This window comes from Candidatus Peregrinibacteria bacterium (assembly GCA_016699755.1).
Classification (GTDB): Bacteria; Patescibacteriota; Gracilibacteria; order CAIRYL01.
Map to the genome: position 1 here is coordinate 57,672 of CP065009.1, position 57,671 is coordinate 115,342.

Annotated in this window: 52 protein-coding genes, 1 tRNA gene and 1 pseudogene (2 of these 54 cut by a window edge); 23 read left to right on the plus strand and 31 right to left on the minus strand. The window is 40.4% G+C overall.

Annotation, left to right across the window (positions count from 1 at the left end):
• The 4 genes in view from IPN35_00285 to IPN35_00300 are tightly spaced (at most 44 nt apart) and all read right to left on the minus strand, a layout consistent with a single transcriptional unit that may run on beyond the window.
• Nucleotides 1-655: the start of a radical SAM protein gene (locus IPN35_00285; protein ID QQS59316.1), read on the minus strand. It extends 755 nt beyond the left edge of the window; 655 of the gene's 1,410 nt are visible here — the first part of the coding sequence; it begins with the start codon at nucleotides 653-655; its stop codon lies off the left edge, out of view.
• A 6-nt stretch (nucleotides 656-661) separates the two neighbouring features.
• On the minus strand, nucleotides 662-1,414 hold the full coding sequence (locus tag IPN35_00290; protein ID QQS59317.1) for a prolipoprotein diacylglyceryl transferase: 753 nt from the start codon (nucleotides 1,412-1,414) through the stop codon (nucleotides 662-664).
• Between the two features lie 27 nt (nucleotides 1,415-1,441).
• Nucleotides 1,442-2,128: an IS1595 family transposase gene (locus tag IPN35_00295; GenBank protein ID QQS59318.1), complete on the minus strand. Its 687-nt coding sequence runs from the start codon at nucleotides 2,126-2,128 to the stop codon at nucleotides 1,442-1,444.
• A 44-nt stretch (nucleotides 2,129-2,172) separates the two neighbouring features.
• Nucleotides 2,173-2,892, minus strand: coding sequence for a polysaccharide deacetylase family protein (locus IPN35_00300; GenBank protein QQS59319.1), 720 nt, complete (start codon nucleotides 2,890-2,892; stop codon nucleotides 2,173-2,175).
• A 416-nt stretch (nucleotides 2,893-3,308) separates the two neighbouring features.
• On the opposite strand from IPN35_00300, the gene IPN35_00305 reads away from it, so the two are divergent.
• On the plus strand, nucleotides 3,309-4,121 hold the full coding sequence (locus tag IPN35_00305; protein ID QQS59320.1) for a tyrosine-type recombinase/integrase: 813 nt from the start codon (nucleotides 3,309-3,311) through the stop codon (nucleotides 4,119-4,121).
• On the opposite strand, the gene IPN35_00310 is transcribed toward IPN35_00305, so the two are convergent.
• Complete coding sequence (locus tag IPN35_00310; protein QQS59321.1) at nucleotides 4,122-6,740, minus strand: pyruvate, phosphate dikinase; 2,619 nt, start codon at nucleotides 6,738-6,740, stop codon at nucleotides 4,122-4,124.
• 188 nt (nucleotides 6,741-6,928) lie between these two features.
• Between IPN35_00310 and IPN35_00315 the strand changes: the two genes are divergently transcribed.
• The gene (locus IPN35_00315; GenBank protein QQS59322.1) at nucleotides 6,929-8,566 is read left to right on the plus strand and encodes a hypothetical protein; all 1,638 of its coding nucleotides are present in this window, start codon (nucleotides 6,929-6,931) and stop codon (nucleotides 8,564-8,566) included.
• Here the strand turns inward: IPN35_00315 and IPN35_00320 are convergent.
• On the minus strand, nucleotides 8,553-9,722 hold the full coding sequence (locus IPN35_00320) for a hypothetical protein (GenBank protein QQS59323.1): 1,170 nt from the start codon (nucleotides 9,720-9,722) through the stop codon (nucleotides 8,553-8,555). The two genes, IPN35_00315 and IPN35_00320, sit on opposite strands and share 14 nt — an antisense overlap.
• Before the next feature lie 55 nt (nucleotides 9,723-9,777).
• Nucleotides 9,778-10,863: a hypothetical protein gene (locus tag IPN35_00325; protein ID QQS59324.1), complete on the minus strand. Its 1,086-nt coding sequence runs from the start codon at nucleotides 10,861-10,863 to the stop codon at nucleotides 9,778-9,780.
• Nucleotides 10,864-11,100: 237 nt separating this feature from the next.
• On the opposite strand from IPN35_00325, the gene IPN35_00330 reads away from it, so the two are divergent.
• Together IPN35_00330 and IPN35_00335 are read left to right on the plus strand one after the other, a co-directional pair.
• Nucleotides 11,101-11,325 (plus strand): transposase, encoded by a 225-nt coding sequence (locus IPN35_00330; GenBank protein QQS59325.1) that lies wholly within the window; start codon nucleotides 11,101-11,103, stop codon nucleotides 11,323-11,325.
• A 144-nt stretch (nucleotides 11,326-11,469) separates the two neighbouring features.
• On the plus strand, nucleotides 11,470-11,799 hold the full coding sequence (locus IPN35_00335) for a transposase (protein ID QQS59326.1): 330 nt from the start codon (nucleotides 11,470-11,472) through the stop codon (nucleotides 11,797-11,799).
• Nucleotides 11,800-11,904: 105 nt separating this feature from the next.
• On the opposite strand, the gene IPN35_00340 is transcribed toward IPN35_00335, so the two are convergent.
• The 3 genes from IPN35_00340 to IPN35_00350 form a co-directional block, all read right to left on the minus strand.
• Complete coding sequence (locus IPN35_00340; GenBank protein QQS59327.1) at nucleotides 11,905-13,575, minus strand: prephenate dehydrogenase/arogenate dehydrogenase family protein; 1,671 nt, start codon at nucleotides 13,573-13,575, stop codon at nucleotides 11,905-11,907.
• 44 nt (nucleotides 13,576-13,619) lie between these two features.
• The gene (locus tag IPN35_00345; protein ID QQS59328.1) at nucleotides 13,620-14,177 is read right to left on the minus strand and encodes an NAD(P)H-dependent oxidoreductase; all 558 of its coding nucleotides are present in this window, start codon (nucleotides 14,175-14,177) and stop codon (nucleotides 13,620-13,622) included.
• A 63-nt stretch (nucleotides 14,178-14,240) separates the two neighbouring features.
• Nucleotides 14,241-15,029 carry a pyrroline-5-carboxylate reductase gene (locus IPN35_00350; GenBank protein QQS59329.1) on the minus strand — a complete coding sequence of 263 codons (789 nt, stop codon included), beginning with the start codon at nucleotides 15,027-15,029 and terminating at the stop codon, nucleotides 14,241-14,243.
• 110 nt (nucleotides 15,030-15,139) lie between these two features.
• On the opposite strand from IPN35_00350, the gene IPN35_00355 reads away from it, so the two are divergent.
• The gene (locus IPN35_00355; GenBank protein ID QQS59330.1) at nucleotides 15,140-15,394 is read left to right on the plus strand and encodes a hypothetical protein; all 255 of its coding nucleotides are present in this window, start codon (nucleotides 15,140-15,142) and stop codon (nucleotides 15,392-15,394) included.
• Entirely contained in the window at nucleotides 15,384-16,091 is a 708-nt protein-coding gene (locus tag IPN35_00360) for an anaerobic ribonucleoside-triphosphate reductase activating protein (GenBank protein QQS59331.1), read from the plus strand. The genes IPN35_00355 and IPN35_00360 overlap by 11 nt, the downstream gene beginning before the upstream one ends.
• A 62-nt stretch (nucleotides 16,092-16,153) precedes the next feature.
• Here IPN35_00360 and IPN35_00365 read toward each other — a convergent pair whose 3' ends face one another.
• From IPN35_00365 to dut, 12 genes are all read right to left on the minus strand, one after another.
• Nucleotides 16,154-18,367: an S-layer homology domain-containing protein gene (locus IPN35_00365; protein ID QQS59332.1), complete on the minus strand. Its 2,214-nt coding sequence runs from the start codon at nucleotides 18,365-18,367 to the stop codon at nucleotides 16,154-16,156.
• Between the two features lie 146 nt (nucleotides 18,368-18,513).
• Entirely contained in the window at nucleotides 18,514-18,792 is a 279-nt protein-coding gene (gene rpsS / locus IPN35_00370) for a 30S ribosomal protein S19 (protein ID QQS59333.1), read from the minus strand.
• A gap of 17 nt (nucleotides 18,793-18,809) precedes the next feature.
• On the minus strand, nucleotides 18,810-19,643 hold the full coding sequence (rplB, locus tag IPN35_00375) for a 50S ribosomal protein L2 (protein ID QQS59334.1): 834 nt from the start codon (nucleotides 19,641-19,643) through the stop codon (nucleotides 18,810-18,812).
• Between the two features lies 1 nt (nucleotide 19,644).
• On the minus strand, nucleotides 19,645-20,013 hold the full coding sequence (locus IPN35_00380) for a 50S ribosomal protein L23 (GenBank protein QQS59335.1): 369 nt from the start codon (nucleotides 20,011-20,013) through the stop codon (nucleotides 19,645-19,647).
• Entirely contained in the window at nucleotides 20,010-20,639 is a 630-nt protein-coding gene (rplD, locus tag IPN35_00385; GenBank protein QQS59336.1) for a 50S ribosomal protein L4, read from the minus strand. The genes IPN35_00380 and rplD overlap by 4 nt, the downstream gene beginning before the upstream one ends.
• Nucleotides 20,636-21,211 (minus strand): 50S ribosomal protein L3, encoded by a 576-nt coding sequence (rplC, locus tag IPN35_00390; protein QQS59337.1) that lies wholly within the window; start codon nucleotides 21,209-21,211, stop codon nucleotides 20,636-20,638. Before rplC ends, rplD begins: the two co-directional genes overlap by 4 nt.
• A 114-nt stretch (nucleotides 21,212-21,325) precedes the next feature.
• On the minus strand, nucleotides 21,326-21,970 hold the full coding sequence (locus IPN35_00395) for a hypothetical protein (protein QQS59338.1): 645 nt from the start codon (nucleotides 21,968-21,970) through the stop codon (nucleotides 21,326-21,328).
• Between the two features lie 12 nt (nucleotides 21,971-21,982).
• The gene (gene rpmA, locus IPN35_00400) at nucleotides 21,983-22,258 is read right to left on the minus strand and encodes a 50S ribosomal protein L27 (GenBank protein ID QQS59339.1); all 276 of its coding nucleotides are present in this window, start codon (nucleotides 22,256-22,258) and stop codon (nucleotides 21,983-21,985) included.
• Nucleotides 22,259-22,311: 53 nt separating this feature from the next.
• Nucleotides 22,312-23,940, minus strand: coding sequence for a hypothetical protein (locus IPN35_00405; GenBank protein ID QQS59340.1), 1,629 nt, complete (start codon nucleotides 23,938-23,940; stop codon nucleotides 22,312-22,314).
• Between the two features lie 21 nt (nucleotides 23,941-23,961).
• The gene (locus IPN35_00410; GenBank protein QQS59341.1) at nucleotides 23,962-24,165 is read right to left on the minus strand and encodes a hypothetical protein; all 204 of its coding nucleotides are present in this window, start codon (nucleotides 24,163-24,165) and stop codon (nucleotides 23,962-23,964) included.
• 47 nt (nucleotides 24,166-24,212) lie between these two features.
• Nucleotides 24,213-24,725, minus strand: a complete 513-nt coding sequence (locus tag IPN35_00415; GenBank protein QQS59342.1) for a CinA family protein — start codon at nucleotides 24,723-24,725, stop codon at nucleotides 24,213-24,215.
• A gap of 9 nt (nucleotides 24,726-24,734) precedes the next feature.
• The gene (dut, locus tag IPN35_00420) at nucleotides 24,735-25,166 is read right to left on the minus strand and encodes a dUTP diphosphatase (protein QQS59343.1); all 432 of its coding nucleotides are present in this window, start codon (nucleotides 25,164-25,166) and stop codon (nucleotides 24,735-24,737) included.
• A gap of 335 nt (nucleotides 25,167-25,501) precedes the next feature.
• Between dut and IPN35_00425 the strand changes: the two genes are divergently transcribed.
• The 10 genes from IPN35_00425 (at nucleotide 25,502) to truB (ending at nucleotide 35,339) form a co-directional block, all read left to right on the plus strand.
• Nucleotides 25,502-26,311, plus strand: a complete 810-nt coding sequence (locus tag IPN35_00425; GenBank protein ID QQS59344.1) for a hypothetical protein — start codon at nucleotides 25,502-25,504, stop codon at nucleotides 26,309-26,311.
• A gap of 146 nt (nucleotides 26,312-26,457) precedes the next feature.
• Entirely contained in the window at nucleotides 26,458-26,817 is a 360-nt protein-coding gene (locus IPN35_00430) for a hypothetical protein (GenBank protein ID QQS59345.1), read from the plus strand.
• 34 nt (nucleotides 26,818-26,851) lie between these two features.
• On the plus strand, nucleotides 26,852-27,307 hold the full coding sequence (locus tag IPN35_00435; GenBank protein QQS59346.1) for a hypothetical protein: 456 nt from the start codon (nucleotides 26,852-26,854) through the stop codon (nucleotides 27,305-27,307).
• The gene (locus IPN35_00440; protein ID QQS59347.1) at nucleotides 27,308-27,688 is read left to right on the plus strand and encodes a hypothetical protein; all 381 of its coding nucleotides are present in this window, start codon (nucleotides 27,308-27,310) and stop codon (nucleotides 27,686-27,688) included.
• Nucleotides 27,688-28,053, plus strand: coding sequence for a hypothetical protein (locus IPN35_00445; protein ID QQS59348.1), 366 nt, complete (start codon nucleotides 27,688-27,690; stop codon nucleotides 28,051-28,053). The genes IPN35_00440 and IPN35_00445 overlap by 1 nt, the downstream gene beginning before the upstream one ends.
• 2 nt (nucleotides 28,054-28,055) lie before the next feature.
• Nucleotides 28,056-28,442 (plus strand): hypothetical protein, encoded by a 387-nt coding sequence (locus IPN35_00450; GenBank protein ID QQS59349.1) that lies wholly within the window; start codon nucleotides 28,056-28,058, stop codon nucleotides 28,440-28,442.
• Between the two features lie 108 nt (nucleotides 28,443-28,550).
• Nucleotides 28,551-30,401 carry a thrombospondin type 3 repeat-containing protein gene (locus IPN35_00455; GenBank protein QQS59350.1) on the plus strand — a complete coding sequence of 617 codons (1,851 nt, stop codon included), beginning with the start codon at nucleotides 28,551-28,553 and terminating at the stop codon, nucleotides 30,399-30,401.
• A gap of 89 nt (nucleotides 30,402-30,490) precedes the next feature.
• Nucleotides 30,491-33,580 carry a DUF2339 domain-containing protein gene (locus tag IPN35_00460; GenBank protein QQS59351.1) on the plus strand — a complete coding sequence of 1,030 codons (3,090 nt, stop codon included), beginning with the start codon at nucleotides 30,491-30,493 and terminating at the stop codon, nucleotides 33,578-33,580.
• A gap of 122 nt (nucleotides 33,581-33,702) precedes the next feature.
• Nucleotides 33,703-34,455, plus strand: a complete 753-nt coding sequence (locus IPN35_00465) for a MarR family transcriptional regulator (GenBank protein QQS59352.1) — start codon at nucleotides 33,703-33,705, stop codon at nucleotides 34,453-34,455.
• A complete protein-coding gene (gene truB, locus IPN35_00470; protein QQS59353.1) occupies nucleotides 34,434-35,339 on the plus strand; it encodes a tRNA pseudouridine(55) synthase TruB in 906 nt (301 codons plus the stop codon). The genes IPN35_00465 and truB overlap by 22 nt, the downstream gene beginning before the upstream one ends.
• A gap of 26 nt (nucleotides 35,340-35,365) precedes the next feature.
• Here truB and IPN35_00475 read toward each other — a convergent pair.
• From IPN35_00475 to IPN35_00485, 3 genes and pseudogenes are all read right to left on the minus strand, one after another.
• Nucleotides 35,366-35,773 (minus strand): annotated as a pseudogene (locus tag IPN35_00475) (type II toxin-antitoxin system VapC family toxin).
• Between the two features lie 196 nt (nucleotides 35,774-35,969).
• Nucleotides 35,970-36,884 carry a hypothetical protein gene (locus tag IPN35_00480; GenBank protein ID QQS59354.1) on the minus strand — a complete coding sequence of 305 codons (915 nt, stop codon included), beginning with the start codon at nucleotides 36,882-36,884 and terminating at the stop codon, nucleotides 35,970-35,972.
• Between the two features lie 27 nt (nucleotides 36,885-36,911).
• Nucleotides 36,912-36,987, minus strand: a tRNA-Arg gene (locus tag IPN35_00485).
• A 59-nt stretch (nucleotides 36,988-37,046) separates the two neighbouring features.
• Between IPN35_00485 and ruvC the strand changes: the two genes are divergently transcribed.
• The 3 genes from ruvC to IPN35_00500 all read left to right on the plus strand — a co-directional run bounded on the left by ruvC (nucleotide 37,047) and on the right by IPN35_00500 (nucleotide 43,879).
• Nucleotides 37,047-37,517: a crossover junction endodeoxyribonuclease RuvC gene (gene ruvC / locus IPN35_00490; protein QQS59355.1), complete on the plus strand. Its 471-nt coding sequence runs from the start codon at nucleotides 37,047-37,049 to the stop codon at nucleotides 37,515-37,517.
• 94 nt (nucleotides 37,518-37,611) lie between these two features.
• Entirely contained in the window at nucleotides 37,612-38,079 is a 468-nt protein-coding gene (gene ndk, locus IPN35_00495) for a nucleoside-diphosphate kinase (GenBank protein ID QQS59356.1), read from the plus strand.
• 232 nt (nucleotides 38,080-38,311) lie between these two features.
• Nucleotides 38,312-43,879 (plus strand): polysaccharide deacetylase family protein, encoded by a 5,568-nt coding sequence (locus tag IPN35_00500; GenBank protein QQS59357.1) that lies wholly within the window; start codon nucleotides 38,312-38,314, stop codon nucleotides 43,877-43,879.
• A gap of 3 nt (nucleotides 43,880-43,882) precedes the next feature.
• Here the strand turns inward: IPN35_00500 and rplI are convergent, their stop codons facing one another.
• The 3 genes from rplI to secG form a co-directional block, all read right to left on the minus strand.
• A complete protein-coding gene (rplI, locus tag IPN35_00505; protein QQS59358.1) occupies nucleotides 43,883-44,332 on the minus strand; it encodes a 50S ribosomal protein L9 in 450 nt (149 codons plus the stop codon).
• Complete coding sequence (locus IPN35_00510) at nucleotides 44,329-46,605, minus strand: hypothetical protein (protein QQS59359.1); 2,277 nt, start codon at nucleotides 46,603-46,605, stop codon at nucleotides 44,329-44,331. The genes rplI and IPN35_00510 overlap by 4 nt, the downstream gene beginning before the upstream one ends.
• Before the next feature lie 82 nt (nucleotides 46,606-46,687).
• Nucleotides 46,688-46,915 (minus strand): preprotein translocase subunit SecG, encoded by a 228-nt coding sequence (gene secG / locus IPN35_00515; GenBank protein QQS59360.1) that lies wholly within the window; start codon nucleotides 46,913-46,915, stop codon nucleotides 46,688-46,690.
• Nucleotides 46,916-47,058: 143 nt separating this feature from the next.
• On the opposite strand from secG, the gene IPN35_00520 reads away from it, so the two are divergent.
• Together IPN35_00520 and IPN35_00525 are read left to right on the plus strand one after the other, a co-directional pair.
• Nucleotides 47,059-49,035, plus strand: coding sequence for a sortase (locus IPN35_00520; protein QQS59361.1), 1,977 nt, complete (start codon nucleotides 47,059-47,061; stop codon nucleotides 49,033-49,035).
• Nucleotides 49,036-49,120: 85 nt separating this feature from the next.
• Nucleotides 49,121-50,761 carry a SulP family inorganic anion transporter gene (locus IPN35_00525; GenBank protein ID QQS59362.1) on the plus strand — a complete coding sequence of 547 codons (1,641 nt, stop codon included), beginning with the start codon at nucleotides 49,121-49,123 and terminating at the stop codon, nucleotides 50,759-50,761.
• A 149-nt stretch (nucleotides 50,762-50,910) separates the two neighbouring features.
• Here the strand turns inward: IPN35_00525 and IPN35_00530 are convergent, their stop codons facing one another.
• The 3 genes from IPN35_00530 to IPN35_00540 all read right to left on the minus strand — a co-directional run bounded on the left by IPN35_00530 (nucleotide 50,911) and on the right by IPN35_00540 (nucleotide 55,642).
• Complete coding sequence (locus IPN35_00530) at nucleotides 50,911-53,547, minus strand: glycosyltransferase (protein ID QQS59363.1); 2,637 nt, start codon at nucleotides 53,545-53,547, stop codon at nucleotides 50,911-50,913.
• Nucleotides 53,548-53,772: 225 nt separating this feature from the next.
• Nucleotides 53,773-55,140, minus strand: a complete 1,368-nt coding sequence (locus IPN35_00535) for a DUF2130 domain-containing protein (protein QQS59364.1) — start codon at nucleotides 55,138-55,140, stop codon at nucleotides 53,773-53,775.
• A 16-nt stretch (nucleotides 55,141-55,156) separates the two neighbouring features.
• A complete protein-coding gene (locus IPN35_00540; GenBank protein ID QQS59365.1) occupies nucleotides 55,157-55,642 on the minus strand; it encodes a hypothetical protein in 486 nt (161 codons plus the stop codon).
• A 494-nt stretch (nucleotides 55,643-56,136) separates the two neighbouring features.
• Here IPN35_00540 and IPN35_00545 point away from each other — a divergent pair, with 494 nt between their 5' ends.
• Together IPN35_00545 and IPN35_00550 are read left to right on the plus strand one after the other, a co-directional pair.
• A complete protein-coding gene (locus IPN35_00545) occupies nucleotides 56,137-56,718 on the plus strand; it encodes a hypothetical protein (GenBank protein QQS59366.1) in 582 nt (193 codons plus the stop codon).
• A 458-nt stretch (nucleotides 56,719-57,176) separates the two neighbouring features.
• Nucleotides 57,177-57,671: the 5' portion of a site-specific DNA-methyltransferase gene (locus IPN35_00550; GenBank protein ID QQS59367.1), read on the plus strand. Its footprint extends 1,377 nt past the window's final position; only the first 495 of its 1,872 coding nucleotides appear in the window; its start codon is at nucleotides 57,177-57,179; its stop codon lies beyond the right edge, outside the window.

Genomic DNA, 57,671 nt, shown 5'->3' on the forward strand with positions numbered 1-57,671 from the left:
GTTTTTTTAATACTTCTGGTTTTAACGAATCCCATTGTAAATAGATTTCAAATTGTGGCATGTAGCTTGCCAGTTTTTCAGAAAATCCTTCTTCGGTTGCTATTTTGATCCCATTAGTATTGAGCAAAATATGTTTAATCGGTTTTTGCTTTGCTATATCTAGAATTTCAAAAAATTGAGGATGAATCGTTGGTTCTCCTCCACTTATCTGAATTACATCAGGCTCACCTTCACTTTTCACCATAATATCAAACATTTTTTCTACTTCTGCAACAGTTCTATGATTTCCAGAATTTGGACAAGATGAAGCATAGCAAGTGGGACATTTGAGATTACATCGATCGGTAATTTCTATAACGGAAGAGCAAGAGTGTTGTTCGTGATCTTCGCACAGCCCACAATCATAAGGACATCCATATTTTACTTTTGTTCCAAACTTGCAGGGCATTTCACTTTTTTTCATGTACTGCCTACATTTTTTGTAGTATTCAATATCGGTTGCAATGAGAACTTTAAAACTTCCATGTTCTTTGCATTTTTTGAGCATAAAAACTTTATCATCTTCGAAAACAATTTTTCCATACACGCGCTTTAGACATGTCGGGCATAGACTTATTGCTAAATCATAATAAATGTAAGGTCTTTGTGCTGTCATATTTTTTTAGGTTAATTTATAAAATCTTTTTGTAAAAATATGTCCATAATAACCAAGAACACAGACACAAGCAATTTGGATAGCCGATAATTCCCATAAAAGATCTGGCACTGGTTTAATAAATTCTACTAACAATCTCCAAAGGGAATACCCAATCATAAAAAATTTAAAAATATCCCCATTTTTTAAAGTATAATTTCTTTTTAGAAAGCTTAAGATTATCCATAAAATCCCTAAAAATAGCATTTCATAAATAGCAGTTGGGTGTCTTGCTATACCATCTCCTTGATCAAAAGCCCATGGAAGGTTGGAAGCAATCCCCGCTGTTCCATCAGAGACTCCTGTTAAAGCACAGCCGATTCTTCCAATCATAATTCCTAGAATCAAAGGAAAGGTAAATAAGTCTCCACTGGATTTTTTTATTTTTAATATTTTTTTTGCTATTTCTACTGCTATCCATCCTCCAATAATTCCTCCTACAATTGTTTTTGATTGAGTAAATAAAATCCAAGAAAAATCATTTGCGAGCAGTTCATAATGTTCTATGGCTGCTAAAAGACGAGAGCCTAACAATGCTCCAATTGCAGCAGAAAGTAAAAGAGTTAGCCTCTGCGAAGCAGTAAAAATATCTTTTTGTTGTTTACGAATTTTATAATAGTAAGCTCCTCCTATCCAAAAAGCGAGTATTTCAAAAAGTAGGTGAGCAGGGATGAAATGCTCATTGAGTATAAAGCCGATTGGAAATTCTAGTTGTATCATATCGTGGTGATTTTTTTTGGGTCTAGACTAGTTAAGAGATTTTTTTCGTAATGTCTCCAATATTTTATCATAGAGTTTTTTATTCCGATAATTGAATCGGAATTCTGTTTCTTTCAGATGAAGAAAGAAGTTTTCTTTTTGTATTCCATTGAATTTCCTGAGCCTTCTTTTGGCATAACTCCAGAACGATTCGATGCCATTGATGTGCTTCTTTCCTCTCGCAAATTCATTCTTTCCGTGGTGTACTCGATAGTGCTTCTCGAATCCAAAATCCACCAGTCCGTCATATGCCTTCCAACCATCAGAATGGACATGAGAATCTGGCGACACTTTTCCCCTGATTATAGGAACCAGACTCTTTGCTTTCGCATCAGGAACAATCTGCGAATAGACTTTCCTTCCTCGTTTGAGAAACCCAAAGACGATTGTCTTTCCTCCTGCTCCTCTTCCTCTTTTTCCTCTGATCCGTGTTGGACCGAAATAGCTTTCGTCTATCTCTACTTCTCCAGAAAGAGGGCTTTCTTTTTCTGATTCCAAAGCAATACGAACACGAAGCTTCTGGAAAACATTGTTTATCATATTCCGATTCAAACCAGTAAATTCCGCTGTTTTTTCTGCCGTCAGATCAGTAGAAAAATACCGGATTATTTCCCGGAATTTCCCTTCAGAAATCCGCGAACGGTAGTAATACTTATTTTTTGGCTTCCTGTTCATAAGAACTAGATAAAGAAAGTTCCTTATCTAGTCAAGACCCTAATTTATTTCTTGTATTTTAATAATTGGGACACCGTAACAAAGGAGTATCCACCTGCTTTTAGTTCGTCAATTATTTTAGGTAATGCTTCTCTGTCCGCTTCACCCGATGTGTCATAAAACGGATGAAGTAAAATTATTGATCCGGGTTTTGTATTTTCTACTGTGTATTTTACAATAGCATCTGCATCTCCTGAAACATAAGTATCGGGTTCAACATCCCACATAATAGTCTTGATATTATTTTGACTGAGATAATATGGCAAGCCGAATAATTTTTTCCCATTTGGTGGGCGAAATGTAATTTCTCCTGTATAGCCATGGTCATAAATAAGCGTATTTGTTTTTTCAATCTCTGATTCAATAAATGTTTGTGATTTAAATATAAAACGTTGATGTGAATACGAATGATTTCCAATTTCATGCCCATTTTCAATTATCGCCTCTCCTTCAAGGGGATATTTTTCGAAATTTTTCCCAATGACATAAAATGTTGCCTTTACGTTTTTATCGTTAAGAATTTCTAAGATTTCATTTGTATATTCAGTAGGAGCATCATCAAATGTCAGAGCAATTATTTTTTCCTGTGTGTTTATGTGACTGGTAAGACCACCAAAAAATTGAAAACTTCTTGATTTGCTGATCTTATAAAATGAAAAGCAGACTAACAAAATAATAACTGTTAGTAAAATAATGGCTTTTGCATATTTTTTGAGATTTTTCATAATACTCTAATTATATATAAATTGTTTTCGTAGCGATAGCGGAGAAAACACCTTATCTCCCCTCATTAAATTTTAGAAAAATTTTGTTTTGCCTCTTTTTTCAAAAGCGAATCGGGAAATTCCTTACTATCAAAAAAGATAAAAAATGTATTTCATATAATGGGCGGCGGTATATCCGATGCGTCCCGAGGAAACGAAGTTTCAGAGGGGCGTTTCGGATATACCGAGTTAGACGAAGTCGCGAGCTTTGCGAGCGATGAAGTCTGACGAGGCGTAGCCGCCGCCCATTAGCCTGAATCGCAAGCGAAGCGAAGCGATTTAGGCTAACTCAAAAATATGCGAATAAAATATTTTTGTCAAAATAATATTTGCAGGATATGCGAATTTTATATATATTTCACATCGTTTTTTAAAAGGTGGAAAATCTATTACAAAAATTTTCACGAGAACTCTCTATTCGAAAATATAGTTCTCATACAAAGAAGATATACACCTCTCTTTTGGAACAATATTTTGAGGTAAAAAAACAAAACTTTGAAAAATTTGATGAAGAGCATATCAAAGACTATCTCTTCTATTTAGAACAAAAAGGATATTCTGCGTCTTTTTTGAATCAAAACTTGCAAGCGATACTTTTTTTCTATCGAGAAATCTGTCATCTTTCTCAGCAAATCCATCTTCGTTTTGCGAAAAAACCACAAAAACTTCCCATCGTGCTTTCTCATAATGAAATTCAAAAATGTATTGCCTCTCTCCCCAATGCGAAACATCGTCTCCTTCTTTCTCTCGCCTATGCTTCGGGACTCAGAATAAGTGAGATAAGGGACTTGAGGGTGCAAGATATTGATTTTGAAAATATACTTTTGCACATCAAAGGAGCAAAAGGTCAAAAGGATCGTATTACTCCCTTTTCTGAAAAACTCGTTTCTCATCTTCGAAACAAAATTGCAGGGAAAGAGAGAAGTGAATTGATATTTGAAAGTAGTAAGGGTGGGAAGCTGACAAGTCGAACACTCCAGAAGGTCTTTCAGAATGCCCTTCAAAATACGGGTATTAAAAAACCAGCGACGTTTCATTCACTTCGTCATAGTTTTGCTACGCACCTTCTCGAAAACGGAACAGATATTCGCTATGTGCAAGAGCTTCTTGGTCATGCAAATATCAGAACAACACAGCGATACACACAGGTGACAAATCTGAAATTAAAGAATATCAAAAGTCCATTCTGATTATATGGTGTTGTTTCGTATCGCCACTTGTGCCGCCGCGAGTCGTGCGGTTGGTACTCGAAAAGGTGAGCACGAAACCGCGTTAAATCCTTCTGTATGGAAAAAGATAATCGAATCGGGGTCGCCGCCGTGTTCTCCGCATACCGAAATTTTTAAAAAAGGCTTTTCTGTTCGTCCGCGTTCTACTCCTATTTTCACGAGTTCTTGCACGCCCCGGTCTATGGTTTCAAACGGGTCTTTTTCTAAAATTCCTTTTTCTGCATATTTCGGAACATATTGCCCCACGTCGTCTCGAGAGAATCCAAAAGTCATTTGTGTGAGGTCGTTGGTGCCAAACGAGAAAAAATCTGCCTCTTTCGCAATACTTTTTGCTTGGGCGCAAGCGCGTGGAAGTTCGATCATGGTTCCAATTTTGTAGTCGACACGCACTCCTTCTTCTTCAAAAATGTTTTCGGCAACAGCTTCAATTTCCCTGCGACAGTGACTGAGTTCACTCGACATTCCTACAAGCGGAACCATAATTTCGGGGTGGACAGAAACACCACGTTTTTGGGCAGAAATGGCAGCGCCAAGAATAGCGCGAACTTGCATCCGAAGAATTTCTGGTGTGGTAATCAGGAGTCGACATCCACGGTGTCCGAGCATAGGGTTTACCTCTTCGAGTGCTTTGATGCGGTCTTTTGCCTCTTCAAACGAAAGTAAAAATTGCCCTGCAAGTGCTTCGATATCTTTATCTTTTTCTGGAAGAAATTCATGAAGTGGAGGATCTAAAAGCCGAATAGTGACAGGGAGCCCATCCATGGCAGTAAAAATATCTTCGAAATCTTGTCGTTGAAAGGGAAGTAGATGACTGAGCGCATCTTCTCGTTCCTCGTCGGTATGCGCCAAGATCATTTGTCGAATGTGAAAAATGCGTTCATCGGTAAAGAACATGTGCTCTGTTCGGCAGAGTCCAATGCCTTCTGCGCCCAGTTCTCGGGCACGTTTGGCATCTTCTGGGGTATCGGCATTGGCGCGAATAGATAGTGTTCGAAATTCATCCGCCCATGAGAGAAGGGTTTCTAAATATTCCGAGAGCTTTGCAGGAATGGTGGGAACCGCTCCTTCATATACTTTTCCGCTTCCACCATCAATGGTAATTATATCTCCCTCTTGAATAATGCGATGTCCGGCAGTCATTTTTTTTGCCTTGGCGTTGACGATCATTTCTGTAGCGCCAGCAACGCACGGTTTTCCCATTCCTCGGGCAACGACTGCTGCGTGGCTCGCTTTTCCTCCACAGGCAGTAAGAATGCCTTCTGCCTTATTCATTCCATGAATGTCTTCGGGAGAGGTTTCGCGGCGAATGAGAATCACTTTTTCTCCATTTTCTGCCATTCGTACCGCATCATCCGCAGTAAAAACTGCTTTTCCACTGGCGGCGCCTGGGCTTGCAGAAATACCACGGGTGAGCTCTGTTGTTTCTGCATTTGGGTCAATTTGCGGATGGAGCAGGGTTTCAATTGTTCGAACATCTCCTCGAGAAACCGCTTCTTCTTTGGAAATGAGTCCTTCTTGCTTCATTTCTACGGCAATGCGAACTCCTGCCTCTGCTGTTCTTTTTCCGGTTCGTGTTTGAAGGAGCCAGAGTTTTTTCTCTTCAATGGTAAACTCCACGTCTTGCATGTCACGATTCTCTTGCTCGAGTTTTTCGAGAAGATCTGTGAGCTGATTAAAGGTTTCGGGGAGAATAGCTTTGAGGTTGTGAATTTCAAGTGGCGTTCGGATGCCGGCGACGACATCTTCTCCTTGGGCGTTTATGAGAAAATCACCAAATATTTTTCGTTCTCCTGTTGATGGGTTCCGCGTAAAACAGACTCCTGTTCCACTTGTCTTTCCAGTATTTCCAAAAACCATGAGCTGAATGGTAACAGCGGTTCCGAGGTTTTCTGGAATACCGTGAATGTGGCGGTAGGTTTTGGCGCGGTTGGACAGCCACGAATCGAATACTGCACTGACTGCGAGAAGGAGTTGTTCAAACGGATCTTCTGGAATGGGGTTTTTAGTGGTATTAATAATGGCGTGTTCAAATGCTACAATAATTTCTTGTAAGTCATTCGCAGAAAGATCGGTGTCTTCTTGTGTGCCAGAACCCTCCTTCTGTTTTTGGAGAATATCGTCAAAAATTTCATAGTCCACGCCAAGCACTACCTCGCCAAACATCTGGAGAAAACGCCGATGGCAATCTGCTGCAAAGCGCGGATTTTTCGTTTTTTTTGCCATTCCTTGTTCAGTTTTTTTGTTCATTCCGAGGTTTAAAATGGTATCCATCATTCCCGGCATAGAAACTTCTGCACCGCTTCTCACCGAAACAAGAAGTGGATTTTCTGTATCTCCCAATTTTTTTCCAGAGCTTTTTTCAAGTTTTTTAAGAGCGGTAAAAATCTCCTTTTTGAGAGAATCAGAAAGTGTGTTTCCTTCAGAGAAATATGTTTGACATGCTTTGGTGGAAATAACGAATCCGTGCGGAACAGGGAATTTGAGCTGTGTCATTTGCGCTAAATTTGCCCCTTTTCCTCCAAATATTTTTTTGTCGGGAACGGAGATTTCATCAAAGAAAAACACAGATTTATCGGTCATCTTTCTGAAAAACAGTGCTTGTAATATTGCGGAAAAATTGTTTTCTCCGAAAGAAAATGAAGTGTTTCATGGGGAACAACAGGATTACAAAAAGTATTTTATATTTTTTTTACTTCCGATTCTCGTTTTCTTGAGTTTTTCCGAAGAAAAAACCAAAATGCCAAGGTCATTCCATCCGACACTCTCCCATGAAACCCCGTATTCTTTTTGTTGAACCTCAGGAAGATATCGATGATATTTCCCGAAAAATAGCCACTCTGGGGAGTGAGACAGTTTTTTTGGTGGTTCCGATTCAGGCGGTGCTTTTTCAGAGCATTATTAGTGTAAAAATTCTTTCTCTCAATACAGAACGGGCGGGGAAAATACTGCTGATTGTGACTCGTGATCCTACTGGAATTTCTTTTTGTGAACGTCTCAACATTGCTCACGCGCCAGATTTGGAGCATTTGGAAGAGCTTCCTATTGAACGGACACTTCGGGAGAGAAAGGAGAAACAGGAAAATTCTAAGCCTATTCGGGTACGCTCTTTTTCCAAAGAACACCAAAAGAAAGCTGAACGAGTCTCTTCTCTCAGGGAGGTGGAGCAGAAGAGGCGAGAAATTCTCGAACTCCTGAGTCGTCCAAATCGAACACTTCTTTTTATCATTGGAGGTATTTCCTTTGCTCTCTTTCTTTTTATCACTACTCTCACATTGCCGGGGGCAACTATTCTCATTTCTCCACAGAAAAAAATTATTGAAGTGACCACCAATATAACCCTTGTTCCCGAGCTTTCTGAAAATACAACCGATTCTTGGCGACAGCAAACTGTCCCTTTCACCCCCATTGAGTCGATATTTGAAAAAAATATTCCATTTGAAACGGTGACGAGTATTTTTACTGGAAAATCTGCTTCGGGAACACTAAGGGTAATGAATACTCTTTCAGAAGAAATTTCATTACGTCCAGGAACTCGTTTCCAAACGAGCGATGGTGTTATTTTTCGTTCGGAATCTTGGCTTCGTCTTCGTCCAAATCAAGAGGTAAATATTCCTGTTGTTGCCGATGAACGAGATACTTTTGGAAGCTATATTGGAGACAAAGGGAATATTCAGCCGCCACAAAAACTTATTATCCCAGGACTTCCAAGTCCTACACGCGAGCATGTTTGGGGAGAGATTTCTGAGCCATTTACGGGGGGGGTTGATGGTTTTGTTCCAGTAGTTTCTGAGGAGGATCTCGACTTGGCTCGACGACAAATTCAAGAAATGATTTTGCGAGATGCAAAAAAAGATTCTGATATTTTTGTGGAACGAAAAAATCGTCTTGAAAATACCGATCTCGTTCTCTTACCCGGACAAGAGTTTTTGGAAACAGAAGTGCTCGAAATTGATCTTCCGGAGGAAATGATTGGAAAAAATGTTTCGCGATTTCCAGTACGCTCTCGAATGCGAGTGCGCATGGTGGCATTTTCCAAGTCGGATGTTGTTTCCATTCTTCGGGAGGCACTCGAAAAAATCGTTGATCCTGGAATGCACCTCGCCTCCTTAGAAACCGAAAATATTTTTCCAGAAGTTCTCTCTGTTTCTCCCAAAAAAGATCGCATAAAAGTAACGGTTTCGGTTCGAGGAGTGGAACAATATCTTATTGAGCCAAGCACTGTTGACGGAGTTCGTTTTGTCAATCGTTTAAAAGCAGAGGTACAGGGAAGGTCAATTCCTGAAGCAAAACGTATTCTTGAGAATTTTCAGGAGGTTGCCGTTGTTAATATTTCTCTCTGGCCTCCATTTTTTGGAAGAATTCCTCGCTTGCCAGAAAACATCTCTGTGAAGCTTATGGAGCAATAAAAAATGGATTGGTGCGACTTTGTATTTGTTGCAACGTATTTATAAGGAGGAGATTCCAGCTGATAAAATTTGGTGCTGCTAAGGGAAGCCCTGTTTCTGCGTCGTAGTTTTCGTGCATTCCTCCACTCTGCTGAATATCTTGCACACAGATGCGAATTATTTTTTCAGCAATTTTCTCTGCCTCATCCCAGTATCCGTAGTTTCCGAGGGAAATAATATAAAAATAGGTGGCGATTGGCCATATTGGTCCTTGCCAATTGGAGTGTGGCTTTATGATATTTGCATTATTGTAGAATGGATCATCTTTGCTGAGACTCCGTATGCCGTGGGGCGAAAGCATTTTTTCCTCGTTCAAAAGATAATGTTTAAAAAAAGTATCTGCCTGCTCTTGGCTTGCTATGCCTGCCCAAAATGGATGAATTGATGAATAGGAAACAACAGGAATAAAGCGTTCGTTTTGAAGATTGATGTTGAAAAATCCTTCATCACTTTGGCTCCAAAGGTGTTGGAGAATGGCGTTATTCAGTATTTCCGACTTCTTTTTCCACAGCAGAGCATCTCCTTCTTTTTTAAGGGCGATTGCTATTTGTCTCATTGCCCTATATTCCAAGAGGGAGAAAACATTGAAATCAACAGCGAGAACAGATTTTTCGGGATAATGGAGAAGGGCAGGATTATTATCTGCCCCCGATTCCATGCTGTCTGTCCAGCATCCTAAGTGAAATTTTTCGATAAAATATCCGTTATATTCTCGATAGAGAACTATTTTTTTGAGTTTTTCGTAAAGATGTTGAGTAATCCAAGAAAAATCATTCAAAAAATTACTTGCATGAAAACAGCCCTGTGCAAGTACTGGTTTTATTTGTTTGAGACGAGGATCTAGTCCATTTGGAGTGATACAGCCAGAAACAAAACCTTGATTTTCTGCATTTTCGAGGTAGTTGAGTGCCCAATTTTTTAGAAAAATAGCTTCGGAGGGAATTTCAGCGGCGAGTGCCATTCCCATGAAAAATGCATCCCAGTCCCACTGCTCTTCGTAGGGACCGCCGGGAACGAGATAATCATGCCTCAGAATACCTTTTCCTTTTCGTTTTACGAGAGATTTGAAGGGCGCCATGTATTTTTGAATGTCTTCTTGAAGCGTATTTTGTGGCATCTGTTCTCACAAAAGAAAAATAAAATCTGATCTTTGTTATTCGTGAGGAAATATATCAAATCTTTAGAACTTTTTCTTTCCGCAGGACATCTATGCTGGGAATGAGTCGGCTTGGTTCGATAATCATCTTTTCATTCTTCAGTGCTTTTGGACCAGGATTTGTATCTGGGTCGTGAATAGCATATATGGGCTCTTCTCCAGCCCTCTTTATTATATCTTCGTTTATTCGTGTTATATCACCTATTCCCATTTCGGAAAGAAGTTTTTTCTGTTGAGCAATAATGTACACTGTCCGACAGATATCAGTATACATACCACCTCCTTCTTTTATATTCGTGTTCTTTCCGTCAATTCGTGGTTCTACTGCTTCAATTTGGTAGCGTTGAAGATTTCTCTCGACTTGCCCCATGCCAAGTACCATTTCGATGGAATATCCAGTCGCCATAACCAATTGATTAATATATTTGCTTTTTATGCCATATTCACCAGTGAGAAGCCATCGATCATATTGAAGACCTTGGGTATATCGCTTCGAGTTCTCACCCATAATGGAGAGAGTGTTGAGAAAGGTGAGAATAGGCTGATTATTCCTTCCATTTTTTGCCATCTTAACGGCATCAAGATCGGGTCTTTGTTTTTGCGCCCACGCCATATAGCGAATGGGGTCGTACTCTTGTCCGATATTTGTGATATCGCTATCAATTTGCGCTACAAATAATTCCGGATGTTTTTCTTTTTGCAATTGAATATAGGCAGCAAGCATAGTGAGTCCTTTTCCGCGAATTTGATCGAGAGATTCCGCCTGTAAAATATCGAGAAAACGAGGGACATCGAGACAGGAATTTAGAACATCTTCTTGAAGAAGTGGGAAAATATCGAATGATTTCATAATTTCATTTCCGTGGTCATTCTCATCGTCTTCGGTAACGCTTATGGCAGTGATATTTTCTGCTGGCACCTTGAGGTTCTCAATAAGATACTCGGCGGTGCGCCCGATGGTTTCTCCCTGTTTGTATACAGGGAGGACTATTCTGTATAATTGCAAAATATTGTTGATTTTTTCGCGTGTTTCGTTAACGACGTTGTGAATACTCTCACCATCTGTGTTCAAGAGAGGAGTTCTTTCTTGTTCTTCTTGCATATTTTCCCTAGAAACAAATGCATGTTCAATTTTGTTTCTATTTAAAGTTAAAGTATTTAGACGGGAAACAATTTCGACTCTCATGTTTTTTAAAAAATGAAAAATCGAATATATATTTCGCATTCTTTTTCGTGAAGTCAATAAAAAATATGATAAGGTAATACTTTTTTATAATTCTCTGTTTTAAAAGAACTCGTGCAGATACATACTGTTCGGAAAAAAGTAGTGTAGCTTTTATTGTGTTCGGGGTATGGAATAATAGAAATACTTCCTTGGGAAACGGATACTGATTCAGAGAAGAACAAGGGGAATGGGTACTCCGAAGAAGGCTCCCATGCATGGAAGGAGACCTTCTCTGATCTCATCAGTCGCGGGCTGAACCAGATTAACCTTGTGATCTCCGATGAACTCAAGGGGATTACTGAAACCACAGAGGAATATTACCACGGAGGAAAACACTAATTGTGTCTGATCCACCGGAAACGGAATCTGATTAGCCGACAAAAAGAAAGAGTTCTCCGATGACTTCAGCCATGTCTTTTCCGTTGACGATCCGGAAAACAGTATCGAAAGGATCGAAGAAAGGCTCATATTCTTTACGGAGAAATGGAAGCCGCACATCTCAATATCGATTCCTGTCTTGAGACCGGAAAGCTCAAAAACTATGCCGCCTTTCTCCATTTCCCCGAAGAAATACGAAGGATGGTCTACACTACCAATTGGATCGAGAGGCTTAATACTCATAGCAGAAAGATCACCCAACGAGTCCCTGTATTTCCGACACTGGACTCACTGCTCAACCTCGTTTTTATGGTGACCCAGCACTTTGAAGACGGACCGTACAAACGGCACATTCCTGCTTTTTATAAACACCTCAAACCTTCCCATTCTGACCTCGGACATAATCTTCTGGACATTACCGAAAAAAAGATATGAATAAGAAACCATAAGTCAGAAACCGTCCTTACAGGATTTACGAGCGTTGGATATTTTTTGGCAATGAGATATCCAATAACGAGCATGGTGAGATTAGCAAGAATTCTATTTCTCTAGTGTTCCTTCTACGGAGTATTGCCCCAGTATTTTTCCATTTTCTGTTTTTTCCCGAAACCCTTTTTTCCAGTCTTCGCTTATTCCTCCTTCAAAATCCACAAAAAAAGCATATTCCGAAAAATTATTTCCCACCGGTCTCGACTCAATACGAAGGAGATTTTTTCCTGCATCCGAAAATACCTTGAGTGCAGAAAGAAGAGCGCTGGGTTTGTTCTTGAGTTCAAAAAAGACGGACGTTATTCCTTCATTTTTTTCTATCACATCTTCTAGGCATCGTTTTCGAATAAGTCCAAATCGAGTTGTGTTTCCTGAAATATCGGCAATATTTTTTGCAAGAAGAGAGAAATACGCAGATTCTGCGGCAAGACGACTACAGAGTGCAGCTGAATTTTTTGTTTTTTCAGCGTGGATTACCGATTCTGCTGTGCTAGCAACGGTAACAATATCCGCGTTTGGGTATTGCTGATGAAGAAAGGTTCCGCATTGTGCAATAGCTTCGGGGTGTCCGAATATTTTTTCTACCTTTTTTGTTGAAAGGGGCGCAGCAAGAATGTGGTGAATAGGAAATTCAAATACGCGCTCAATCCAGAAATCATTTTCTGCAACACCGTTCCATACCTGTCGAACACTTCCTGAAATGCTATTTTCGAGGGGGAGAAAAGCAAAATCAATTTCGTCTTTTTTTAGGGCAGAGAGAACAGAAGAAAAGTTAGGAAAAAGTGCTCGAGGTTCTTGCGCAAAAAACATTTGTCCTGCGAGATCTGACCAAGTGTACTTTGGTCCCAAGAGACCAATCTTCCCCTTGGTGCTTTCCTCATTGGTATCTTTTGATACATGTTCTTCTGATGACAGAAGGGCAATAATTCGATCACTCTCTTCTTGCGCCTTTTTGCAAAAATCTCCAAAGAATTTTCTGTTTTTTCGAAAGTGCTCTTCAAATTCCGATTGATTGCCCTCAAAGAGGTGTTGCGCGTTTTTCAGAAAATCTGCAATTGTTTTTCGAGAAGCTTCTGATCCATAGACAATTTCTCCATAGAGCAATTCATTTTGTCCTAAAATTCTCCCGACAATATTCATTTGCAAATGATAAACCGGACTCGAAATATCGAGGAGTTCTGCAACAGAAACACCGCTTTTTGCAATGGTTTCGGCAAACGCATTTTCCAAAAAATGCTGAAGTCCCTGAATAATTCCCATGCATTGATCGTGCTTTTTTTCGTCCATTTCCAAAATCCGGAATTCCTGAAATATCTCGCGTATTTTCGGAAGCCATGCCTCTCCTCGTCCGTGGCAAAAGACAACAGGTTGGTTTGGAAGAATATTTCGTGGACCAAAAAGTGGATGGCATCCCAACACTTCTCCCGAAAAAGCTTGCAGCATGCTTTTTAATGGAGCTTCTTTTGTGGAGCAAAAATCCATAAGGAGCGATTCCTTTTTTAGGTGTGGTGCTACGATTTGGCAAACTTCTTCTATTGCCGAAATGGGAACTGAGAGAATCACAATATCCGATTTTTTTGCGAGCTCTTCATGAGAGAGTGGAGTTGTTCTTCCAGAAATGAGCACCCCATGTCCTTTTCTTTCAAAGTGTTCTGCAAAAGCAGAGCCAAATTCACCCGTTCCGCCCACAATCCCAATGGTTTCTTTTTGCATTTTTTGCATCCTTGGCATCATACCAAGAAATTCCCTCATTGAGAAAGAGAGGATTATTCTTCGGCGAGTCGTTCTGCGTCTCTGAGCCATTTCTCGAGTTCCTCTGGATTTCGTTTTCGTTTTTGATCGTACAAGCGTGCAGAAGTTGTTCGAATACCGCAGAAACGAAGCGTGATAATTTTAAGAAGAGTGAAGAAGGGGGAGAGGAGAAGTCTGTATATCCATTTGGGACCGTCACAGGTGATAAAAATGCGCGCTGTTTTTTCTGAAAGAAGTCCTACCGGTCTTCCATTTTTATATTGAAAGGCAAAGCCAGCAGTAAAATTTTGATCGATAAAATTCTTCAAAATTGCTGGCATATATCCCCACCATAAGGGAAAAATGAACACTATTTCACTCGCGAGTTGTATTTTTTCTTGTATTTTTTCCCGAACATCATCAGCGGGATATTTGCTCATATCTTCAAAAGTCAAAAAAGGTTGTTGCCATTCTGGGTCATAGAGATCTAAAATTTCCGACTCTCCTGAGAAGGCGTTTGCATATCGTTCTGCAATGTTTCGAGAAAATCCTTTTGAGCTGGGGTGAGCCATAATAATGAGACTCTTTTTCATATTTTGGGAGAGAATATCTCATGTATACGCTCCTCGATGTGAACTTTCAAATATCTCGCGAGATCACCCCTTTTCTCCGCCAAGCTCTTTACTTCTTTTTTGTGCGGCAAAAAGTGCCTCTTGTATGACTTTTCCTAAGTTATTTTCTGCAAAAGACTGAAGCGCCGCCGCAGTGGTTCCTCTTGGGGAAGTAACTTTTTGGCGAAGTATTTCTGCACTTTCTCCTGTTTCTTCGAGAAGTTTCGCCGATCCGATAAAAGTTTTTTTGGCGAGCTCTTCTGCCATCTCTCGGGGAAGCCCCATCCACACTCCGCTTTCGGAAAGAAGCTCGACGAATCGAAAAAAATATGCCGGACCAGAGCCAGAAAGGGCAGTGACTGCGTGCATGTCATCCTCATTTTTCAGCTCAATGGTTCCTCCTGTTGCCGAGAAAAGATTCTGGCAAAATACTTGATCATCCGTTGATATTTCTGGTGAAAAAAAGAGTGCAGAAATACCTGCCCCAACGAGTGCTGGTGTATTTGGCATAACTCGACAGATTCTATTAGTTCCAGAAATATCTTGCAGTGTTTTTGTTCCTGTTCCGGCAAGTACTGAAATAAGAAGTGGATTTTCTGCTGTTTTAGCAGGGAGGGCACTCGAGAGATGTTGTGGTTTTACTGCCAAAAGAACAGTGTCACAATCTTCAGGATTTCCGAGAGAGATGCCGAGTTCACTTGAAAGGGCACTGCATTTCTCTGTATTCATATCGAGGACAAAAGTATTTTTTGGGTCAAAAACCTGTCGAGAAATGGCGGCTCTCACAATGGCTTCTCCCATATTTCCTGCTCCAATAACAAGGATTTTTCGCATTATATTCCACTAAAGAAATCGAGAGAGAGCATATCATTTTTTTGAAAAAAAGTTTCCCCTTCTCGTCTCTTTCGGGGAAAGCTACAATGAGAAGTGATTTTTTAAGAACCATGTATGGAATACTTTTTACCACAACTTCGTGTCCAAAATGTCCGGCGTTTCGAGAATATATTTCGGAACATGTTTCGTTTCCGGTTGATATTTTTGACGAGCGACATGCCGATTTTCAATCACTCGTAGGGGAACATGATATAACGGCGGCGCCAACACTTATTCTTTGCGATGAGTCTCGTAAGGAGGTTTTTCGGACTTCAGATGCTTCTGAACTTTCTTCATTTCTCTCCTCATCCCCTGATGCCATTTAGCATTGCGGGATTACAGAAGCTTACGCTTCTTGATTTTCCCAAGAAAACGGCGTGTATTGTGTTTCTTGCGGGATGCGATTTTCGGTGTCATGTGTGTCACAATTCTGAACTCGTACTTCCAGAGCGCATGGAAAAGCCTTCTCTTTCGCAGAAAGAGTTTTTTCAATTTCTTGAAAAAAGAAAAGGTCTGCTCGATGGAGTTTGCGTCACGGGAGGGGAACCAACAGTTCATCCGAGTCTTCCGAAATTTCTTTGGGATATTCGGGGACATGGTTTTCTCGTAAAGCTTGATACCAATGGGAATAATCCCAAAATGCTTTCGGATATTCTTTCTCAGAATCTCGTGGATTATGTGGCAATGGACATCAAGGCATCAAGTGAGGAAAAATATTCTGCCTTTACGGGGGTGAAGGTAAATTTTCAAAATATTACCGTTTCTCGAGATCTTCTTCTCTCTTCTGGAGTTCCACACGAATTCCGCACAACGATGGTACGTGAGTTTCATGATGAAAATGAATTCCAAAATATTCTTTCTTTTTTGAGAGGAGTGGATCGGTATTTTCTCCAAAACTTTCGGAGAGAGGGGAGTTGCTTAAATTCCGAATGGGAAGCGATGCATGGATTTTCTCGTGAAGAGCTTCTTAAAAAAAAGCTTTTGGCAGAGCAATTCGTAAAGCAGGTAGAATTGCGGTTATAATCAAAAATACCCCTTTCGATATCGAAAGGGGTATTTGAGTTTTTCTTGCGTTCCTAAACTTACTAACGATTCAAGAAATTGAGAAGGTTCATGACAATCTTGGCGAGTTGTCCTCGAGTAAGGGTATCATTTGGTCCAAATGTTCCGTTACCATATCCACTTACAATTCCATGTTCTGTTGACCAATTGATGAATTCTGTTGAAAAGGCTCCCATTTCAACATCGGAAAAACTCGACTTCATTTCGGCATAGGAAGAGGTGTCTATTCCAGCGGCGTTCAGAAGAATTTTGAGTCCTTCTCCACGGGTAACAGAGATATTTGGGCGGAACATACTGTCTGAATATCCCGAAACAATGTGAAAGAGCTTTGCCTGTGCAATGAAAGGGGAGTACCACTGAGTGGAATCAACATCGGGAAAAGGGTTATCCTGAACGTCAAGTTTTCCAATGGCAAAGGCTTCAAGCGCAATTTTGGTGAGCTCTGCTCGGGTAATATTGTTGTCCGGTCCAAATGTTCCGTCTCCGTATCCTTCAATAATGCCACGTTGAGCAAGCTGGAGAATGAACTCTTTTGCCCAGTGATTTTTGATGTCTAAAAAGGTTACTTCGCTAAAGAGATCACCTTCTTGTGGAGATTCCTCGCTTTCGTTTTCTGGTGTTTGAGGATTGTCAACAATGGATGTTCCAATAGAAGTGTTTACCTCAAGAGTGAAGAGACGATCACGGGCGCAGATTGGTGAAGAGTTGTTTTCACCATAAAGCTCTACCCGATACTTTCCATTTTTCGTGATTGCTTTTGGAAGATCAGCAACAACAGCATACGATCCATCGGTCTTTTTTGTTGCTTTGAGTTCAAGGGCCTCTCCAGCAACAGTGAGTTGTATGGTGGTTGGTTTTATTGTGGCAATTGCATCAAAGGAAAGGTGTTCGATTTGCTTTACCATAGTGTTTGGCGCGGGAGAAATGTTGGAGAAGAGGGAGAAGTCGCAGAAATCTGCTATTTTCCTGCTTCCTCCACTTCCACTTCGGCGTTTTTCTGCTGGAATAATAATAGTCTCACCTGTTTTTACCTCTTCCGTTGTTGTGTCATCATCTCCGGCAGTATCATTTTCTCCTGTCATATCTTCTGCCAAACACATTCCTTGATCGTGAAGAGTAAGGAGGAGGTTGGTACAATTCTGCTGCAACTCCTGAACTGATACTTTTTCGGCAATAAGAGCATTATATTCGTCTTGGAGTGTTTCGATCTCTCCGAGAAGAGTACTGATTTGATTGATAATGTCTTCATCTGTGGAAGGAGGCGTGTGGGTTTCCCAAAAGGTTTCTAGAGCGGAAATAAGGGATTCCGTACTTGCTTCATCTTGGCAGTAATAAGTTTGTCCGTAAATCACCCCTGCCACTTGACCGGAGCTGACTTCAATATCTTCAAAACTCTGGGTGGTGTTGCATCCAACATTTTCAAAAAGATCGGCGAGATTAGTGGAAAATTGCGTATTTTCCATGAGTTGACCATCGAGAGTATTAATCGTTCCATTTTTTGCTTCAACTTCTTGCTCAATAGCAAGAAGTTGGGCATCGAGATTTTCAATCTTGTTGGAGTATTGTGAGCACTCTGGACAGTCGACCGGTTCTTCAAAATCCGCTGGAACATCTTCTTCTTCATGATCAATATTTTCTTCGGTACATTCTCCGTTTGATTGTTTTTCGAGCATGAATTCAACGCATCCTTGCGCATCACTTAGTTTTTGTTCATATTCAATGAGCATGGCAAAGTAATCATCCAAACTTTGCTCTAGCTGAACAAAATCGTTTGAAATATCTGTCCAAGCATTTGTATTATCGGAATCAAACGTGGTGCTCCATTCGATCATGTTTCCCTGAAATCCATTTTGAACAAGGGCTTCGAGCGATTCGTTGTTGGCACAGGAAAAAGGAATATCGTAGAGATACCCCTGAATGCCATCGACACTAAGTATCTCTTCTTCTGAGGAAGTACAACCAGCATTGGCAATAAGATCAGAGAGCATTTGCTCAAATTCTGCATCAAGAGAACTTGAATTCTCTTTGATACCGAGAAGACTATTTCTTATTTTTGTTTTCAAGGTTTGTATGTCGTTTTCTGTATTTGCTATTTCTGCCGATGCTAGAGTAACTGCCTCCTGTTCTAGGGTGCAATCGGTACATGCCACCATCTCCTCCGCAGATGCGACGGAAAAAGAACCGAGCAAAAAGAGAACTGTGAGGGGGGCAGAGAAGAAAAGAGAGCTATTCTTCATAATAGTAGTGAAAAAGGAGGAAAGCAAAGAAACCTTCCGTTTCTAAAAACGAAATACATAAGAGAATGTTTCACAAGATATTAAAAAAGGATCTCAAAGACATGTCTTTGAGATCCAAAAGAAGATCTTATGAGAATATCCTCTCTTTATTTCTGTCCTTTTGCTAATTTTCCACCATGTCCTTTCCATTTTCGTGTAGGAGCGAACTCTCCGAGCTTGTGCCCCACCATATTTTCTGTCACAAAAACGGGGATGTGTTGCTTTCCATTGTGTACCGCAAATGTGAGCCCCACGGAATCAGGGTGGATATCCGAGCCACGAGCCCAAGTCTTAATAACTCCCTTCCCTCCAGAGGCTTTTGATTGCTCAATTTTTTTCATGAGTCGTGGGTCAACATATGGACCCTTCTTTGCACTTCTTGTCATAACAGAAATCAAAAAAATTATTTCTTCTTTCGCCGTCGAATAATAAAACGACTCGAAACTTTTCGTGGAGAACGTGTCTTTTTTCCAAGTGCTGGTGCTCCCCAAGGAGTCTTTGGCGCCTTGAGACCAATGGGACTATGTCCTTCCCCTCCTCCGTGTGGATGATCAACTGGATTCATGGATTTTCCAAGAACCTGTGGACGCCATCCCATTTTTCGTTTTCGTCCTGCTTTTCCAATACGAACATTTGCATGGTCGGCATTGGAAACAATGCCAATCGTGGCATAGCATTCTTTGGAAATATACCGAACTTCTCCGCTAGGAAGTTCAATCTGTGCCATCTCTCCATCTTGCGAAGTAATTTTCCCAGAAGATCCTGCGGATTTTATAAGTTCACCACCTTTTCCAAATTTGAGCTCTACATCGTGAATGGGGTATCCTGGTGGAATATTACGGATCTGAATGCGATTTCCGGTTTGAATCTTCGCTTTTTTATCACAGATAACCTCTGCTCCTACAGAAACCCCTTCTGGAGCAATAACATAGCGTTTTTCTCCATCGTTGTAGCAGAGGAGTGCCAAAAAGGCGGTTCTCCCTGGATCGTATTCCAAGGCAGTAACACGAGCTGGAATACCAGCTTTATCGGTTCTTTTCGAATCAATAATTCGTATCTTTCGCTTTACTCCCCCTCCGCGATGTCGAACAGTAATGTGACCATGTGCATTTCGCCCAGAACCGGAAACCTTTTTAATGCAAAGACTTTTCTCCGGTTTTTTTCGGGTGAGAATGGAATAATCAACAACACTTGCTTTTTGACCGCTGGTGGAGTTTTTTAAAATTCGAACAGGCATTTTATGAGGAAGAAACAGGGGATGATTCCGGAGCTTTTTTCTCCAATTTTTTAACGTCTTTTTTTAATCTTGGCTCGGGGGCAGGTTTTAGGAGGTCAAGGGATTGCCCCTCAGCAAGGCGAACAACAGCCTTCTTCTTTTCTTTGCGCTTTACTTGGGGACCGAATTTTCCTCGCACCCGTATTTTTTTTGGCATCTTTATGATTTTCACTTCTCGCACCTTAGCTCCAAAAAAAATCTCAACTGCCTGAGCAATCTCCTTCTTATTTGCATCTGAATGTACAGAAAGAACATGCTGATTCTTTTCTTCCGAAAGACGAATTGCCTTTTCTGTAACGACAGGACCGAGAAGAACGTGACTTAAATTCATTGGTTTCCAAAAATATTTTCAGCAACTTGAAGTGCTTCTTGAAGAAAAATAACCTGTTTCGCATCCACAATGTCTTTAATGTTCAGGTATTGTGCAAAAAGCACTTTCACGTTTGGTATATTACGTGCAGATTTTTCGAGAATCTCATCTCGTCCCGAAGTGACAACGAGAGTTTTTCCTGAACACTTCATGTGTGAAAGGAGCTCTGCAAAGTGTTTTGTTTTTGGAATCTCGACCTGAAAAGTCTCTATCGCAAAAACCTCTTTTCCACTTACTTTTGCAGAAATGGCTGAAAGAAGAGCCTTTCGACGCATTTTTTTTGGCATTTGTTTCACAAAGTTCTGATCACCTGTTGGACCGAAAAGAACAGCTCCTCCTCGCCACTGTGGGGATCGTCGTGATCCCTGTCGTGCTCGACCAGTTCCTTTCTGACGCCACGGTTTTGCTCCACCTCCTCGTACAAAAGAACGAGTCTTTGTACAAGCGAGTGCAAAACGAGCATTTGCCTCCTGACGAATGAGTGCCTCATGCATAAGTGCAAAATTTGGCGTCTCAATAAGGAGTCCCTTTGGAAAAGGAATTTGCTCCTTTTTCTCGCCGGTAGATGAGTAGAGATCTATTTTCATGACTGCTTTTTAATGAGAATAAGGCTATTTTTTGAGCCTGGAACAGGTCCTTTGATGGCGATAAGACTCCGCTCAGTATCCACTCTTACGATAGATCGGTTGCGAAGCGTAATTTTATCACTTCCCATTCTTCCTGGCATTTTGAGTCCAGGTTTTGTACGACCTGGCATAGCACAAGCTCCTGTTGATCCATGACGTGGATACTTGGTTCCATGGGTAAGACGAATCACACTAAAGTTGTGTCGCTTTACATTTCCCTGAAACCCCTTTCCTTTTGAGGTGGCGACTACAGTCACCTTTTCGCTCTTTTCGAAAATTCCAACAGAAAGCTCATCTCCCTTTTTTACCTCATGCTTTCCAGAGATTTGTCGTAAGGTGCGGAATTTTTTTGCCTTTGAAGATTCGGGAAGTTTTTGGGCTCCTAGTACAATTGCGTCTGCCCCATCCTTTCCTTTCTCTTTTACTTGCCACACAGTATTTGGCTCACACTGTATGTAAGTAATAGGAATCATACGACCATCCTCTTCGAACACTTGGGACATGCCAATTTTTTTTCCAATAATTGCGGGCACGTTTTTTTGAAAAACAAAATGCTTTCAGCGCTTCCAAAAGCGAATGGTGTTTTGTTTTCGTGCGACAACAAAACCCAATGGGAAGATGAAAATGCCGGAACATTCTCGATTATCTTATGGGGAAATGTCAACTCTTTTTTGAAAGAATTTGGGAAGGGGGCGAACGAGAACAGAATTTTCTCGCACTGCCACCACAAGAGCAATGAGTTCTTTTTTTGCATTGCAGAGAGGCATTCCAGAGGTTGCCCATGGGTATTTTCCGGAGATTTCTCTTAGTCCTGAAAAGATTTTGGTTTCACCGGTAATGGGGTCTTTTGAACCGGATGAAACTATATCTTCACTTTCTTTTTTTGACGAAAATTTTTGTTCACACGGACTAAAATCTACTTCTGAGGAAGCGAGATCAGAAGAGATGATGAGAGGCACTCCACATTTTTCTGTTTTGAGAAGTGCAAGATCTTCTTGTGGAAATTGTTCAAGAACGTCATATCCGGGGAGAATACTGCCAGAGGACAGAAGGTGATTTACCGTGAGAACAGTGTAGCGATCGATATATACTCCGGTTCCTTCGATTTTTTTCTTTGGAAAATCCCTTTCTTTTTCAGAAGGAATATACGCGGAAATGGACACCAAAGAAGGTAAACAAGGTGTCTCTGCTTGATTTTTCGCAGGAGAAATACATCCCAATAAGAGAAAGGGGAATACAAAAAAAACTCCGGCAAAATATCCAGAGTTTTGAAAAAAATTCGAAGAAGACATAATTCTCTTTTTTTAGAAAACAACAGAAACGTATGTTTTTCGATATGTTCGACCATCGTATCGTTTTTTTCTCTTTTCGTAATATTCTACTTTTCCATCTGAACTCGCAAAAAGTGTGAAATCTTTTCCGACACGCACGTTTTCTCCTGCTTCATACTTTGATCCTCGTTGTCGCAAAAGGATGCTTCCGGCAGAAACTGATTGTCCGCCATAAACCTTAACGCCAAGACGTTTTGCGTTTGAGTCTCGTCCATTTCTACTGGAGCCACCAGCTTTTTTGTGTGCCATACGACAAATGAAAAAAGTGTGTCAACTGTAAGTGAGGAAACTCTTTCTGTCAATTATTTATCAGTCGAGGCGGATGAAATTTCTTCTGTCGACCCCGATTTTGTATCTATACTATGGTTTATGAGAACGCTCTCAAGAAAAGTGGCATTTCCGGTTTTTTGAAAGTAGATAAAATTGCGAAGATCATCACAACGGAAGTGTACCCGACCATTCCAAATAAGTTCTTGTATTTTGCTGACGAGATGTTCATTTTCTTTATCTTTTGGCTTTCCATCTTCTTTTGTCGTTAGTTTTCTGAGTGATGGTTCGAGGCTTTTCTCTAGATTTTCGCGTCGATATTTAAAAAAGTGGAGAGGTTGCGATCGTTCCATTTTAGAAACTATGATGAGGGCCTTATCGATGAGCGCGGGATCTTCTGTAAAAATTTCTTCCGTTTTTTCTTCTCCACGAGGAAAAACTTCGTTGTTGAGTTTTAGATGAAAAAGAAGGTTGTACGCCTCTTTTTCTATTTTTGTATCTGTGTGATTTTTGGTGAATCTTCCGACGGCTTCTGCAAGCTCGTGATTTTCACTCAGAAGTATTGTCCACTCCTCGGGTACGGGAATTTTTTTGCTTTCTGGTAGTTTTTTTTGGACGGTATGCGCTGGTTCTTGCGATTGCCCTGTTGATTGTGGTGCTTGTACAAGATTTCCTGATGTGGTGGCAGGAGCCCTCTTTTTGATTCTTCCGCTGTATCTTGTAGAAGAAATTCCTGTGAACCAATTCCGAGAAATTTGGCAGTTTTCATATTCTTCTTTTTCGGTGCCTGATGGAGTTTCTTTTTTTTGGATTCCGTTAAGACCCGATGATTTTTTCCTTCCATTTTTTTCATCGTGCGGATGTTCGTCTAAAAGATATTGCACTTCAGGATTATTCCCATTTGGCGGACCTATTCCGAGGATAAGAATTTTATTGTCTCCATTGCGAAAGGCAATTGTTCCACCATTTTTCAAAACTTCTTTGGCGGCATTTTCATCAAATTTCATCTCTGCATATCCACTATCTCCTTTTTCTTTATTTTTGGTGTTTCGTTGTTCGAGAAATTTTTTTATGAGAGGGATTTGCTGTTCTGGTGGAATATTGCGCACGCGCGGATCCTCAATAGCTACTCGAAACAGTGAATTTTCCTGCTTTTGTTGCTGTTGATGTTCTACTTCTTGTTGGCGAACAATGGGGGTATCGAGTCGTTTTGATAACGCATTTCCCATTTCATCTTGGATATTTGTTTCTCCGTAGAGCGCTTTGTGAATTTCAAATTGTGCATCATAAGTATCTCCTCCTTCGTTTATATTGGCGATATGCTCTGATGATTGCGTCGATGAAAGGGGTGTTGCTCTCTGAACTTCTTGTTTTCGAAAATAGTAATCTCGTCCTTTTTCTTGATTTTGTCGAAGAGAAAGCGTTGTTTTTTCTTGCGCCAATTTTAGATTTTCCCAAGCTTCCGAAAGATGATTGGTCGGAAGATTTTCAAGTGTTGCTTGATCACTGTAATCTATTGTTGTTTTTGGTTGTTCTTTTTCCGGAGACGGAGAAAGCTCAGTTGCGACTGATCCCAAATTTTTGTCATTCCACTGAAAAATATTTCGTTTTTCTTCAAAGAACCTCCTCTTGTGTGCCAGTGATCTCCAGTAAAGAGGATTCATTTGATTTGAGTTTCTGTTGTATTATGAGAGCACATTTTGCATTTGGTTTTCTATTTCTGCTTGCTCGCATTTTCGCTCTGCCGTTTCGAGTTTTTCCATTTCTTCGAGCACTTTTTTGCGGATCTCTTGTTCTTTTTTTTTCGAAATTTTGAGCGATTCCGAAAGCGAAAGAATCTGCTCAATAAGCTCTTCACGGCTCATCTGTTGTGCTGTTTGGTCTGACATTTTTGTTTTATAAAATCCTGCTATGGTACTCTTTTTTGATACAAAATTCAATGTTGATCTTTTAAGATTTCCTCTTTTAAAAGCAGAAGTGCAAAAAGAGTAGCTTGTGTTTGTACTTCAATCCGATTTCCAGAGAATGTTTGTTGAACTGTTTTTTCTCCATAAATACTAGAAATGCCAACAAAAACAAAAGGAGTCTCTTTTTGAGATTCTTCCGCTATTCCAGTTGTGGAAATACAAATGTCCGCTTTACACTTTTCTCTCCAGCACTTTGCCATTTCTGCGGCACATTCTGTGGAGTAAATACCGAACTTTTGTATAGTTTTTTTGGAAACACCGAGAGTATCAATTTTTGCGCGTTCATCATAAAAAATGCCACCGGCAAAAAAAATATTGCTTGCGCCAGAAATTCCTGTGATTTCCGCGGCAATTCTTCCGCCAGTCATCGATTCTGCTGAGCAAATTCTTAATTTTTTCTCTATCCCTGTGCTCACAATTTCTTGTGCCACAGCGTTTCCTTGAGAGGTTTTTGCTGGCAGAGGAGTTGCTTCAAAAATCAAGATGTGATCTTAGTGTCCAGTACTTCCAAAACCGCCACGACTTTCTTTGTGGGAAAAATCTGTTTCGATAAATTCTGCTTGTTCTGCCCGCACAAAAACGCCTTGAGCAATGCGCGTTCCTTTGGCGATGGTAATGGGTTCGTCTCGGAAATTTCGGACGAGAATTTTAATTTCATCTTCGGGACCAGAGTAGTCTTGATCAATAATCCCAATGCCGTGCGGTGGTGTAATGCCAAACTTTTTTGGTGCGCTCGAACGACTGGCAATAATAAGGGCAAAGCCAGAAGGAGTTTCAAGAATGAGTCCAGTAGGAATCATAGCAATTTCTCCAGGGGTAATAGTCACTTCTTCTGCGGCGGAAAAATCGAAACCTATTGAGCCTGCGGTGTGGAACTCGGGAAGTGGAACATCTGGACGAATACGGGAAACAGAAACTTTCATTTTGAGAAATGAACATGAAATAGTAAAAATATTTTCCCTTTTTTCCCTTTTTTACGCTAGTATTTTTCCCCTGTAACAACTGAAATGTATGGATTGTGAAAGAAGATCCGACAGAAGTCATGAAGAGATACTCCTTGAGGAGTGGGGGCTGCTTCTTACGCAAATAGAGGGCGAAATACGGAAAAAACGAAAAGAAGGAGAGGGGAAGGTGGTGCCAATACAACCAGAATATGCTTTTGCTCTCGCGTACAGATTTAGAAAATGACTCGCGAAATAAACTCTCTCAAATATCTGTTTTTCTACTCAGAGGGGACTACAAAAGGCTTGGATTTTTTTTGAATACATCCTCTGGGGTTATTGCTATTCAGTGTGCTGTGAGAGAAGATTTGGGTGGTGCTATTAAAAAAGAAGAAGATCCACTTTCCCCAGAAGCACTTCAAAAGGCTCTTGACTCATTTGGTGCGCCTTTCGAGTCAGAATCGGAACAAGAAATAGCTCAGCGTATTCAAGAATTTTTGGAAGATGCCACTCATTATTTATCTCAACTTTCATCTTTAGGGAATTCGGTGATGAGAAAAGGACTCCTTAATATTTCAGATGAAAATCAAAAACTCATTGAAAATGTAAAGAGTTTTCTTGCAGAAGGGGCAGGGTGGTTAAAAATACAACAAGACGCAGAAGCAGAAAATGTTCCCATTGAAAATAATATTCGTCGGAAATGCGAAGGACAATATCGCGAACTTTCAGAAAAATTTGCAATTATTCTTCTTCCTTCTATGAAGGTTGCCAATGAACTTTTATCTCGAAAAATAAGGGGCGAAAAAATTCAGGATCAAATGCTGGCATTTGCTGGTCTTACTGGTGCTGAACTCAATGGAGACAAGAGCGTGAATTATATTTTAGAGAATCTGTTTCAGCGACAAATAGAAATTCCTTTTCTTGTTCCGGGAAAAAGAGCTATTTCCGGGTACAACGTGTTTGTTCCATCATTGAAAAATGCTTCTCTTGAAGAGTGGAAAATATTTGCCGAAAGAATGGGTGAGCTTTCCCTTCGAAATGTGAAGAACATGCTGTTGGCAAATGTTACCCAAATGGCAGAATCTGTTGCTCAACTTCTTGAGAATCTCAAGGATAAATACCGATAATTCTTATTATTAATTTTCTGTAACTTTTTGGAGTTTTCTTCATAAAACTGTTATACTGTTCCGATATTTCCCTCTTTGTGTCTTTCTCTCAAATCAAAAATCGCATTTTTTTTCTGCTTCTCAGCACCCCATTTTTTTTATTGGGTGTGCTTTCTCCTGTATTTGCAGATGGAAATGTCGGTATTGGGGTGAGCAGCACTAGCGGGAGTCCGAGTGTTTCTGAGGGGGTGCATCTTCGTAATTTTTTTGGACCTTCGTATATTTTGAGCATTGAAGATCTCCTCCTAAAAATTATGACATTTCTCGGAACTATTATTGTACTCGCCTCTACTATTGGCATTGTGACCGGAGGATCGTTTCTTGTATTTTCTGGGGGAGATGACGGAAAAATAAGTCGCGGAAAAGATATTATTGTCTATTCCCTTATTGGACTCGCGGTAACCATCGGTTCGTATCTTATTGTGACATTGGTACAGGCGATTCTATATGGCATTGGCACATCATAATATGCTTTTTCGAATACTAGTTTTTGTCGGCATTATGCTCTTTATCGGCGGAGGAGAGGCTTTTGCTGAACCGGAATGGTCGGTCACTATCGGGAATTCAGAAGTTACTCAAGAATTTTCTCCCTCTAATAATGAAGAATACCACATAAATGAATTATCCAGCACCTCTACCGACAGTCCTGAGAAAATCAAATTGCTTGAACCACTCCCCGGAACAGAAGATGGTATTGATCCTTCTGGCGATAATCCGGCGGTGAGTATTTTGGAACAATATGTTGGAGCGATATTCCGCTATGGTTCGGGACTTGTTTCCCTTATTGCTGTTATTTGGATTATTATTGGTGGATATGAAATTATGTTTAGTGGCGCGGATATTGGGAGCGTGGATTCTGGAAAGCAAAAAATTACTCAATCGCTCCTTGGTCTCGTTATTCTCTTTTTGGCGGCGCTTCTTCTGAATATTATTAACCCTCATTTTTTTCAACTCTAAATGATATTTTCGCAGAAATTTCGTGCGATTTTCCTCTGTTTATGGATGCTCCTTTCGTTTTCTGCGTGTGAAAGTGGACCGAGTACTATTCCATGCCCAGATTTTTTGCCAGGATGTGCGCTGGGGGGGGGTGACATGAAAAATCATCCGATTTGGGATCTTCTTTCTGCATTTGTTTCATGGATTATTACTATTAGTGCTACTGGAGCGATTCTTATGTGCATTTTGGCAGGTATTCTTTTTGCGTATTCTGGCGCCAATGAAGAGTGGAGAGGTCGTGCGGCAAAAATGTTTTTCTTTGCTGGACTTGGGCTTCTCGTCTCAATATTTGCCTATTTCATTGTGTCGCTCATTGATAATTTTTTCAATCCTCTTTCGTAATGCGTCTTTTTTCAAGAATTCTCTTTGGCATTATTTTTGTTTTCATTCCGCTCTTTACAGTAAGCGCGACAAATCCAATGGATATTTTGCAAGATATTGGAAGATCGTTTTCGTTACCAACAATGCCAAGCGGTGAAAATGGTGTACTTACTATTCTTTTGCTTATTATTGAGTTTTTGCTTGGTATTTTCTCTCTATTCCTTACAGTTTCTGCACTGTGGGCAGGTTTTTTATTCCTTACGAGTTTTGGGGAAGAAGAGCGCATTACTCGTGCAAAAAAGCTTGTCATCTGGATGTTTGTGGGGGTGGCGGCGACTGCACTTTCGTATGTCTTTATTCGTGGAGTAATCCTTCTTTTTTCATAGAAATGATTCGTATATTATTTCTCTTCGCAATTTTCCTTCTTCCCTTTGAGCAGAGTTTGGCGAGCGGAATTTGTGATTTTGTCGGAACTTGTGATCCACCAGATCTTATTCCCATAGTTCCTTCTGACATTACTCCGGTAGAAAAGGTGACACTTGTGGTTCTCGCATTTTTGCGTTTTGTGTTTTACGGTATTGGAATTGGTGCTGTTGTTATGATTGTGATTGCTGGAGTACGACTTACATTTTCTTTTGGAGGTGAAGAGCAGGTAACCGCCGCAAAAAGTACGCTCCTCTATGCTGTTATTGGGCTTTTTGCCGTGATTCTCTCTGTTTTCTTGGTGCAAGTCGTGACAGACTTTCTGCTCAATTCCCATTCATACAAAAGCTGATTGTAGAAATCTCATCCCAAATTTTTTTTTCGTGATATAGAAGCGGTATTTTTGGAATTTTGTTATTATTTTGGTATACTTTTGATAATACCATTTTTTCCTGATTAGATGAAGACAAAACACTTGTTTTCTGTAGTTTTTGTTTTTTTGGTTTCTTTCGAGTTAATAAGTCCACTGCATGTAAGTGCAGAAGGAATGCTCGACATGGCGTGTTTTCGGGAAAAATCATCAGTCGATCCAGCTTCAAGTGGAACCGTGGAGGTTCGCGTTTTTCCTGGGAATCACCTTTTTTTCGCACAAGACAATATGCCTTTGTCTTTTCGAACATACCAATACGGAAAAGATGCGCCTTTAGATGTGAAAATAGTAAACATTAGTGGCATCGATTCCGCAAAAGAAAAAGAGCAAAAGTATCTGTTGGATGGAAATAATAGTACATCACTGGAATTTGATCCCTATTCAGAAGAACCAAGGGAAATAGTGATCGATGCCGGCATGTTGCTTATGCCAAGAAGTTTTCATTTCGAATTGCAATATGTGGGAAAGCAAATTCCCTTCTTTTCGGTGTCACGAGACGGGAAAACATTTATTTCAGTATCCGATGTAAAACAGCATTCATTTCGCTTTTTGAAAATCCGATTTGAAAACTCAGGGTCTAGTGATTCCACAAAAAATACTCTTTCGGTAAGTGAGATTTCCCTTTCAGTCCCCGAAAAAAATACTTACGTTGTTGCTCTCAAAAACAGTTATCCCTTTGATATTTTTAGTGGATTTGATTGTGAGCAAGATGATGCGTTCCGAAAAACCATTAATGCCCTTGATCGACAATCGCAAAATACTTCTTTTCGTGTTGATATTGATACGGAAGTATTTGATGTTCAGTTTTCCCCAAACCCAACATATAATTTAGATCGAGATGGCGATGGTATTACGAATGACGAAGATAACTGTCCTCTTGTTTCAAATGTAGATCAAAAGGATGGTGACGGTGATCTTGTCGGAGATGCATGCGATCTTGATAGAGATCGGAAAAATTTCTCCGAACGAGATGCTGATGGTGATGGAATTGGGGATAGTTCCGATAACTGTCCGTACCTCTATAATCCACGTCAGCTCGATGGAAATGCCGATAGAAGAGGGGATATATGCTCCGATGATGATAACGACGGAATTATTGGAGAGAAAGATAATTGCCCAACGATTTCCAATTCAAACCAAAAGGATATTAACGCCAACGGCATTGGAGATGCGTGTGAATTTGATCAGGATGATGACGGTATTTTTGACAGCATTGACAACTGTGTTCACACGAAAAATCCCGATCAAGTAGATGCGGACAACGACCAAATTGGAGATGCGTGTGACAACTGTGAGAAGTACAATCCTCAACAACGAGATGTGAATGGAAATGGAGTAGGAGATACATGTGAAGAAGCGGAAAACTACCAAAAAAGCAACGATGACGATGCTGATGGTGTTCTCAATATTTCCGATAATTGTCGAAATATTTCCAATCCCGATCAAGTTGATACAGATAACGACCAAATTGGAGACAAGTGTGATAACTGCCCACTTCTCCAAAATAACGATCAGACAGATGAAGACCAAAACGGTGTTGGTGATTTTTGTGAAGACAGTGACCAAGATGGTATTGTGGGGTATCTCGATAATTGTTTGAGGATTACCAACGCCGATCAGAAAGATTCGGATAATGACAATATTGGAGATGTGTGTGAAGACGAAGACGATGATGGCATTCCAGCGGTTTTTGACAATTGTCCGTTTCAATACAATGTGGACCAAAAAGATGTTGATCACGATACGATAGGGGATGCTTGTGATACCACGGATAATCGATTCCTTGAGTCGAACAAGTGGGTTGTTGTTGGTATTATTGTTGCTTTGACTGCGATATTTGGTGTTCTTATTGTTGGGCTTATTCGGAAAATTCACTCTTAAGATGGATACACATTTTCTGTTTACCCTTTCTTTTTTCTCCCTTCATGGATTCGCTTCTGAACAAAATATCTTGGATTATTAGCTTATTTATGGCTTTTATTATTATGTCATTTTTTACCCCTTTCTTGTGGCACATGGGTGGCAATGTTAGTGATAGGATACTTGCTCAAGTCATTGAAATATTCATTCTCGGGAGTATTTGCAAGCGAATTTTTCTCTCAAAGAAGAGTATTCACACCGCTCTTATGAAGACGAAAACAAAAATTCCCAATGAAATGGAAAATCGAGAAGAAGAGATCATGAATGAGCCACTCATTTCCTCTAAAGAGGTTTCTTTTTTCGATGAAGAAAAAGAGATGAAACCAGAGGAAAGTGTTGATCCAATGGAAAATCGAGAAGAAGAGATCATGAATGAGCCACTCATTTCCTCTAAAGAGGTTTCTTTTTTCGATGAAGAAAAAGAGATGAAACCAGAGGAAAGTGTTGATCCATACGATTTTTTTGCTACAAAGGAGGTAGAAACAGACATTCCAAAATCAAAAATAGAGAATCTGAAGGAATCACCAGCAAAGCCAAACATGCTTGAAGCATTTTTTACAAAAAATGTACTGGCAAAGGTTGGCGGTATTCTCCTCTTTTTAGGGGTCTTATTTCTCCTACAATTGGTGTATGCACAGCTTGGACCAGTGGGAAAACTTTTAATTGGTTTTCTGATTGGCTTTATTCTTTATGCCATTGGTGTTTTTCTCGATCGAAAAAAATTGACAAAAGAATCGCGAGTGCTCCTCGGTACAGGAATTGTTATTACCTACTTGGTTATTTTTTCGGGAAGATATCTTATTGGAGATCGTTTTGCAGATGCTGTCATTCTTTCGGAGGGGGTTACGTTTTTTCTCCTTCTCCTGAACACGGTGTTTTCCGTTGTTACTGCGTTGGTGTATCGCTCTAACATTCTCCTCTTTTTCTCTTTTGTTTTTGCGTATTTTATTCCGTTTCTTATTGGTGCAAAAGCCCAAGACACACCATACACTCTTCTTGGATACGCACTTCTTCTCTCTATTGGGGGAATATGTCTTCATGCATTGGTACAAAAAAAAGATAAAGATTTCTTCAGTTATCTCCTTGAAATTGCGAGTATTGGTGGGAGCATTCTTCTCCTCATGGCGCCATTTCAAGATACTCATGAGTGGCTTATAAAGTTGGGAGCAATGGTCTTTCTGTCTCTCACCGTTATTTATACTGCCTTTACTACGGGAAAACGAAAAAATCTCGCTCTCTATTTTCTTTTTGCATATTTGGTTCTTGCGTTTCACATAGGGGTTGGTGCTAGTGTTCTTGGTCACCTCTTTTATACGGGGACAATTCTTGCCGGATATATAACCTCTCTGCTTATTTTCTTTGGGCTTGGAGTCGCCTTTTTTCTCATTACCTCTGTTCTTTCACTTTTCTTTCTTCTCGCGGTTCCACTCGTCATTCTTTTGTGGCTTGTGGGGACTGGATTTATGGAGATATCCTTTGTTCCGTCTCTTTTGGTGATGAGTACGACCTTATATCTTTTTGTGTTCCTTGCTCTTTCAAAAAAAGTATCAGCACTTCTTCATGTGGGATTTTTTGTTATTTTGGGACTTTTTGCATTTTTTACCAACATCCTGTTCTCTTGGCATTCTCATTATTCCTATTTTGGGGAGATGCTTTCCTTTCCTCAGGCTGTCGGAACAGTGCTTACCGCCCTCCTCTTTTTCCTTTTGGCGTCCTTTTTCTCTACAAAAAAAGGATTGGGACAACTGTATCCCCTTGGTACCATTATGAGTATCATTATTCTTTTACCTATTATTCAATCGACAGGGAATCTCGTAGTTGTAAGTATTATCGGAATTGTTGGGCTTTTGGGGCTCAATATGGCTGTTCCACTTCTGAGTAAAGCCCTTGTTACAGAAAAACCGTTCAATGCTATTCTTGGGCTTATTGCTGGTGTTCTCTTTGGCGCCGGTGAAATATATGTTTTTGGAACAGAATATTTTCCGGGTGTTACGTTGGGAGTAGCATTTCTCGCATACGCTATTTTGTATTTTGTGCTTGGATTTTTGATGACTTCTTCTCTAGGTGTTCATTTTTCAGAAGAAGAGGTGTCACCAGAAAACACCTCCAAGAAGAACGTTATTCTTTCTTTTTTGGGTGTTTCCGTTTCGCTTTTTTCCCTTGCCATTGCATTTGTCTTTTCGAAACATGGAGAAATTGCTTCTGCAGTGTGGCTTTTTGAGGCAAGCATTCTCTTTTTCTTCTCTGGAAAACTCAAAAATGCAAAAATATATGTTGGTGGACTTCTCCTTATGGGTGTTGGACTTTTAAAGCTCAGCTCTCTTATTCTCATTATTCAGGCGAAAGACTATCTCTCTCTTGTGCCACTTACCATTATCGCCGGATCACTCTTTGCAAATTTGAAATTTCTCGAAAACGATAGGAGCACTTCTCGACATTGGCATGATTTTGGCCATCTTCTCGGTTTGGGAATATTGGTAGCTCTTCTTGCTCATATTATTCCCAATACACAACAGGGATGGTTTATTTTTGGAATTGCGCTGGCAAGTATTCCCGTTTCGTATCTGTATTCAAAAATTCCATCGGGGCAAGTTCCCATTGTGATGCGCGCTTTGCTCATCTTCTTTTTTTGCACACACATTCTTCAGCTCAATCTAATATTCATATCTCTTGAGAATCACCATTGGGAGACACTCAAAGTTATCCAATATGTTTCTACCTTCCTCTTAGTGGGAACTCATGCTTTTCTCCGTTTGGCAAAACCAAGTGCCGGAGCAATATTTACGGTTTCTCTTCCCGCGTACCTGTTCTTAGCATCCACGTTTTATATATACAATACCTTTCAAGAGAATGTTTTCGTTATTACTATTTACTGGGGAATTCTCGCCTTCTCGCTTTGCGGATATGGAATTCAAAAAGATATGGTGAAATACCGAACAATTGGTTTGTATATTATGACGCTGACTGTGGTTAAAATTCTTACTTACGATATTTGGTACAGCCTCAATGATGCTGTTTTAAGAATTGTCGCTCTCATGTTTGTTGGAGCACTTATGATTGTTATGTCGATTCTCTATTCGAAAAAATACGAAGGGAATCTTGTTGGAGAGCTTACTTGGAAAAATATACTGCCGAAATAGATTTTTTGCTCGATGCAGAGATTGTATTTTGTAATTTGAATAAAAAAAGTGTTCAAAAAACATGGAGTGTTTTTTGAACTTCACTGAAACATGTTTGCCGTTTTCCAAAAAAGTATGGAAGAATGCGCTTCGTGAATCCACTTTCTGAAATTCTTGGGCTTTCTCCGCGCGACTTTTCCATTTTTCGCCTGCTTAATTCTATGGGTGCTATGCCGGCGAGTTCTATTGCGGTGCGCCTCAAAATGAATCGAACAACTGTATTTTCCGCGCTCCGCCGTCTTATTGAGAAAGGACTCGTGTATGAAATTCCCAAAGCGGGTGGAAAGTATTTTTCTGCGGTTGCTCCACGCGAAATCTTGCGTCAGGCAGAAGATCGGGTTGAGGAGGAAAAACGACGCATTCCACTTCTTTCTGCACTTGTGGAAGATCTTTCTCGTGAGCAGGGGCAATTTGGCGATCGTCCGGGAGTGTCGTTTTTTGAAGGAGAAAACGGTGTTATTTCGCTTTTTCAAAAGACACTTTCACTTGGAAAAAAACAGGAGGCATTTTTGACACTCGAAAAGATTCCCACGGAAATTCTTCGCTATCTTATGTCGGAGTACATTTCAGAGAAGAAGCGACTTGGAGTGATGAGTCGGGTGCTTGTTCCGGCAGGGGAGCGTTCGGAAAAATATCGTCAACTCGATGGAGAAGGAAACCGAAAAACTCGTTTTGTTCCCGAGAGTGCGGCATTTGAAACTGAGATTATTCTTTCAGATTCGTATGTAGCGCTTATCGATTTTCATGCGCCTATTGGCGTGCTCATTGAAAGCGTCTCCATTACCACCACACTCCGTTCGGTTTTCGATTTGCTTTGGCACTCCGCAAAATTATGACGGCTTCTGGACTTTTACTCCTCAAAAAACCAGCAGGCATTTCGAGTTTTCGGGCGCTTGGTATTGCCAAAAAAAAGTTAGGAATCAAAAAAGCAGGGCATGCCGGAACACTCGATAGTTTTGCCGAAGGGTTGCTTGTTTCTGGAATTGGCGAGGGAACCAAAGCGCTTTCGCACCTCTTGCTCTCGGAAAAAACATATAGAACAAAAATTGTGTTCGGTGTAACATCAGAAACACTCGATCCGCTTTCGGAATATGTTTTTGAAAAAAGCCTGATGGAATTTTCCTCGGAGAGCCTTCAAAAAGCGATTTCCAATTTTTCGGGAGAAATAATGCAAATCCCACCACTCTTTTCTGCTCTCAAAGTACAAGGGAGACGCGCATCAGATAGAGTTCGACAGGGAGAGGATATTGAGCTTGCCCCTCGACAGGTAATGGTGTTTGAGACGCGCCTCCTAGAGAGCGGAGTTCTTTCGGAAGGAGTATTTTCAGGACTTCCCTTTGCGGAGGTTTTTTTGCGCGTTGGCTCTGGATTTTATGTGCGGAGTTTTGCGCGAGATCTTGGGGAAAAACTCGGAACCTCTGCGCTTTGTATGGAGCTTTGCCGAGAATCGGTAGGAAACTTTCTATTAGCAGATGCGCATTTTCCAGAAGAAGTTTGTATGGAAAATCTTCTCCCCATTACTTCCCATTTTTTTACAATGCCATCCATTGCTCTTTCGCAAGAACAGGCAGAACGGTTTTTCTTGGGAAATGCTGTTTCTTTTTCATCTGAGATGAGGCATCCAGAATGCACTGTTTTTCTTGAAAAAAATTGGATTGGGTTTGGAAGTTTGGAGCAGGGAATTTTGCAACCAACACGAGTGGTGAAAATTGGGGCATAGTGCAATTGAATCCGGCTTACGAATCTTTATTCGGGAGAGACGATGCGCAATTTTGGAAAATATGTTTTGTATCGATTTGTATCACGAGTGAGAAGTGTCATATTCGCAAGAGTCGCATGTGCGCCGATGTAAAAACCCGGAAGAGGAGACTGCTTATTGCCACCTCTTTTTTTGTATTCTAAAAAACATTTTCCAGCGAGGAATCCGGCTTCGTATGGCAAATGGTCGCGTCGGAAAAATTTTGGAGAAAGTGCTTCATCAACTTCTTCAATTTGACGAAATCTCATAGAGACTTCTGAGTAAATAATGGGGTTAATTACCAAAATGCAGTTTTCTCCGTATTGTTCAAGCATTCTGGATGACCGCTCACTTCACGTTGGGTCATTCGTAATTACATCAATAAGAATATTGCTGTCTACCAAAACTTCCATCAGGACATTATAAAATTCATGATTTCTTCCGTGCTCAGCCCCCGATGTTCCAGTGCTCTTCAGCTTACTGATGATCGCTTTTCCACATGAAGAATTCGCATCGGCTTTTCTCATTTCGAGGGTGTTGTTCTTTTTCTCAAAAATGACTTCCGTTAAAAATTACAAAAAATCTCCTTTTATCTTAGGCTACAGTAATACATTAAAAGAGCCCCAATTGCTCTGGTGGTGGTTCTGCTTGTCCAAATATTTTTTCTGCGCGTGTGATGAGTCTGCGTGAGCTTATGTTCTCCAAAAACTTCGGAAGGCTTTTTGGCATGGTGATTGAAATTCTTCCTGCTTCTTCTTGAAAATCTAGGATTTCCAAATCTCGATGGAGAACGGTCATTTTTTTGCTCAGTACTGCAGATTCTCGGTGTTCCTGCAAAAGGAGTCCATTTTTTCCGCCAATTTCTTCAGCATGTTCAAGTGCATTTTCCACGGTTTTGTATTCCGCCAAAATCTTTTGCGCCCCCACTGGTCCAATACCTGGAACTCCGACAATTCGGTCGCTACTGTCTCCGGCAAGGGCTTTATAATCTGGCACTTGATGCGGATACACACCCATCTTTTCCCTCACGGCTTCGGTATCCATTTTTTTTGGCAATTTGCCTCCGTTTTGTGGATAGAGTAAGGAAACATTTTCTCCAACAATTTGGAATAAATCCTGATCGCCCGAGAGAATAACTATTTCTGTTTCTGCCTTGTTTCGAAAGTGTTCCGCAACGGTCGCAATAACATCATCTGCTTCAAATCCTTCTTTGCTCAAAACGGGAAGCTCCATACCTTCCGTAAAAAACGAAAAGATAAAGGGGAGCTGAGTCGAAAGATCTTCTGGCATGTCGGGGCGTCCTGCTTTGTAGCCTTCCATTTCTTCATGCCGAAATGTTGGTCCACGCAAATCGCGCGCCGCAAAAAGATAAGTCGGCTTCTCGCTTTCGAGTAGGGAAAAAACCGTAGAAACCACGCCATAGACTGCATTGCTTGGGGCTCCATCTTTCATGGTGAAGTGTTTTGGAACGGCGTGAAAGGAACGGAAAAAGAGATTGGAAATATCAATAAGCACAACTTTTTCCATTACGAAGGGGTGAGAGAGGATACGAAATGGCGCCCCGAGCAGGAATTGAACCTGCGGCCGTCAGCTTAGAAGGCTGCTGCTCTATCCACTGAGCTACCGGGGCACGGGGCAAAGTGTGTCATTTTTTTTTGTTTGTCGCAATTTCTGTCACAATAGTTTTTGATGAAAATTCTTGGTATTGATCCCGGCTTGGCAACTATTGGGTTTGCACTTCTCGAAGAAAACAAGATTCTTGATTATGGTGTTTTTAAAACAGAGTCAGGACATCCACTCGCAGATCGACTCGTGCAGATTGGTGATGATATTCGAACGCTTCTTGCAGAGTTTCGTCCAGATTGTGCTTTTATAGAAAAACTCTTTTTTGTGCAGAACGTCACAAATGGAATGGCAGTGGCACATAGTCGTGGTGTACTCCTCGAAGCATTGGCAAGAGAAGGAATTCCTACGGATGAAATTTCTCCCAAAGATGTAAAAATTGCTGTGTGCGGATATGGAAATGCCGATAAAAAACAGGTGCAACATGCGATTGCTCGTATCTTTCGCCTTTCTGAGCTTCCTCGTCCAGATGACGCGGCAGACGCTATTGCTATTGCGTATGCGGGATACTTTTTGCAGAAGAAGATCTTACGTTAAATTGCGAAAATGCTATTTTAAAAGTTGTCTCTAGAGCACTTGTTTGACAGGTTTTTTTGCTCTACACTGCCCCTGTTTTTTCTTTTTTTCTGTTATGGAACGAACTCTTGTCCTTATAAAACCAGATGCTATTCAACGCGGACTCATAGGAAATATTATGAATCGTTTTGAGCGAAAGGGTTTAAAACTTGTTGCCATGAAAATGCTTGCAGTAGGAGACGATATTCTCGAAGAGCATTATGCACATATTGCGGATAAGCCATTTTTTGTTGGTATGCGCAAATTCATGAAGAGTACACCTATTGTTGCTATGTGCTGGGAAGGAAAAGAGGGGATTGAAGTAGTTCGTTTGCTCTGTGGATCAACAAACTCAAGAAAAGCAGATGTTGGAACTATTCGTGGCGATCTTTCCATGAGTATTCAGTATAATATTGTTCATGCATCCGATTCTCCAGAGGCCGCCCGAGATGAACTCAATCGATTTTTTAAACCCGAAGAATTCTTTTTGTATCAGAAAGACGAGTATCTTCATCTTTATACGGAGGACGAAAAAGGAGTATAGTACTCATTCTGAGGGAGGAAGAAGGGGGTCTTGATAAATTCCCTTCTTTCTTGTAAAATAGAAAGAAATAAAAACAAAAAATATGAAAAAATCGCTTATCTCCTTTTTTTTAGCAGGAATTTTTCTTTCCGGTGTTGGCTTTTTCGTTTCTTCCTTTGACGGAGAAAAGGCTGAGATACGGGGAGATATTTTACAAAAGAATGTTGTGGAGAAAGAAAATTCTGAAAAAAATATGAGCGAATGGAAAATTTCTCTCGGAGCAGAAAATAGACAGAGCGATAAGTATTTGTATGCCGTTAATACTTATACTCCAGATCTGCATCCACAATGTAATGAAGATAGTGATACGAATCCAAAAATAGAGACTTTTACTGTTGCAATAGAAGAATCCTCTGGGATAGGGATTCTTGCAAAAGTGAGTGATACCGATAATGAGAGGCTCCATTGGGAAATCGATTTTGGAGACTCAGCTTCTAAGTCTGGTGATGTTACTGTTGGAAGAAAAATCCAGCCAGTCATTTTGGAAGATCAGTTTTGGGGATGTACGGACTGTTCAGGACGTACCCTTGATGCATGTGATATTGATTCCTTCTTGGACAATAATGGCGGTGATCATTGTTATAGTATCCAAGATCCTGTTGGAATTGAGAAGTGTACTTCTGATGAAACAAGAGAGATTATTAGTGTTGATATAACACAAGGTGTTAATGGTGCGGTGGGTAGCTGTGAAGCAGATCCTCGGGTTCCAGGGACGGATGAATTTAAATATACGATCATGTGTAATACACCGAAGGAATTGTCTGCTACTCATACCTATCAAAAATCGGGAACATATATTGTTACGCTTACGGTAACAGATTTAGAAAAGAATAAGACTATCAAAACGAAGAGTGTGACAATTGGCGGCGATGATGATGGCGGAGACGATGATGGAGTCCCCCTCGCTGTTTCTCCTACAATTCAATCCGTTGCCGTAGGTGAAACACCACAACAACTCAATATTTCTGGAGGAGCTGGAGTAGAGAATTACGTGTATGTTATTGATGATGCTGGGGGAACGGGTATTGGTCGAAACGCTTGTACTGACGGAACGAATACATGTTCTTTTACAAAAGCAACTACCGAAGGCGAATTCACAATGACTGTTTCTGATGGAGGTGAATCGATTGGTGTGACTATTGAAGTTACTGCGGATTCAGATGGTGGCACAGCATGTCACCTTTGGGAAAACGAGAGTGATATTAAAACTGGTGATATTCCCGATTCTTTTGCTTCTCCTCTTGATCACGACAAAAAAAATACCGTTACTGTGGATTGTCAAGAAACAAGTGCGAAAGGATCTTCGGGAAATGATCCCAACAAAAGCACACATATTGTTTGGGAAACGGCATGGATATCAAAAGGAGGAAGTGATTGGACAAAAAGCATTACACTCACCGGAGATAAGAGCCTTGACTCTGAAAATGGAAAAAAATGGTTTGTTGGTACTGCCAATTTTTCAGAAACCTTTACAAAGGAAGAGCTTGAAGAAATTCAATATATCGCTGTCTATCAATGTGATTACAATGCTACTGATGAAAAATGGGAGGGGAGTGGTAATGGGACAAGAGCCTGCGGATGCACAAATGATGAGTGTGCAAACAGTGGATTGTGGACACTCCAAGCATTTCAAAAAGGGGCAAGAGATGAATCAGGAGATCCTGCGATAACTATTACGGCAGATCCGACTTCTTTAAATAATTCTGGGAATACAGTGCTCAAATGGAATACAGAAAATATTGGTGCTGATTGGACATGCACAGCATCTGGAGGGGCATGGAGTGGCAAAAAAGATCCCCTCGGAGATACGACAGGAGAAAGCGTAGCGGTGAGCGAAACCACTACTTTTACCTTGACTTGTGTCCCTCCAGAAGGAACACAGGGGGTTACCGGAACTCTTCGTGTTGAGGTTTTAACAGGAGCAGATTCCCTTTTTTCTGAGTGGGGTGTTTCTACAGATCAGCCGTTTGTTGGGGACATGAACGGTGATGGTATTCCTGAAGTTGGAGTAAAACGTGGTTCTCAATGGTTTTTTGACTTCAACAATAATGGACTTTGGGATGATTGTTCATTGGATGGATGTATTTCAAATTTCGGAACCGTTGCAGATAAACCAATTATTGGAGATTGGAACGGAGACGGAACCGATGAAATTGGAGTTTTGCGAGATAAGCAATGGCTTCTAGATATGAATGGAAATGGGGAGTGGAACGGATGTATAACAGACAAGTGTGTAATTGATTGGGGAGTAGAATATGACGCGGTTGCGGTTGGCGACACAAATGGAGATAACATTGATGAAGTTGGAATAAAACGACGGAATAGTGAAAATACAAATGACGTATGGCGTTTTGATACGAATAATAATGGAGAATGGGACGGGTGCAGTGTTGATACGTGTTTTTCAGATTGGGGGATTCCTTTTGATACAGTATTTTTGGGGGATTGGAACGGAAACGGTTCTGACGCTATGGGGTTGAGACAAGGATCAAAATGGTTTTTGGATTTCAACAATAATGGACGCTGGGATGGATGTGAAACCGATAAATGTTATGAAGAATGGGGACTATCAAGCGATACTCCTCTCGTAGGAGATTGGAACGAAGATGGAGCTGACGAAATTGGTGCATGGCAAAATGGACAATGGCTCTTTGATCTCAACGGGAATGGAACTTGGGATGGTGCCCCTGTTCTTACTGCCCTTCCATTGTCTCAAAACATTTCTGTTGGACAAACACCTCAATTAGTAAAAGCAAAAAGTACTTCTTCTCATCTTACTTATCAGTTTTCCTTAGATAGTGGAGGAACGGGGTTGGAGCTTGCGAGTTCTTGTCCACAATCGGGGAATTCTGTTGCAAGTGATACCTGTGCTTTTTCTGGTTCGCCAACAGCAACAGGAACAGCAGTGCTTACCATAAAAGCAGTTCGGAGCGATGGTACAGTGGAGGGATTCACAGCAGCGCGTCTTTTGGTTACTTCTTCTCAGTGCTCGGTTGATACTGATTGTTCTACTGGACAGGTGTGTCAAAATGGAGAATGCACACATTCTGTTTCTGCAACAGGAACAGAAATTCAATTCCTCGGCTTTCGGAGTCAAAATTCCTACGATCCTCCTCCCTCCGACCCTTCAGGTCGAAAGTTGTGTGGATCTCAGAACGATAGCGCTCAGATTGCTTTTGAATGGGAGCACAAAAGTGGAGTTCTTCCTCAAAAATATCACTATCGTATTTTAAATGCTGTTGGTGATTTTCTTGGTTTTGAAATAGATGTTCCCGAAACATATATTGCCGTTGATGCTCCGCAGGAGAGTGGAAAATATCAAGCAGAAATTACTCCATTCGATTCGGGAAATATCGCTATTGGAGATGCAGTGCGTTGTGGTTTTGAACAGGTTTCTTCCATTTCTCCTTCTTGTGGCTCCGCCAATGGAGGAAATTTTCCCAACTCTCCTACAGATAATCTCTGTTCAGCAGGAGCACTCTCTTGGATAGATCAGAGCGCTACTGATGGAACATATAATTGGCAATGCGTTGGAACAAGTACCACTGTTTCTTGCGAGGCAACTAAGCTCACACTTCCACCGGTCGATCCTCCAAAAACCTGTTCTTCTGGGAATAGTGAACTGAAAACTATTGATTTTACCGGAAGTGCCCTCAGTCAATGGAAACATGAAATAAGCTATTGCGATTGTGACCTTAGTGATGTTCAAATTTCTACTGCTCGTGTTGCTGGATCAGGACAAACTCCTCCCTCAGTAACACTCAAACAGAATATTAATTTTAATTCCATTGCCGAAGGACAATGTGATCGAAAAGAAGCCTTCAGTGGAACATCTGCAACCGGAGGCGCATACACTACTTACCTCAGCTATTGTAAAGCTGGAGGAAAACTCCAAATTAAACACGATGTTCCTGCGGCATCAAACACTGATCCGCAATTGCACGGAACGGCGGAAATGACATGTGAGAGCTCTCCCACTGGAACTTGTGGCTCCGCCAATGGAGGAAATTTTCCCAACTCTCCTACAGATAATCTCTGTTCAGCAGGAGCACTCTCTTGGATAGATCAGAGCGCTACTGATGGAACATATAATTGGCAATGCGTTGGAACAAGTACCACTGTTTCTTGCGAGGCAACTAAGCTCACACTTCCACCGGTCGATCCTCCAAAAACCTGTTCTTCTGGGAATAGTGAACTGAAAACTATTGATTTTACCGGAAGTGCCCTCAGCCAATGGAAACATGAAATAAGCTATTGCGATTGTGACCTTAGTGATGTTCAAATTTCTACTGCTCGTGTTGCTGGATCAGGACAAACTCCTCCCTCAGTAACACTCAAACAGAATATTAATTTTAATTCCATTGCCGAAGGACAATGTGATCGAAAAGAAGCCTTCAGTGGAACATTTGCAACCGGAGGCGCATACACTACTTACCTCAGCTATTGTAAAGTTGGAGGAAAACTCCAAATTAAACACGATGTTCCTGCGGCATCAAACACTAATCCGCAATTGCACGGAACGGCGGAAATGACATGTGGCGGTGGATCAGTTGTTTCTTTGTCTTTTGACGATGGATGGATATCTCACTATACAACAGCACTTCCTCTCCTTCAGGAAGCGGGATTTAAGGGGACATTTTATATTATTACCAATGCCATTTCTTCTCTTAGTAATTTAAACTTTGTAGAAAATGCCGATTTCTCTAATCTTAATTCCCAAACCGGTTTCTCCGGATGGGTTCCTCAACATTTTGGTTCTCTAACAGCAAATCTTTCTTCTGCTCCCGATCGATTGGGAGCAACAACAGGGTATTCGGCAAAAGTTGAAGTAGTAAATCCCTCTGGAAATACAAATAGATGGGCCGGCTTTGTTCCCCAGACAGGAGTCTTGCTCTCGGATTATGTTTCGCAGGATGGAGGGAATCTTGTTGCACCAGATTTTGATATCCGAGTCTGGTACAAGTCTACGGTTCCCGTAAAAATATACGCTCAATACGATAGTACAGATAACAGCAAGGATCATATTGAAGTTATTAAAAATCTTGATCCGACGACAGATTGGAGTATGGGTACTGCTTGGTTTCGGGCTTCAAGCGCAGACATTTCCGATAATAGTATGACCGTTAAAGTATTTGCGGGAATTGGCGATGCGGGAACGCTCTTTGTCGATGATATTTTTGTCACTCGATCAACATTCTATGTGAATCCTTCGCAGATTTTGGAGATACAAAATGCAGGACACGAGATTGGATCACACACCAAGACACATCCAGATCTTACCCTTATTTCAGATGCTAAAGCCAATGAGGAGATTACTGACTCTCGAAATGCACTTGTGAGTATTGGGGTTCCCCATCCAGATACATTTGCATATCCGTTTGGATCAAAAAATGATGGAGTAAAACAAAAAGTGCAGAGCGCTGGATATCTTTCCGCAAGAGGGGTAGATAGAGGGGAAAATCCTTCTCAAAAACCAATTGATCTCTATAATCTTCAGGTGCAACAGGTTGACCGAGAAACGTCTCTTGAACAGGTCAAAACTTGGATTGATAATGCTGCTACTTCAGGAAAATGGCTCATCCTCATGTTCCATGATATTAATGATGCTACACCTGCCTCTGGAACATGGGATTCAGCTACGGATTATCACTATTACGGATCTACCCCTTCTGCTCTTCGAGAAATTCTTCAGTACCTGAAGCAAAAAAATACCTCAGTAAAAACAATTCTCGAAATGACGCAGAATATTTCGGCTTCGTAATTTCTATTCTGCCTTAACGGTAATATTGATAGGAATTTCCTTACCCGCACCAAGCAAGATTTTCACCTCGTGTGATCCTGTTGTCTTGATGTGTCCGTTGGGGAATGAGATGAAGCGCTTGTCAATTTCAATCTTTTTCTGTTCTTTAATCGCTTCTGCAATGTCAGATTCCCCAATTCCTCCAAAGAGTTTTCCTCCAGAAGAGGTTTTTCCGGTAAGAGTAATTTCTGCGTTTTTAAGCTCTTCTGTAATTTTTTCAATATTCATGAGAACTTCTTCGTGCTTTCGAACACGATTTTTTCGAATCTCTTCCGCATGTCTTACATCTTTTATATTCGCAATGGCAGCAAATCCTTTGGGAATCAAAAAATTTCGTGCGTATCCTGCGGCAACCGAAACAATCTCTCCAGCATATCCGACATGACGAACGTCTTGAGTGAGAACAATGTTCATTCCTGAGAAAAAAAGGAAAACGATTTTTTTGATTTTTCCCAAAACCATGGGAAAAAATCTGATACACCCCTTCCTTCTGAAAACTGTCTTCCTTCACGAATATACCATGAGGAAATATTTCCGTACCGGTCGGTAATGGTCGGGAGCTTTTTTATCGTAACGTTTTTTATTTTTTTGTCAAAAATCCAGACATATTCTGGAGTATAAAGAAAGATGGCGGGAACCTCATCAATAATGATGTCTCGAAGGCGCAGAAGACTGTTTCGTCTTTTTTCAATATCGTGTGTTGTACGAATTTCTTCAAGGAGAATACTTGCTTCTAAATTTTTCCAATTAGAATAATTGAAGCCATTTTCTCCAACCTGAGAGAGGTGAAAATAGGGATATGCGTCAAGATTATAGCCAAGATGCTGTGGGAGAAGGAGAAGCTCGTATGTTTTTGATCGAATCTTTTCTCGAAACGAATCGGGGCTTTCGGGAGAAAGGACAACTTCTACCCCAATTTTTTCTGATTCATCTCGAACAATCTCTGCAATTTCCTTCAGGTAATCAAAAGATTCTAAATATGAGAGCTCTAAACGAATATGCCCTCCTTTGTCATTGGTGCGAAATAGCGTGCTCTTTTCTGGTTCTTCTAGAGAAGACGAGGTATCTGTAGTGTCTGAAGGTGTTTCTTCCACAGTCTCTTCTGGCACCGCTGTTTCTTCCGACGCCCCCTCTTGCTCCACTTGATCTCCTTCAGAGACAATAGGATCGGTTGGAATGACTTTTTCGCGTATCAATTCGCGTTTCTTCGTGTCTGGTTCAAAAATAATCGAAACTACTTCTGTGTCTATTACTTTTTTATTAACATCAAAGAAGTGAATTTCGTATTTATTTTCACCCTCTTTGAGTGTTCCAATTTCTGCATCTGCTCGATACGAAAATCGTCCGCTTGCAGTATTAAAAAGGCGAAGGTCATACCCATTTACTGCTACAGATGCCGTTCCCTTTGGAAAAGAGCCGACGATATAGAACGCTGATTCTCCGGTGATGGCAGATTGTGTTGAAAATGGTTCGTAAATGTATTTTGTTGGGGTAAGGAATGGATTTTCCAAACTCTCTTGACCCATTTCATTTGAGCTTTCTTGAGTTGTAACTACTCCTTGCTGAGGAGTCTCCTCTTCTTCGGGTTGTTCTGTGTTGTTGTTTTCACTGACCTCTGCTGCAACCTCCGATGGTACTCGTTCTTGAGGGAAGAAATAGCCAGCAGATCGCATAAGTTCATCAGCTCTATTTTTCGATAGATTTACAATGTCATTTTGCGGCCATAGTTCTACAAGAGGTGTGTCTTGACGTGTCCCTTGAAATTGTTGAGCGATTTGATCTGTGTCGATTGCTGCACGGATCGCTTGACGAATTGTTTTTGTTGTAAGAGTTTCGTTTTGCAAATTGAAAAAGATGGCAATATATTGGGGGCTGTAGAAAGGGATACTTTCCATTCGAGGGGTTGAGGGAATCGCCTGAGACTCACGAGTTTGAAGTGGACGAATGGCATCAAGTTCAGAGAGCTGGTCGAGGAGAGTATTGAGAGAGGGGTATGTACGAAGTACAACAGAGTCAATTGCTGGTCGACCGCGAAAAAAATTGGGAAAAGCAGTCAGTCGCACTTGTGTGAAATTTGGTTCCCAAACCGTTCCTTCAAACCGATATGGTCCGCATCCAATGGGATTTGATTGAAAACTGTCTTGCAAAAGCTCGTTGACAGGAATACCTGCCAGAAGGTGACGAGGAACAATTCCAACGGTAAAATTTGTAAAAAATGTTTTTCGTTTTTCTGGAACCGTAAATCGCACGGATCTTTCATCTATTTTTTCAATGGTAACATCTGAGAAGGCGCTTTTAAGAAAGGTATTCGGAAAATCTTTGTTTTGGATAACATCTCGAAATGTAAAGACGACATCATCCGCACTTACAGGATGTCCATCATGCCAAAAAATGTTTTCGTGAAGGGTAAACTCATAAGTAGTCTTGTCGGGAGAAAGAGTATGTGTTCCGAGATAATCTTCTATTTCTTCGGTTTCGGGGTTGTATCGCATGAGACCTGCAAATACAAGATGTGTAACATCTTGTTCAATATTTTTTGTGGCAAAAAGAGGACTAAAAAGAGGGGTATCGGGGAAGGCTCCTACCATTCCTTCTGTTATTTCTCCTCCTGGTGCAGGAAGAATATCTGTATTGGTTCGATAAAATCCGTAAAAAATTGCTCCAAATGAAAGAAGGGCAATAATCAATAAACCCAAAAAAAGAGAGACCCCTGTTTTTTTCGAGAAAAGGGAAGGAATAGTCATTGAGAAAGAGAGAGAGGGAATCTCTTTAGAGATCTGAGAAAATGTGAATTAGAAGAACATTGAGACAGAAGGCAAATCCTAAAACAACTGTAAGACGATGAAGGAGCTTTTCTGCACCACGACGTTCTGCCTGAAAACTTCCTCCACCCCCTCCAGCAAGGGAGCCAAGACCTGTTCCACGGTTTTGTACGAGAATAACGAGTGATAAGAGCATGGAGAGTGCGACCTGTAGACCAACAAGAAAAGAGCCCATATCTTCAGAAGGAAAGAAAACGCCCACATTATCCGAAAAGGAAATAAAAAACGCAAGTACTCCTCTTTCTTTCTTTGCATTTTTCTTGAAAATAAATATATATTATGCAACAATATCAAGACCATTTTCTTATCCTTCTATTTGTGGACGAAACTCCTCTCTATCCGCAAGAAATTTGGAAAAAAATACCCAATAAAGATCGGAGTGATGTCGCTCCATCTTCTCAATCTGAGTTTTTGTCTGAATTACATAGAGAGCAGAATCCTCATCCTCTCGTGCTTCATATTCCAGAAAAAACAGTTGTGCGCTATCGTCTCTCTCGAAAATTAGATAGTACGGTTTTTCTTGAAAACCATGAAAAAGAGAGGAGTGAGCCTTTCGAATCGAAAGACATTGTTTCTGAGTTTCACATTCCTCAAAACGAGCGTGCAGAAAATCCATTGCATCATCAAAAATCCACCACCTCTCCTTTTCAGGAAAATGCTTCTTCTCTTCAAAAGAGTTCCCATGTCCCTGTTTCTCTTTCTCAAAAACTTACCGCGCAATCTTCTTTCTCCTCTCCACTTTCACTCTCTTGTCAGGAAGTAAAATGTGTTTACGGAAAAATATCTAAAAAAGAAGATATTCCTGCCACTCCTTCTGAACGAAAGGAAACAGTAACAGCCTCTCCAGAAGCCGTTTCGCTTCCCGAAGAAGTTTCTCCTCCTTTGCGGAGTATTCCTCATCAAGCTATTCCTTACGTGTTACAGAAGGAAAAAGAAGATATTCCTGCCACTCCTTCTGAACGAAAGGAAACAGTAATAGCCTCTCCAGAAGCCGTTTCGCTTCCCGAAGAAGTTTCTCCTCCTTTGCGGAGTATTCCTCATCAAGCTATTCCTTACGCATTACGAAAGGAAAATGCGCGTCTCACCTCTTCTGTTACTAATATTTCGTCTTCTTCACTTCAAAGTGTTCCCGAAGGAAGAGTAACACCGTCCATTATTCTTCTTGCTCGAGAAAAGGTGTCTGCTCTGGGGACTCGCACCGCTAATTCTGCTTCTATTCCCTCTCATCAAGCTTCAAAAGCATCTCCTTTTTTTCATGGCGCTCCTCAGCAAATTTCTACTACAGAAAAAATTGTTTCTGTAGTAGAGACAAAAATTTCGACATCTTCTCCTCTCTCTGATTCGGAAAAAAGAAAGGCTGTTCTCAAAAAATCCGATTCAACCTCTCTTCTTTTGGAGGCACCCGTCTTAACAAATGACAAGAAAGTATCAGAGTCTATCTCCTTGTCTTCGCAGAAAAAAATCCATTCCACCTCTTCCCAAAAATCGGTCGAAGTATCACCGCACCAAATTTCAATTGTTGCATCTCGATTGCGATCTCCCATTGTTTCTGATCACAAAAAGAAGAAGAGTCGTTCCACTTCGTCTGCTGGATTTTTACGAGAACTGGTGCGTTTTTCTGTAACGAGTGCTGTTATTTTTCTCCTCTCGTTTGGCGCAATGAACTATCCTGCGCTTCAGCAGCTCATTTCTGCACGTCTCGATCCGCGTTCCATGGTGGAAAAGCAAATCGCTCTTCAGAATGTTGTCCAAAAGAATATCCTCCCTGTCCCCACTCTTCCTGTTGCTGGATTCCAACGCGAAAATCGAAAGAGCTTTCCGCCTCTTAATATTGCTGTAGGACCACTTGAAAATCGAATTGTTATTCCAAAAATTGGAAAAAATATTCCCATTGTTGAAGTGGGACCAGAATCTCTTATTGATGGTGACTGGAAACAACTTGAAAAAGATATTCAAGAAGGACTTCGGGATGGAGTGGTGCATTATCCAGGAACTGCTAATCCAGGACAACTGGGAAATGTTTTTATTACTGGTCATAGTTCCTACTACCCATGGGATTCTGGGAAATTTAAGGATGTCTTTGCACTTTTGCACGATCTTGATGCAGGAGATGAATTCACCATATTTTGGAATCAGGATGTATATCACTATCGCATTTACGAACGAAAAGTGGTGACTCCACAAGAAACAGAAGTACTTCATCAGCCTTCCGATAAGCGAATTGCTACTCTTATGACATGTACTCCCGTTGGAACTGCAAAAAATCGACTCGTTCTTGTGGCAGAAGAGATCTAAAATAAAGGGTAATATTTCAGAAATGATATTGCACACTCTTTTTCCGAAGAGTATAAGGCTATAAAATTTCTTAAATTCCCCAAAAATGAAAAAGCAAGTGGATTATGTTCTTCAGAACTGGAGATCTGGAATAACAGTTGCACTTGTAAATATTCCTCTCTCCATGGCGCTTGCTATTGCGAGTGGAGCGACTCCCACTCAGGGGATTATTACCGCCTTTTGGGCAGGACTTGTTGCTTCTTTTTTTGGGGGGAGTCATTACAACATTGTTGGTCCTACTGGTGCTCTTTCGGGGTTTCTTTTTGGGTTTGCTGTTTTCTATGGTTGGAATGCACTTCCGCTTCTCGCACTTTTTTCGGGAATACTTATGCTTTTTGCATTCTTTTTTCGTCTTGATCGATATATCATCTTTATTCCGAGAAGCGTTGTCTATGGTTTTACCCTTGGTATTGCCATTATTCTTATTCTTGGTCAGGTTGATAACGCCTTGGGAATATATACTGTTGAAAAAGGAGAAAGTGTTCTCGAAAATACTTTTATAATTCTTCAGCATATTTCAGAAGTACAACTCCCGATTGTTCTTCTTTTTCTTTTTAGCATGGGATTTTTATTGATATGGAGGAAGAAAATCAAAAAATTTCCGGGAGCAATTGTTCTTGCACTTCTTGGTGTTATTGCTTCTTGGATAACAAAGGATTCTTCTTTTTTTGGAATACATTTGTCTACCATCGGTGATAAATATCCAAATATTCAGGCACAAATAGGAAATTTTTTCTGGTGGAAAGGTGTTTCTTGGGATATTTTTGAGGAAAAAAGTCTTTGGGTAGCGTCTCTTGCTGTTGCATTGGTTGCTATTCTCGAAACGCTTCTCTCGGGACAAATCGCAGATAATATGACTCATACAAAATTCAATCGTCCAAAAGAAGTCTTTGGTCTTGCTCTGGCGAATATTTTTTCTGGAATTTTTGGTGGTATTCCGGCAACTGCCGCGCTTGCGAGAACATCGCTTAATATTCAAAGCGGAGCATCTCATAGGGCATCGGGGATGCTTAATTGTATTTTCCTTATGGCAATTACGCTTATTCTTTTTTCTTTTTTTCGACTGATCCCCCTTGTGATCATCGCCTCCCTTCTTGTATTTGTCGCTATTTTTATGATAGAGAAAAAATATTTCCGAGATCTTTTTGAAAAGGAAAAATTCTCTTTTTCGCTTTCTCTTCTTGTCGCCATTATTACAGTTGTTGACGATCCGCTTATTGGTATTCTTGTTGGAACGGTTATTGCTCTTCTTGTTTTTGTGAGTAATGTTGCCAAAGGTGAAACAGAGGTGCTTCTTTGGAGAGATGGGAAGATGGTAGAATCTGTTCTTAAAAATGAATTTTTGAAGAAGGTGAATATTGAATCGGATCTCGTGGTGTACAAAATTTCCGGAACCCTTACCTATTTAAATATGCCAGCCCATTTAGAGGCTGTTCAAAAAATACGCGGAAATCAATATGTTATCGTGTCTCTTCGACATGCATTTTATGTTGATACAGATGGTATTTCGTATCTTGAAGAAATTATTGAAGCACTCAAAGAGGGGAATGATAAAGTGTTCCTTTCGGGAATCAATCCAGAGATTGAGAAAAAAATTCGAAAAGAAATGTTCTATCAAAAAAAAATAATAGAAAAGAAAATATTTTCAAGAACGTCAGAGGCAATACAAACGATATTTCAAAAATAGCACTGCTCTCGCGAAAGGCGAGAATCGTCTGTAGATGCATTGCTCTTCGGTATCCCCTTTATGAGTAATCGTAAAAGACAGCTTTTTATATTGGATTCCAGAATTGATCTATGGCGGCAGAATCTCAGGCAGGGGTCCGAAAAAATTGGCTATGCCACTATCTCTTTTATTGGGATCGGCTTTTTCCCATGCTTGTGTGGACTCATGATATTTTGAAAGAGATTTTGACACTCTCCTGTTCTTTTTACTTTATTCCAAAGTGCCCCACTTCCTTCAATAGCCTTGAGAAGACTACGGAGAACAACCCAGTAGAGAAGGAATCGATAGACAATTCTCTGAAGTGGCAAAAAGAGGATAAGCTTCCAGCTTGATTTTTTTTCAGGAAGGAATCCTGCAAGGGCGTAGAGAAGATCAAATGCAGTAAAGGTGATGTATCCCCAAAATACAATATCTCCACCTCCAAAGATGAATGACAAAATGGCAACAAGATCAATAACAAGCGAGATTAGTGGAGTAAGAATGCTATACATAAGCGTATTTGGAAGAATGATCCATCCGAGCGCAGGAAGGCGAATGGAAAAAATCCAACTTTTGTACTTCCAGAAACACTGAATCGTTCCAAATATCCATCGAAATCGTTGTTTGAGAAAATCTCCAAGAGAAGGCGGGGTTTCTGTATAGCAAATTGCTTCCTCATCATAGAGGATTCGTTTTCCTTTTGTGAGGATGGCGAGCGTAAGATCCTGATCTTCTACGAGTGTATCGTGGTGATATCCCCCCATGGCAACAACATCTTTTTTCCGCCATGCCCCAATAGGACCCGGAATAACTGAAATGGCGTTTGCAAAAGAAAATGCAGTTTTTTCGATATTCTGCCCAAGAACATACTCAATACTTTGAAATTTTGCGAGAAGACGACCCTGATTTGCTACACATACTTTTCCGGCAACACCACTGACGCGAGGATCAAAAAAGTGACGTGCGAGTTTAGTGATGGTGTCTGGCATAAAAATAGTGTCTCCATCCATGGAAATGATGACATCATATTTTGCAAATGAAACACCAAGGTTGAGTGCGCTTGCTTTTCCACCATTTTCTTTTGTGACCAGACGAACTTGGGGATGATTTTTTTCTTTTTCGGCAACAATGGTAGATGTATTGTCCGTCGATCCATCATCTATAACAATAATTTCATAGAGGTGATAATCGCTTGTGAGGATACTTTCAATGGTCGCAGCGATATTTTCTTCTTCGTTATATGCAGGAATAAGAACGCTTACTCCTCCTGAATATGATTCTTTGAGCACACGTCTTCTGATTTTTGCGGCAAGAAAAAACCCAAGGACAAACAGCATTCGTGAAAATGTGAGGAAAATAGCCCCCAAAAAGAGAAGCTCCACACCAGATCCGATTTTTTCATAAACCCAGAGGCAGAAAACTTCAACGGAAATCTGAACATTATCTAAAAAATTGAGAAATGGTGATCCCATTGTTTGATGTCGAACTCTCGCAAGAGGAATATGAGTTTGCTCTTGAATCTTTTTTGATATTTTTTCTCCCACCATGCCAAATTCGGGATCTTCGTCGGAGAGCTTCATTACTTTTTTCTGCCAATCTTTCAGCGCATCCTGTGTCTTTTGGTCAAATTCTCCTGTAACGAAGATGTCAAGATACCCTTCTCCTTTGAGAAATTCTTGAAGAAGAGAAACCTCTCCGTTAGTGTTTTCGTCTGTGCTTGCACCATGAAAATTATGTTCGAGAATCTTTCCGTATTTATCCTCCCACTTCCAAAGCGCCTCTTGTGTTGCTCCATCAAAAATTCCAGTTTTTTCAATATTAAAATCAAATGCCTGCAGAAAAGATTGAAGTTCTGTCACTTCCGAAGAAAACTCTGTATCGCTTGAGGCAGGGACAATAACATTTTGAATGTTGATATCCTGAGAAATTCCAAGAACATCTGAAACAGTAGTAAAAACGTATCCTTCCGACTTGAGTTTTTGAATAATGCTCCTAAGAACTAGCACGGTGTGCTTCGCTCCGTTTCCTTCTCCATCATGGAGTAAGGTGATGTGTCCTTTTCCGATTTTTTGGATAATATTTTGAGAAACATCTTCGGGAGATTTGGCAAGCCAGTCTCGGGAATCAATATCTGCTCCTACGGGAATAAAACCCATTTCAGTCGCCCATAAGACTGACGGATCACTTTTGATATAGGGATTGAGTGTTGGATCAACCCCAATTCCCAAGAGAAAAGGGGGACGATAGAGGAGTGTTTTTTCTCCGGTAAGATCTTCGATAATTTTTTCTGTCGTCAAAAGTTCCATTTTAAGGCGTTTTTCTGATTTGTGAACACTATGAGAATGGGTAAAGCTGTGATTTCCAATTTCATGTCCATCTGCATGAATCTGTCGAACAAGATCGGGGTATTTAATGGCGTTTTTTCCAAGGAGGAAAAAATTCGCCTGTATGTGTTCTTCTCGAAGAATATCGAGAATGATAGGAGTATATTTTGGATCTGGTCCATCGTCGAAACTAAGGGCAATCTTTTTCTCGTTTTTTGGAGATTCGTAATAGTAATCATAAAATCGTGCGGCATCTGCTGAAAAATCTCCAGGAGATATTCCTTCTGTTATCCCCACAAACAACATAATGGTGCTTGATATGAAGAAGATAGCAATAGCTCCAAGAGAGAGTCGAAACCATTTTTTTCGCCGCTTTTTTGGATCGTAGAAAATCAAAGGATGAAAGGTGAGGAGGGAAAAATTGCTTGTATCTCGAAGAGACACAAAAGTGATGGTAAAATAACAATTTTTTTATTTAAAAAGCAAATTTTAAAACATTATTAAAAATTATAAAGTTATTAATTTTTTTTTATTCAAAAACAAAAAATGTATTTTTATAAAAAATAAATAAACAAAAAAAAATGTATTTTCACCTCATTTTATTTTTAGGAAAGTATCAGTAAAGAATCAGCACCATTTTTCTGGTGAAAGTCTCTTCTTCTCTGTCATTTATTCTTCCGAAAAAAGTGTTTCTGGCTCACCTTCCGCTTCTTCGCTCGGAAGCTCTAAACTAGGAACAGTGAGAAGTGAGGAGCCGACAATTCCTTGAATATCTCCATAGAGTCCAGAAGTACTTATTACTACTCGCTCAATCTCTTTTTCTCGTTTTTTCCAGAGACGCTCTATAGATCGTCGTTCTGTTTCTAAATCTGCTTTCATGCCTACAAAAGCGGAGACAATATTTTCGATGCGTCCTCGAAATTCGTTTCCGGTTAAGTATTGGTAGAGAAATTCCATTTTTTCTCCTTTTCCGATAAGTGATTGTTGTGCCTTTTTTATTTCTGATAAATGGTATCGTAGGGTGCTTACTAAAGGGAGTGCATAAGGAAAGCCACACACCCATATACCATCCATCATCCCAAAGTTTTCAATTCCTTCAGGAAGAGTTTGTGAGACAAGAATGCACACATCCGCTTTTACCCGACCCCGATCATCTTTGAGTTTTGGAATCCAATCATTTCCCCAAGATTTTGTGCTCTTGCTTTCCCATAAAATGATTCCTGATTCCTGTCCTGTAGAGTTTCGAACGGTTTGCACGACATCTCCTCCACGAATACCAGTGGGAACATCTGCAATGGTATCGATAGGAAAGGCATTTTGGAGAATGTTTTTGAGATTTATTTCTTGTGCATCGCCCTGAACTTGCATAGATCCCTGTTCACTTTTCCTCTTGAGCTCTTCAATGGTTTTTCGCATTTGCTCCATTTGTGTGTCCTTTTCGAGTATTTTTTTCCCTATCTCCTCATGTGCGTTTTTTTGAGCAACCTCTACAATTCGTTTTCGTTCTTCGTCTATTTTTCGTTCCATTTCGAGTGTCATATTTTTTTCTCGCTCTTCTATTTCTCTCTTTTGTTTTCTCAGTTCTAATTCTTGGGCGCGCATAGTTTCTAGGGTTTTTTTGCGATCCTCATTTTCTCGTTTTAGGTCTTCCATCTCGGTGAGAAGTTTTTCGTTCGCCGCTTTTTGTGCCTTATCCCAGAGTTTTACTTTTTCTTCATGAAGTCGTTTTTCGTACGCTTGTTCTGCTTGTTTTTCGCGTTGTGTAAAGAGTTCTTCTCGTTTTTGGAATTCTATTTCCTGTTTTTTGAGTTCTTGTTCCAAATCCGCTTTGACGTGTTTGCGAATATCACTGGTAAGAGCATCGGTGAGCGGAATGCTTGTTCCGCAAGAAGGACAGGTAATACGGGTAGAATCGGTCATACAGGGTGAGAATTTCTTTGAAAGTGTATCAGAATCTTCTTCGCAGTACACGGTTTCAGTATTTTGGATGACACAAAAAAATCCCAGCATTTCTGCTGGGATTCCCCCCATTCCCATGATTTTGTGTGAGAAATTACGATTGCACTTCTGTTGACGATTCCTCTTCTTGGTCTTGCCATTTTCCGTGGCATCCACCATGTCCTCCACCACGTTTTCCGCGATGTCCAAATTCAGGTCCTCTTCCGTCTTCAGTGTGTGCCTGAATTTCTTTCACGATTTCAGGGTCATCAGACGTAATGGTGATTTTAATACCATTTTCAATGTTTTCCTGTGTTCTTGCGACATTGTCTCTTCGTGGTTCTTTTGATTCCTTCGACTGAAGCATAGTAACTGCTTCTTGATTGTCGGATGTCATAGTAATGACAACGCCATTTTCGATATTTTCGGTGGTTCGAGTAATGCTATCATGGAGTTCACGAATTTGCTCAAATTGTGCACGGTTGAAGTTCCCATTGTTTTCGTTTCCAACGAATGCACCTGAAGGAGAAGCGAGCGCAATAGTCATCATGAGTGCCCCGATGGCAATAGTTCCGCCGGCAGAGATAGTCTTGATGTTCATGTTTTATAGAAAAAAGAAAAGTGGATGACGTCGTCCACTCTTTAATACTAAGTATATTTTTTTTTCTTTCAGTTTTTTTTGTTTTTTTTCCAAGAATGGGAAAAAGGGGTAATTCACCGCACACTTTTCTTGAGGAGAAATTTATTTGCTACGTTTATAGTGGCGCGTTATGAATCCCGCGCTCTTACCGACTGAGCTGTCACTTCTAAAAAACCGAATACTCCTCTTTACATTCGGATTGGTAAAACAGGGCAGAGAGGATACAAAGGAATCTTTTGCTTTCGCTTTGCCGTTGATTTCAAGCGAAAGAGTTATATTGCAGAAAACAAAGGAGGGAAAAACTACACGGAAGAAGTTATTTTAGTAGAAAAGAAGAATCCCTTTTCAAGTGCCATTTCTGATTCTTTGGATTATAGAGAAAAGAAGGGGCTGGAATATCCCTATACAAAAGAGGAAGAAAAGATACAAGAATCTCAAATGATTTCGGTTTGAAAATGACTCGATATTTTTTCAATACAAAGGCAACCATTGAGCAATGCAAAAGCATTTCCGTTGTAAAAATGAAGCAATGGGGATTTTTCAATGAGAAAGAAGGTTTTCGGAGTGGTTCTTTTGCTTGGGGGGATGATCAAAATAAAACAAGCGTGGGATATTCTTTTGCTTTATCGGAAAAAGAACTTCGTCTTCAGTACAGTTTTACAAATGATCTTAATGATCCAAAAGCGAAACAGGACTACAAAATACGCCTCAGCACTACCCCATGCCGTTATGGTGGGGTTCGGCATTGGATGCACTGCCCGAAGTGTGAAAGAAGAGTGGGGAAACTTTATCTTGCGGGAAAGTATGTTTTCGCTTGTCGGCAGTGTTGGAACTTAACTTATGATATTTGCAACGCTTCAGGGTTTGAACGCATTTCAGGAAAATGCCTTTCTTATAATGAAATTGATGAAGGGTTTGCAGGTCTCAAAAGATGGTATTACAGAGGAAAAGAGACGAAAAAACACAAAAGACTTTTAAGGCATTCGGAAAAAGGAGATCGAGCTTTTTTTCTTTTCGGAATAAAATATTGTAAATAATGGCGGTTTCTTGTCCGTCTCAATTCAGCACGCCGCCAGCGAGTGTAAGCCCCTCTCAAATTCCAGAAAAACAAAATCAAAGCAAAAGCCAGAGAAGAAGAGCAAAGGGGCGTCACTTTATACAACTTATATTCGTGCAAAGTCTCCCTTATTCTTTCAGGATTTTTGAGAAATTTCTTTATTTGTGGGTTTTTCTTTATTTTCAGAAAAAAGACTTCTGCACAATATCAGTTGTGTAAAAGCGGGTTTTACAGAGTGATCAAGGATTGGGGGTGGAATTTTTTCTTTTCTCTCGCATGAAAGGAACAAAAAACCGCCCGTAACTGTACCGAGACAGTGCAGGGCGGTTTTTTTGTGGGACTTTCTGAAATGAATGAGGTTTTTTGAAGGAAAAAAAGAAAGATTTTCTCATTTTTTTTCTTTGTGTACAATTCTATGGAAAGGATTTCCCCATCACCATGAAAAATACGCTTTTTGCTTTGCTTCAAAGTGTTTTAAAAAAAGATGACCGATTTTTTGCAGAAGATCGTTTTCTCAAAAATCAAGTTATTGAGTATGCTCATAAATATGATGAGCATTTAATAAAATTACTTCTTTCAAATGAAGAAATAAAAGGTTTTTTCTTTAAAGAAATTGAAAAGGCTTTAATTTTTAATAAAGACCTTTTTGTAAAATTTGTTTCCAATAAAGAATTTTTACCAGATTCATATACGAGCTTTCGGAACAAAGTGGGCTTGGCGTGTGATGAAGAAAGCTACATAAAAGAAGTAAAGGATGTTTCACTTGTTTTTCCTTTCAAGGATTGTGTTCTTGAAGGAGGACAAACAAAAGAGGATCAATCACGACAAGAAGTTTTTCATAATCATATTCTTTCTCCTGATGAAATTTCGGTCCTTTTAAAACCAAAGGTTTTGACGAAATTCAAGAAATGGGACAAGGACGGAGCGCATGAG

Bases quoted from the DNA above. Each gene is read 5' to 3' on its own strand.
- rplI (QQS59358.1), bottom strand. From the start codon at position 44,332: ATGAACATTGTTCTCACTCAAGACGTTCGTCATGTCGGATATGCTGGA.
- ndk (QQS59356.1), top strand. From the start codon at position 37,612: ATGGAACGAACTCTTGTCCTTATAAAACCAGATGCTATTCAACGCGGA.
- IPN35_00435 (QQS59346.1), top strand. From the start codon at position 26,852: ATGCTCTTTATCGGCGGAGGAGAGGCTTTTGCTGAACCGGAATGGTCG.
- IPN35_00345 (QQS59328.1), bottom strand. From the start codon at position 14,177: ATGAAAAAGAGTCTCATTATTATGGCTCACCCCAGCTCAAAAGGATTT.
- rpmA (QQS59339.1), bottom strand. From the start codon at position 22,258: ATGGCACACAAAAAAGCTGGTGGCTCCAGTAGAAATGGACGAGACTCA.
- IPN35_00460 (QQS59351.1), top strand. From the start codon at position 30,491: ATGGCTTTTATTATTATGTCATTTTTTACCCCTTTCTTGTGGCACATG.
- IPN35_00500 (QQS59357.1), top strand. From the start codon at position 38,312: ATGAGCGAATGGAAAATTTCTCTCGGAGCAGAAAATAGACAGAGCGAT.
- IPN35_00545 (QQS59366.1), top strand. From the start codon at position 56,137: ATGACTCGATATTTTTTCAATACAAAGGCAACCATTGAGCAATGCAAA.
- IPN35_00525 (QQS59362.1), top strand. From the start codon at position 49,121: ATGAAAAAGCAAGTGGATTATGTTCTTCAGAACTGGAGATCTGGAATA.
- IPN35_00465 (QQS59352.1), top strand. From the start codon at position 33,703: ATGCGCTTCGTGAATCCACTTTCTGAAATTCTTGGGCTTTCTCCGCGC.
- secG (QQS59360.1), bottom strand. From the start codon at position 46,915: ATGGGCTCTTTTCTTGTTGGTCTACAGGTCGCACTCTCCATGCTCTTA.
- IPN35_00380 (QQS59335.1), bottom strand. From the start codon at position 20,013: ATGAATTTAAGTCACGTTCTTCTCGGTCCTGTCGTTACAGAAAAGGCA.
- IPN35_00365 (QQS59332.1), bottom strand. From the start codon at position 18,367: ATGAAGAATAGCTCTCTTTTCTTCTCTGCCCCCCTCACAGTTCTCTTT.
- IPN35_00335 (QQS59326.1), top strand. From the start codon at position 11,470: ATGGAAGCCGCACATCTCAATATCGATTCCTGTCTTGAGACCGGAAAG.
- IPN35_00340 (QQS59327.1), bottom strand. From the start codon at position 13,575: ATGCAAAAAATGCAAAAAGAAACCATTGGGATTGTGGGCGGAACGGGT.
- IPN35_00405 (QQS59340.1), bottom strand. From the start codon at position 23,940: ATGAATCCTCTTTACTGGAGATCACTGGCACACAAGAGGAGGTTCTTT.
- IPN35_00325 (QQS59324.1), bottom strand. From the start codon at position 10,863: ATGCAAGAAGAACAAGAAAGAACTCCTCTCTTGAACACAGATGGTGAG.
- IPN35_00395 (QQS59338.1), bottom strand. From the start codon at position 21,970: ATGTCTTCTTCGAATTTTTTTCAAAACTCTGGATATTTTGCCGGAGTT.
- IPN35_00480 (QQS59354.1), bottom strand. From the start codon at position 36,884: ATGGAAAAAGTTGTGCTTATTGATATTTCCAATCTCTTTTTCCGTTCC.
- IPN35_00290 (QQS59317.1), bottom strand. From the start codon at position 1,414: ATGATACAACTAGAATTTCCAATCGGCTTTATACTCAATGAGCATTTC.
- dut (QQS59343.1), bottom strand. From the start codon at position 25,166: ATGAAAGTTTCTGTTTCCCGTATTCGTCCAGATGTTCCACTTCCCGAG.
- rpsS (QQS59333.1), bottom strand. From the start codon at position 18,792: ATGACAAGAAGTGCAAAGAAGGGTCCATATGTTGACCCACGACTCATG.
- IPN35_00300 (QQS59319.1), bottom strand. From the start codon at position 2,892: ATGAAAAATCTCAAAAAATATGCAAAAGCCATTATTTTACTAACAGTT.
- IPN35_00350 (QQS59329.1), bottom strand. From the start codon at position 15,029: ATGCGAAAAATCCTTGTTATTGGAGCAGGAAATATGGGAGAAGCCATT.
- IPN35_00355 (QQS59330.1), top strand. From the start codon at position 15,140: ATGTATGGAATACTTTTTACCACAACTTCGTGTCCAAAATGTCCGGCG.
- IPN35_00450 (QQS59349.1), top strand. From the start codon at position 28,056: ATGATTCGTATATTATTTCTCTTCGCAATTTTCCTTCTTCCCTTTGAG.
- IPN35_00410 (QQS59341.1), bottom strand. From the start codon at position 24,165: ATGTCAGACCAAACAGCACAACAGATGAGCCGTGAAGAGCTTATTGAG.
- IPN35_00540 (QQS59365.1), bottom strand. From the start codon at position 55,642: ATGAACATCAAGACTATCTCTGCCGGCGGAACTATTGCCATCGGGGCA.
- ruvC (QQS59355.1), top strand. From the start codon at position 37,047: ATGAAAATTCTTGGTATTGATCCCGGCTTGGCAACTATTGGGTTTGCA.
- IPN35_00455 (QQS59350.1), top strand. From the start codon at position 28,551: ATGAAGACAAAACACTTGTTTTCTGTAGTTTTTGTTTTTTTGGTTTCT.
- IPN35_00295 (QQS59318.1), bottom strand. From the start codon at position 2,128: ATGAACAGGAAGCCAAAAAATAAGTATTACTACCGTTCGCGGATTTCT.
- IPN35_00440 (QQS59347.1), top strand. From the start codon at position 27,308: ATGATATTTTCGCAGAAATTTCGTGCGATTTTCCTCTGTTTATGGATG.
- IPN35_00320 (QQS59323.1), bottom strand. From the start codon at position 9,722: ATGCCACAAAATACGCTTCAAGAAGACATTCAAAAATACATGGCGCCC.
- IPN35_00315 (QQS59322.1), top strand. From the start codon at position 6,929: ATGAAACCCCGTATTCTTTTTGTTGAACCTCAGGAAGATATCGATGAT.
- rplD (QQS59336.1), bottom strand. From the start codon at position 20,639: ATGAAAATAGATCTCTACTCATCTACCGGCGAGAAAAAGGAGCAAATT.
- IPN35_00445 (QQS59348.1), top strand. From the start codon at position 27,688: ATGCGTCTTTTTTCAAGAATTCTCTTTGGCATTATTTTTGTTTTCATT.
- IPN35_00535 (QQS59364.1), bottom strand. From the start codon at position 55,140: ATGGGAATGGGGGGAATCCCAGCAGAAATGCTGGGATTTTTTTGTGTC.
- IPN35_00310 (QQS59321.1), bottom strand. From the start codon at position 6,740: ATGACCGATAAATCTGTGTTTTTCTTTGATGAAATCTCCGTTCCCGAC.
- rplB (QQS59334.1), bottom strand. From the start codon at position 19,643: ATGCCTGTTCGAATTTTAAAAAACTCCACCAGCGGTCAAAAAGCAAGT.
- IPN35_00360 (QQS59331.1), top strand. From the start codon at position 15,384: ATGCCATTTAGCATTGCGGGATTACAGAAGCTTACGCTTCTTGATTTT.